The organism is Gilliamella sp. B3127, assembly GCF_026536935.1.
Lineage (GTDB): Bacteria > Pseudomonadota > Gammaproteobacteria > Enterobacterales > Orbaceae > Gilliamella > Gilliamella apicola_E.
In genome coordinates, this window is record NZ_JAFNNI010000001.1 from 230,686 (window position 1) to 288,356 (window position 57,671).

Here is a 57,671-nt window from a genome sequence, read left to right on the forward strand (position 1 = left end):
GGCGATAACTTTGTGGTGTTATCTGATATTTTAGGTGATGAAGATCATCTAGGTGATATGGACTTCAAAGTAGCTGGTACCCGTGAAGGTGTGAGTGCACTTCAAATGGATATCAAAATTGAAGGTATCACTAAAGAAATTATGCAAGTTGCATTAAATCAAGCTAAAGGTGCTCGTTTGCATATTTTAGGGGTGATGGAACAAGCAATTAATAAACCTCGTCAGGAAATTTCTGAATTTGCTCCCCGTATCTATACGATGAATGTTAATCCAGATAAAATACGCGATATTATCGGTAAAGGTGGTGCTACAATTCGTGCACTAACTGAAGAGACTGGTACTACCATTGAAATTACTGATGATGGTACTGTTAAAATTGCGGCAACTGATGGCAATAAGGCTAAAGATGCAATCGAACGTATTAATAATTTAGTTGCTGATGTTGAAATTGGTAAAATCTATACTGGTAAGGTAACCCGTATTGTTGATTTCGGTGCTTTTGTATCAATTATTGGTGGTAAAGAGGGACTTGTTCATGTTTCTCAAATTGCTGATCACCGTGTTGAGAAAGTTTCAGACTACTTGAAAGTAGGTCAAGAAGTGAATGTTAAAGTACTTGAAATTGATCGCCAAGGTCGAATTCGTTTAAGTATGAAAGATGCTGTTGAGCCGAATTCTGATGTCGAGCCAGCAGCTGAATAAGATATTATTCACCAGGAGTTAAAAAATGAGATTATTCAACCTGAGGATGTTGTGCTGTATTCTTGCAGTCATTATTTTGTCAGGTTGTTCAAATTCTCAGCCGTTACTTGTTGCTCCTGAGCAAGTTACCTATGACGATGAATTGAAAATAGCGCAAATTAGTCAGCAGTTATCAAGTCGCGATCTTGATACCTCATCTAGGATGCAGCTTATTTTTGAACGAGGAATTATTTACGATTCATTAGGTTTTAAAGCATTTGCACAAAGTGATTTTAACCATCTTTTAAGCTTTAACCCAGAAATTCCAGATGTATATAATTTTCTGGGTACTTATGCGTTGAGAGACGGTGATTTCGATAATGCGATGATGGCGTTCAATACAACATTAGAGCTGGATTCTTCTTATGCTTATGCCTATTTTAATCGTGCAGTAACTCTGTATCGTACAGGGCATTATCAAGCTGCAAAGCTTGATGCAGAAAAATTTTATAAATATGATGTCAATGAGCCTATTCGAATTTTATGGCTTTATTTGATTGAAAAAGAAATAGATAAACAAGCTGCCTTAACTCAGCTACAAAAACGTTACGATCTTATTAACGATAAATCGAGTTATGGCAGTAATATCATTGCATTTTATTTAGGTAAGATAAGCGAATCTAAATTAATGCAAAACCTTCAACAAGGTGTTGAAAATGATCGGCAATTAGCCGAGCGCCTTTGTGAAGCTTACTTTTATTTAGGTAAATATTACCAAAGTAAAGGTAACAATGAGCGTGCCAAAATGTTATTTAAATATGCTTTAGCAAATAATATTTATAACTTTGTTGAACATCAACAGGCGCTCTATGAAATTAAGTTACTTGACGAAAAGTAACAAGGGTCATGCCAGTTTAAAAGTGAAAATATTGTTATAGCGTAGTTCTGATTTGCCCAAAATATATTCTCGATTCTTTACATGTTTCTTATCAATTGTATTTTTTCAAATATCAATTGCATTAGAATAAATGGCTATTTGATTGAGTAAGTATTGGTTATTAGTTATTGGGGTGAGTTGTAAATTTTCAATTTAGTGAGCTGGCATAAATTTATATAGGCTTCTTTATTTTGGTATAGTCATAATTTGTGATGTATGCAGTAATCCTCATGAATTATCTTGATTAATAACAATCAAATGTAATCCTAACCAAATATTAAGCGTATATAGGCAAATTTATAAGCGAGTTTACATGACAAAAGAAATATCTTTTATTGACCTTGGTTTATCTGAGGAAATCCTTAATGCATTAAATGATCTTGGTTTTACCAAACCATCACCAATCCAAGCTGAATGTATTCCCTTACTATTAGAGGGTAATGATGTATTAGGTATGGCTCAAACAGGTAGTGGTAAGACTGCAGCCTTTTCAATCCCTTTTTTAATGAATATTGATGCTAATTTGAAAGCGCCACAATTATTGGTTTTAGCACCAACACGTGAGCTAGCTATTCAAGTTGCTGATGCTTGTGCTGAGTATTCTAAATATGTAAAAGGGGTTAAAGTATTAGCTCTTTATGGTGGTCAACGTTATGATGTGCAATTGCGTGCATTAAAACAAGGTCCTCAAATTGTTGTGGGGACGCCTGGTCGTTTATTAGATCATTTAAACCGTAAGACTTTAGATCTTTCTAATCTTAAAGGTTTAGTATTAGATGAAGCTGATGAAATGCTAAGAATGGGCTTTATTGATGATGTTGAAAGCATTATGGCTTCAATTCCAGAAGATCATCAAACGGCGCTGTTTTCAGCAACTATGCCAGCCCCAATTCGTCGTATTACTAAACGTTTTATGCATAATCCAAAAGAAGTGCAAATCAAAGGGACTAATCAAACGGCTCCCGATATTGATCAAAGCTATTGGTTAGTACGCGGTATGCGTAAGAATGAAGCAATTGTGCGCTTCTTAGAAGCTGAAGATTTTGATGCTGCGATTGTTTTTGTGCGTACTAAAACTGCAACTTTAGAAGTAGCAGAAGTATTAGAAAAACATGGTTATAGTTGTGCAGCCTTAAATGGTGATATGACGCAACAACTACGAGAACAAACACTCGATCGTTTACGTAATGGTCGGTTAGATATTTTAATTGCAACCGATGTTGCAGCGCGAGGGTTAGATGTTGAGCGTATTAGCTTAGTAATTAACTATGATATTACACTTGATTCTGAATCGTATGTTCATCGTATCGGACGAACTGGACGCGCTGGACGAGCAGGGCGAGCGATTTTGTTTGTGGATAGTCGTGAGCGTCGTTTGCTTAAAAATATTGAGCAAACTATCAAGAAACCCATTCCGGAAGTGGCACTACCATCTAAAGAATTACTTGAAAAACGTCGTTTGGCTAAATTTACTCAGCAAGTTCAACAACAACTTGAGAGTACGGATTTAGATCAGTATCAATCGTTATTAACTCAAATCCAAGCTGATAGTGGTACAGATCTTGAAACGATTGCAACTGCACTGTTACGTTTAGCACAAAGTGATCGTCCGTTAATTCTTCCTCCTGATCCGGTCTTTAAACCAACAAGAGAATATCGTGATGGTCGAAGTGGTGAGCGTCGTTTACGAGGCGATAATCGTGAGTCTCCAAAACGTCGTGAGCGTCGAGATGTTGGTGAGATGGATATGTACCGTATTGAAATTGGTAAAGAAAACGGTGTTGAAGTGCGCCATATCGTTGGTGCAATTGCCAATGAAGCTGATATTAGTAGTCGCTATATTGGTAATATCAAACTTTACGAGACTTATTCAACAGTAGAATTACCAAAAGGTATGCCTAAAGATATCCTTAAGCACTTTGAGCGCGTTAGAGTGCTAAATCAACCGATGAAAATGAGTTTAGTTACAGGTAAACCATCTGAAGCTAAGCGTGGAAGTAGAAGTAGTAAACCTGAGTCTAAGGATAAGGGTTTTGCGAAAAAACGGGGTCGCCCATCAACACCTAAGTTTTAGGACTTTAATTCATCTTAAACCTCTGCATCTTATGGCAGAGGTTTTTTTTCATTTAAATTGTTGCCAGCATTTTTGGGTAACGTGATAAAATCAATCATCGCCAATAAAGTCATTCCTGCCACCATAAATAATGCTAACCGAAAATCTTCAATCATTATCTGATTATGTTTATTATAGCTTGACGCAATAAATAGAAATAAGGCACTTAAAACAATGCCTAGCACGTTGTTTAGTTGTTGAAAAAGGGTTGATAAAATATTAGCGCTTTGCATTTCGTTTTTTTCAATTTCTGAAAAACTTAAGGTTGTTATTGTAGTAAATTGGATCGAACGTGCACCACCAGAAAAGAATAGAACCAATATAATCCAAATGATTGGTGTTTTTGGTGTGAAGAGCGCACACAATACAAAACTAAATGACAATAATAGACCATTAACGATTAGAATTTTACGAAACCCAAACTTGTGAATTAAAGGTGTATTAATGGTTTTGAAAATGATATTTCCTGCGAATAGTGAAAGTAATAAGGAACCAGCTGTTAATGGTGACCATCCAAAACCGACTTGAAACATTAGTGGTAAAATAAATGGAGCACTGTTTAAACCCATCCGGATTAGTGATCCTCCAAAGAAGGTCATTCTAAATGTGCGTTTTGAAAATGCGTATAGGCTAATTAATGGGTATTGTGTATGCGTGAGATGATAATAGGCGAAGATTAATATTAGGCAACCTGCAAAGGAAGTGCCGAGAGCTAGCCATAAACGACTATTTGAGTGGGAAACCATTTCAAGTCCATACACAAACAATAATAAGCCTAAGCCACAAGCGATAAATCCAACAATATCAAATGAGCGTTTTTCAGGTAGTTCTTTAGGTAATAGGTGATGAGCGAAAAATAATGCAATAAAGCCTAATGGAATATTGAGGATAAATATCCAATGCCAAGTGAGATATTGGGCAAAAAATCCACCAATAATGGGTCCCATCAATGGTGCAATTAAACCTGGCCAAACGAGAATTGATATTGTGCTAACAAGATGCTGTTTTTCAGTTCGACTTAGTACTACTGTTCTACCTACTGGCACCATTAATGATCCCCCTAAACCTTGAATCAATCTTGCGATAGTAAACATGGTTAGGTTAGTCGATAAAGCACACAATATTGATGCCAACATAAATAATATAATTGAAATCGAGAAGACACGATAAGCTGTAAATCGATTTGCGATCCAGCCACTCGCGGGAAGGACAATTGTAAGTGCTAACATATAGGCGCTAATACCGATAGATAAATCTTGTGGATTAGTTAAAAATGATTTCGCCATTGCGGGAATTGCTGTGGTTATCACCGTAGCGTCTAGATTTTCCATGAAGAAGGTTGCCGCTACTAAAATAGCCATTTTACGAATGTGATTATAGTGTTCCATAATATTACAAATTAATTCAAAAATATAAAAATTAGGAACTAATATACGCTAAAAATTTTTTCCGTGGTAAAGCTTTTTTACATTTTGCCCTTGGTGTTTATTCAGAGTATACTAATACCAATTCAATCGGTGAACAGAGGTATAGGATGACAGATTCTCTAAATAAATGTAAAGCTAATGAAACACCAGCTTGTTGTTGTGTTGATGTCGGCACAATTATTGATAATGAAGATTGTAGTGCAGAATATGAAAATATTTTCACAACTGAATCAGAAGCAAAAGCAAAATTAGCCTCTTTGACACAAGCAGCTAAAGATGTTGAAACAGAACCTTGCGAAATCAATAGCAGCATCGATAAAGTAGAAAATGGCTATAAATTGACAGCTAAATTTACTTTCTGTTGTGGTGCAGAATGTATGATCTTCCAATTAAAATTACGTTAATTCCTGTTTTATGAAGATTTGTATTATGAGGCATGGTGAAGCAGGTTTTTCTGCTTCATCTGATGCAAGTCGATCATTGACTGATTTTGGTAGAAAACAAGCCAGTTTGGCTGGTATATGGCTTAATCAGCAAGATTTCAAATTTGATTTAGGGTTAGTTAGTCCTTATCTAAGAGCACAACAAACTTTCTCTGAATTGTCTTCATACTGCCACATACCTAAAGTTGAAACTGATAATTTTTTGGTGCCAGGTGGAAGTCCTTCCCATATTGCCGATTTATTAATGACACTTCCCGCTCGTGGGATCGAGAATGTAATTATTGTTTCCCATCTTCCTTTAGTTGGTTATTTGGTTAATGAATTATGTCCAGATGTTTCACCACCAATGTTTCCTACAGCTGCTATTGCTTGTGTTGAACTATCATCCAATGCGGCAGGAAAGTTAGAATGGTTTCATGTAGTGGAATAAAAAAACTTAATCTTTTTGATTTACCGTTAACAGGTCGAACGCTGATCGAAGCGTCGGCTGGGACTGGTAAAACCTATTCGCTCGCATTCATTTATCTCCGGTTATTACTTGGGATTGGTAAAAATAACTATCCTACACCGCTCGAGGTTAATCAAATTTTAGTTGTGACTTTTACAAAAGCTGCAACTCAAGAACTTAGATCGCGAATAAGACAAAATATCCAAGAACTGCGTTTAGGACTTTTACAAGGTCGTCATGAAGATCCTATCTATCAACAGTTAATTGATTTAGTTGAAGATAAATATGATGCTATCCAAAGACTAACTCAAGCTCAACAATCAATGGATGATGCAGCGATTTATACTATCCATGGTTTTTGTCAACGCATTTTAACTAGCCATGCTTTTGAATCTGGGGTACTGTTTGAGCAGACCCTAATTACTGATGAGCAAGACCTAAAGTTACAAGTTGTCCAAGATTTTTGGCGTCACTATTTTGTTCCGCTTGATAGAGCGTTAGTTTATTTAATTCTTGATTATTGGCAAGATCCAAAATCGTTATTATCAGATATTAATCCTTATTTAAATTTTGAATTTGATCAATCGAAAGAAGAGAATTTTGACATTACTAAAAAGATCGAGCAGTTTTATCGAAAACATCTTGAGCAGATCGAATTAGTTAAAAAACTGTGGTTAGATTCTGTTGCAGATCTTCCTGAAATCATTGCTCGATCAGGAGTTAATAAACAATCTTATAATAACCGCTTTTTACCGAATTGGTTTGCTAAAGTGACTGCTTGGGCTGAATTACCCACCCAATCATTCAAAATACCTAGTGAATTAACTAAATTTAGCCAATCGATTTTAATTGAAAAAACTAAGCAAGATAAAGATCCTCCTGTTCATGTTGTTTTTGAAAAGATCGATCGGTTATGCAATAGTGCTATTGATTTACGTAGCGAAATTTTAATGGATATCGTTAGCGTCATTCAAAAAGGTATTTATGCGCAAAAAGTTAAACTTGGTAAGATGAGTTTTGACGATTTATTAAGCCAGTTAAATCGCGCCTTACGAGCTAGAAATGGAAAGCGATTAGCACAAAGTATTGCGCAAAAATATTGCGTGGCTTTGATTGATGAATTTCAAGATACTGATCCTGTGCAATATAAAATCTTTGATCGTATCTATGATCGTTATCCTGAATCAACCGGTTTACTGTTTATTGGTGATCCGAAGCAAGCTATTTATAGTTTTCGTGGTGCGGATATTTTTACTTATTTAAAAGCGAAATTATCAACCGGTGAAAATAATTTTACTATGCAGGTTAATCATCGCTCCTCATCGTCTATGGTTGATGCAGTCAATGCACTATTTAGCAATCATGATAATCCTTTTATTTTTGAAAATATTTCTTTTTTTCCAATGGAAAGTGCTGAAAGAAATCAGCATAAAGGATTGATCATCAATCAACGTGAAGTTAATGCGTTAACAGCCTATTTATTACCTGATGAAGTTACCACAAAAACAGATTATCAAGAACATATTGCTAGCTGTTGCGCTAAGCAAATTGTGACTTGGTTGACAGATCCAACAATTTTGATAAAGGATAAAGATGAGCATCGTTCAATCACCACTGCTGATATTGCGATTTTAGTCCGAACTGGGCGCGAAGCCGAAATCATCCAACAAAAATTGGCTGCTTTTGGGGTTAAAAGCGTTTATTTATCCAATCGCAATAGCGTATTCCTATCTAAAGAAGCACAAGAGATTCTTTATCTATTACAAGCTGTTTTAATGCCCGAAAATGAAGCGGCTTTGCGTTTAGCTTTAATGACGACACTATTAGGGCAAACAATGGCCGAGCTGGAGCAAATTATCGATGATCAAGATAAATGGGAAGGGTTGATAGAGGAGTTCAAACAGTACCAGATTATTTGGCAATATTATGGTGTATTAGTAATGTTGCGGAGGATGATGAAAAAGCGTAAGTTAGCTGAAAATATCCTAGCTAGCCCAAATGGTGAACGTACATTAACTAACTTTATGCATTTAGGCGAATTGCTGCAAGAAGCCGCTGATGAACTAGATAGCCCACATGCTTTGGTTCGTTGGTTATCTAGGCAAATTGTCAGCCCTGACTCTAATATAGAAAATCATGAACAACGCTTAGAAAGCGATGAAAATTTAGTAAAAATTATTACGATCCATAAATCAAAAGGTTTAGAGTTTCCTATTGTATGGTTACCATTTGCTGCCCAATTTCGTAATTCAGATAGTCAGTTTTATCATGATAAAAATAATGATTATCAACCCACTTATGCTTGGTTATTAACCGATGATGTCAAACAACAAATTGAAGATGAACGTTTAGCTGAAGATCTACGATTACTTTATGTGGCGATGACGCGCTCAATCTATCATTGTAGTGTTGGCTTAGCATCATTGAAAAAGAGTCAATCAGCAATTGATTATTTATTAAAAGGCCAATTACGCTCGATTGGTAAATTTGCTGATTTGGTTGAACTACAATTACCTATATTGGGGGAGCAGTATACTGCCACAGAAGCTCCTAATATGTTACTGGCTGCTAATGAATTTAAACGTAAATTATCTAATAGTTGGCGAGTGACAAGCTATACCGAGTTACAAAAACATAACAATGGTTTTAATTTAGCTAGTGATTGGAGTGAGAGTCGTGTGCCGCCAGATGCTTCTTTATTATCTGAGGTGCAATATGACATTCATCATTTCCCAAAAGGTGCTTATGTTGGTACATTGTTACATTCCATTATGGAAAATTTAACGCCAAGTAATGCCGATGAGTTATGTACAACTACGATTAAAAAATTGGGTTTGGATGAACCTTGGTTAAGGGTACTAAATGATTGGCTTCAACAAGTATTAACAACTAAGCTACATCAAGATTGTTCGACATTAGCCAGTATTTTAAATAGCAAATGCATTAATGAACTACAATTCTATTTTCCTATTCGCCATGCCGTGACTAGCTCGCAACTAGATAGTTTATGCAAACAATACGATGATTTATCTAAACAGTGTCCACCTTTAGATTTTGAAACGGTACAAGGCATGTTAAAGGGATTTATCGATTTAGTGTTTGAGTATCAAGGTAAATATTATATTGTTGACTATAAATCAAATTGGTTAGGTGATGGTATAGAGGCCTATACTGAGCAAGCATTAAATCAAGTAATGTGTGAGCATCGTTATGAATTGCAATATCAACTTTATTGTTTGGCGTTGCATCGATTTTTGCGAAGTCGTTTACCCGACTATCGATATGAAACTTATTTTGGCGGAGTTTACTATCTATTCTTACGTGGGCTTCCTGATAAAGGTATTTTTTACCATCTACCAAAACAAGAGTTTATTGAGAAACTTGATAAATTGTTTGATGGTGAGAATTTAACTTAAATAAAAAGGCACAAATAGTTGTGCCTTTAATTTTTTGAAGAAATTATGTAAATCAACATGTAAATTTTAGTTGATATCGATAATGTTTATCGGTTAGTAAATATTCACTGTGAACATTTGGTGTCCAAGAATCATCACCGCCTATTCCCATATGATAAGCATCAATACTAACATAGGCGTCTTGTTGTGGTTCTAATAAGTGTCTATGACTTTTTTCCATCAACTGTTTAGTTCCATATTGATTGATGTTAAATTTAAATTGATGACCAGTAATCGTCATCTCATTAAGTGTTAATTGTTTTACATCACAGCGTAGGCCGTTTTCACATGGATAAATGTAAGGTGTGTAAAGTTCAGAAAATGGTAATGACCAATCACCAAAAATCGCTGAAGTTTTTCGATCTGGATAATTTTCATGTGGTCCTAAGCCAAGCCATTTCACCTGTTTTGGTATCCCTTTTAATTGATACGTCAAACCTATACGAGCTGGTGCTGGCATGTCATTGGCAATGTCCACTTCAACTGAGATAGTTAAGATACCATCTTGATCAAACTGATGTACCCACTTACTTTGAATAACTTTGCGTTTTTTCACCGAGTAGCTGTGCAAAACTTCAATGATCACATAATTCTCAGTTTGTGATGCTCTTATTGCTAAACATTTGTGGCTTAAATCAAAGTAACCCGCCGCCTTCCACTGTTCGACCCATGCATATGGATTGTTATTACTGTCAAAGTCACCACTAATTCCAATATCATTATCGATTGGTGCTCGTATAAACTGATCTGCAATAGCGCTGGCTAATAGTGGTTTTTTGTTTTTGCTCCATTGACTAAGTTGGCCAGTTTTTTTGTTGATTTGCCAACTTTGGTTCTTCCAATTAACAACAAATTCGGTTTTATTTTCAGTTAATTTTAGTGATGTTTTGTTGTTACTAAATGCTAATTGTGGAATAAACCTATTGGTTAATTTAAATTGTTCCCAAGCCACAACGTGTTTTGCTGGAGACCAAGTAGTAGCTCTATTTTGGATGACTCTGAGTGATAAGTGTAAGTCTTCACCATCAAAGTTATTATCAATGTCATCTATAAGTTTGAGTTCAATAGAGTTATTAGGTGAAATAGTCAGTTTAACTTTACCACTTTGTTGGATTTTACCATCAACCAACAATTCCCATTCTAATGTTTCATTGTTAGTAGTATAGAATAAATACTCACTCTTTACTTCAATAACTAATGGTTTTTGGTTTATAAGTTTAAATTGGAAAGGTTGTTGTACTTTTTTAGCTTCAATTAAACTTGGGTGTGCTTGGCGATCAGGAAACACTAAACCGTCTAAACAAAATTGTCTGTCATGATACGCTTCACCAAAATCACCACCGTAAGCCCAATAACTTTCGCCAGATTTGGTATGGCAACGAATACCATGATCAGCCCATTCCCAAATAAATCCTCCTTGTAATCGAGGATATTGTCTAAAGGCTTGCCAATATTTATAGAATGCACCTAGACTGTTTCCCATTGCATGAGCATATTCACATAAAATGAGTGGTCGCTCTTCATCTGGCATGGATATCCATTTTTTTATCGCCCATTTAGGCACATTAGGATGAGGTTGATCTTGTTCAACTCGGGCATACATAGGGCAAATAATGTCAGTAGCTTTAGTATTGGCACCTCCACCTTCATATTGCACTGGACGAGTTGGGTCATTGCTTTTTATCCATGAGTATAGTGCATCATGATTTGCCCCGTGCCCTGATTCATTTCCTAATGACCAAATAATTATGGCAGGATGATTTCGGTCACGTTGAACCATGCGAGTTACTCGTTCACTATAAGCTGCTAACCAACGAGGATCGTCAGATAATCGAGACATTGGGAACATGCCGTGCGATTCAATATTGGCTTCATCAACTACGTATAGTCCAAATTCATCACAAAGTTCATACCAACGAGGATCGTTAGGGTAATGGCTGCAACGTACAGCGTTGAAGTTGTGCTGTTTAATTAACTTGATATCGTGCAACATGGCTTGTACGGTAACAGCATAGCCCATATCAGGATAAAATTCGTGACGGTTAGTTCCTTTAATAAGAAGTGGTTTACCGTTTAAACAGAGTTGCCCATGTTTGATTTCAACAGTTCGGAAACCAATATTATAAGCCTCTGATTCAATCAAGCCGGTTTTCTTATGATTTAAGCTAACAACTAGTCGGTAAAGATTTGGGGTTTCGGCACTCCACAATTGTGGTTTATTGACGGGAATATGGCATGTCATTCGGTCATTATATCCACCTTTTTCATCAACAAAAGATATTCCGATTGGTTGCGTTTGTTCAAGAATGAGTTTGTCTTTTTGCCATAACTCAATACCGACATTTAGCATGTCTATCTCACTGTCATGCTTTACGTTAACTTGCAATGTTAATATTGCATTTTGATAGCAAGCGTCAAGCTCCGTTTTAACATGAATATCACTCAAATGTGATTTTGGTTTGTTAAGTAGTGAAACTCCACGGAAAATACCACTTAATCGCCACATATCTTGATCTTCTAAATAACTACCATCACACCATTTCAATACTAATACAGCAATTCGATTTTCACCTTCTTTTAAAAAAGGCGTTAAATCAAATTCAGCAGCGATTCGACTGTCTTGTGAATAGCCAACCCAATTGCCGTTACACCAAAGATGAAATGCTGAGCTGACACCATCAAATATAATTCTTGTGTCCCCTTTATTTAACCATTTTTTATCAATTTTAAAATAGCGAGAATAGCAACCAGTTGGGTTATCTTCAGGAACAAATGGGGGATTATAAGGAAATGGATATCGGATATTAGTATAAACAGGCGCATCATAGCCATGTAATTGCCAATTTGATGGAACTGGAATAGTATTTTTATCTATTTCTTTTTTTAACCATGATACAGGTACTTGTTTTGGATTTTGGTAATAACTAAAAAACCAGTCACCATTAAGTGAAATAATGGCACTTGAATCAGCATTATTTTTAGCACTTTGCTTGTTTCGCCAACTATGAAATTTTGGATGGGTATCAAGTTTGTTCATGCTTAATACAGATAGATTATTCCAATCTTGTCTGTTGATAATATCATCTAGGGACGGATTCATAAGCCTCTCCATTTGTTCAAGTATATCTGATAATGTCTAAAATCTTTTTTGACTTTTTAATTATAATGATTCAATTATTGAAAACAGTGATCAAGTTAACATTTGTGTAATCGAATACATTTTTATTTAATTGACTTTATTTTTATAATTTTAATTTTTTATGTATGCGATTACATTGGTGGGTATACTTTGATTAATTTATATTTTGTATCAATTATTCAATTGGATAGACAGAATACCGTTTAGAGAGGGTGGGCGTATATATATTAATTAAATTTGCTGAAGGTGCTTCGCCTTTTGCCAAGCATAATGCCAGTTCCGCAGCTTGTTCAGCCATTGTATGAAGTGGGTAACGGATGGTGGTTAATTTTGGATGTAAATAGCGCGCAAGTAGCAAATCATCAAATCCAATAATGGAAATTTCTGCTGGAATTTTTATGTCGTTATCATATAACACTGACATTGCACCAGCGGCCATTGAGTCGTTATAACAGGCAATTGCGGTAATTTCTCGATTACGTTCCAATAGTGACATCATTGCTTGTTCTCCTCCTTCTTCATTAGGTGAGGAGAAGGCAATAAAGTTTTCATTAACATCAATATTGTGTTCAATTAATGCATCTTTATAGCCTTGTAACCGATCGGACGAGTCAGAAATTTCATGGTTAGAGCATAAATATCCAATTTTAGTATGTCCATGCTGGATTAAATGTTTTACGGCTAGATATGAACCATAACGGTCATCTAGAGCAATACAACGCTTTTCAAAACCTTTCAATAGCCGATTGATTAATACCATCCCTGGCACTTGCTCCATTAATTTTATCAATCTGCTATCGGGTAACATTTTTGCATGAACAACTAGTGATGAGCAGCGATGCTCTATTAAGTGAGTTATTGCATTATATTCTTGTTGTTCATTATGGTAACCATTACCAATTAGCAAAAAATGTCCTGTTTTGGATGCAACTCTTTCTACCGTGCTAACCATAGCACCAAAAAATGGATCGGATACGTCAGCCACAACAATTCCAATAGTATTAGAGTTTTGTTGTGATAATGCACGAGCATTAGCATCAGGATAATAACTTAATTTTTCCATGGCTTTTTTTACGGTTTCGCGTGTGGTATCACTAACGTTTTCGGCGTTGTTAATCACTCGCGAGACTGTCGCAACAGAAACTTTAGCTAAATGTGCAACATCTTTTATTGTCGCCATAAAAAAAACCTTTTAAATTATTACCGTAACTTTTTTAAAGTTTATTATTAGTTTTGTGTTGGTATCAAGTTAAGTAGAGCTGTTAATAACTAAGCCAAAAATGATTCATAATGAAGTTATGAAATATTACAGAATACGTTCTTACTTATCTTAAATAGCTGATACAGATATCTGCTCACTTTTATGACTTAATGTATGATAATAAAGCAAAATTTTGGCTTTGCCAACAAAGCATTGACGCCTGAATCGTTTCAGTTGTAATTTATTAATAAGGGGAATGATTAATTGACTAAATTCCCCTCAAATTAGTTAAATTTTAACCAGTTCGTGCTATTTTGCCGTAACTTTTATTAACATTGCGGTAGCAGGATCGAGTACAGGTAATGGTAAGCCGATATTCATTAACCAATCTCCTGACAGTGTGGTATCTGTTGTCATCCATTTTGGAAATGATTTCATGGCGTGGCCATTTACTTTCGGATCAATGTGATCAGGTAGATCTAGAATTTCGATTTTGTATTGCTTATCAGCTAATAATCCAACTAAGCGTAAGTTACCACTTAATGCATAAGTCGGTAATGCCAATTGCGCTATAATAAATGCTGCTTCTTTTTTATCCTGACTGACCACACCATAGCTTTGCATAGCTGCGCTATCATCAACATCTAAACGAACACTATTACCACTATGCAATAATGGGCGTAGCTGTTTATGTAAACGGATATAATGAGTAAAACCTTTTTGTTCTTCTGCCGATTCTTTCACGGGATCGAGTTCAACACCCATATGTCCAAATAATGCTGTTAATCCTCTTAAATTCATATCTAATTCACGATAGGTGGTGTGACAAGTTTTGCCGCCGATATGAGCACCCATTACCTCAGGTGGGAAGAAGTAGCTCATACCTCGTTGTATGATTTGTCTATCTAATGCATCATTCGAATCTGAGGCCCAAAAACGTTGAGTACGTTTTAACACTTCAAAATCTATACGACCACCACCAGAAGAACATGATTCAATTTCAACATTAGGATATTTTTCTTGCAGAATATCCATTAAACGATAAACCGCATTAGTTTGTCCAACTACAGCTGGGTGACCTTCGTGGCCTGCCTGAACAATTTCTCTATTCATATCCCATTTAATATAGTCAATATCATAACTACCGAGTAGCCAATTTAATCTTTCGAGTAGATAATCAAATACCGCTGGATTTTGTAAATCAAGTAAGTATTGATGACGGCCTTCAGGTTGATTGTAGCCAGGTAATTCAAGTAACCAATCAGGATGTGCTCGATAAAGATCAGAGTTTTTACTGATCATTTCTGGCTCAACCCAGATACCAAATTCCATTCCTTGTTTTTTTACATGTTTGATAACTGGTTCAAGTCCTTTTGGATATTTGCGTTTATCTAAATACCAATCGCCTAATGCTTGATAATCATCATCACGTTTGCCAAACCAACCATCATCAATGATAAAACGTTCAACACCCAGTTGTGCTGCTTTTGTCGCCATTTTCATGATGTAATCTGGGTTGTGATCGAAGAAGATTCCTTCCCAAGTATTAAGATGGACAGGACGAGGTTTATCGTTTGCGAAATGAATAATATTTTGGCGTAAAAATTGATGGAAATGCTGGCTCATCTTATTTAAGCCTTCATTACTATAGGTTGCATAAAGCCAAGGAGTACTTAAAGTTTCACCTTTAGCTAATGATATTTCTCCAGCAAGATAAAGCGCTTCGGCTTGGATGAAGCGCTTACCATTACTTTTCACTGCAACTTGGATACGATGATTACCACTCCAACCTAAATGGATACCCCAAACTTCACCAGTTTGTTCTTTAAATCCATCGGTACCAACTACCATACCCGGAAAGTATTCGTGTGAAGTACGACCACGGCGGTTTTCTTGCAGGTATCCACAATGTTCGATTTTTGTTCTGTGAGGGAAGAACTCCTTAATCCAACGACCACTAAATGCCATTAATTCTTGTGCACGTTCAGGAATTGGTAATGTTACAGATAAACGGTTGACTTGATATGGTTCTTTACCTAGATTAGTCAGACTATTTTGACATTGTAATACACCGGTTTCATCTAAAATCAGCTTACTAGTCAAACGAAGTTTTGCAATACTATCTTCACTAATTATAGTTATATCATTTTTTTTCTTGGTTACTTTTTTGGTAACAAAAACTGGTGACCAATCTTTACCATTTCGATGACCTTCTAGTCCTGGAGTGCTAAAGTTTCCTACTCCTTCCTCAGGACAAAGGGTGAACGGGACATCGATATCAATACGTGAATTGGGTACAGCAGGTATAAGCATATCGATATCATCAAGATTTACGTTTTGTAATCGTTTACCAAAATAGCATAGTTCAGCATAAGGTTGGGTGCGTAAGATAATATCTATATCGCGGGTTCTAAGATGGCAATTCATATTCTCTCCAAAGGTTAATCACTTTTCCGATATAGAATAATAATAATTTTCATTAATTAATATGATTAATTTTTAATTTTGTGATTAAGATCTCAATTAATGTAATCGTTTCCATTTTGTTTTTCTAAAATGGTTAATTAAGCAATTTTTATTGCAAATGGTTGTGCGAAAAGGCAGTATTTTGTGTTATTATGATTTTTAATCATGGGTGAAATTTTAAAATATTATGAAAAATATTATTACTTTATTTTCTTTAATTACGCTGGTTTTTAGTGTTGAAGCAGCAGATAAATATGTGACTGAAAATGTTGATATTTATCTTCGCCGCGGTCCAGGTTCTCAATATGCCTATACGAATGCAGTTAAAGCAGGGGAAAAAGTTGCAGAACTAGAGAAAAGCGCTGACGGTAAATACACCCGGATACAACTTCCTAACGGTAGCTCGGCTTGGATTGAATCAAATAAACTAAAAGATCAACCTAGCCTTAAAGTACTTGTCCCAACGTTAGAGTCAAAACTTGCGGAATATAAAGATAAGGTTGATAACGCAGAGCAGTATAGACAAAATGCTATCAATGATTATTCCGAAAAATTAAAACAAGCCGAACAAACAATTGAAAGCCTACAAGCTAGAAATAAAGAATTAGAACAAATCAATAAATCACAAGACACTAAACTTGAATCAATGCTAAATCAAGTTGATGACAAGCGACGAGACCTTATTGTTACTTGGTTTACTTATGGTGGCTTAGTAGCTGGTGGTGGATTCCTATTAGGTTTAATTTTGCCAGCTATTATGCCGGGGCGCCGCAAAAAAGATCGCTGGATGCGCTAAATGAGCAAATTCTATCTTGTTGGCGGTTCTGTTCGAGATAGATTATTACATCTTCCTCTTGTTGATCGAGATTGGGTTGTAGTTGGTTCTACACCCGATGAGCTTTTAGCTCTAGGTTATCAACAAGTTGGTAAAGACTTCCCTGTCTTTTTACATCCCATAACTAAAGAAGAATATGCCTTAGCTCGAACCGAGCGAAAATCGGGTAAAGGCTATACTGGATTTATTTGTGACTTTAGTAAGGATATTACCTTAGAGCAAGATCTTATCCGCCGAGACCTGACTATTAATGCTATTGCCATGGATGAAGATGGTAATCTTGTCGATCCTTATCATGGTATTGATGATATCAAACTTAAATTATTGCGTCATGTTTCCCCTGCGTTTAGAGAAGATCCTTTACGAGTGTTACGAGTTGCTCGATTTGCTGCTCGTTATTATCATTTAGGTTTTAGAATCGCATCTGAAACTCAAAAGTTAATGGAAGAGATGGTTTTAGCTGGTGAAATAAATACTCTAACTCCAGAGCGTGTTAGGAAAGAGACCGAGAAGGCATTAGCAAGTGCCGATCCACAAGTTTATTTTCAAGTGTTAAAACAATGTGGTGCTTTGGCGATATTATTTCCATCATTAACTCTTTCTTATACTGTTGCAGATGCATTAAAGAAATCAACTTTATTAACCGATGATTTAACGGTTCGTTTTGCAGTATTATTTGGTGAATTAACAACTGAAGCAGAAAAACTTTGTTCACAAATTAAAGCACCAAATCAATATACAAAATTAGCGATAATGGTGCAGCAATACCGTCTTAAAGTTGAAAACGTGACACAATTAACAGCTGAACAAATTATTGATTTATTCAATCGAATAGATGTTTGGCGTAATCCTCATCATCTTAATCAATTAATTATTGCTAGCCAATCTTATGCTAAAACAGAATCATTTCCACAAGCAAAGTACCTAGAAAGGGCATATAAATTAGCTCATGGCGTCAATGTTCAAAATATTATTGCTGAAGGTTATAAAGGAAAGTTGATTCAAGATGAGTTACAAAAAAGGCGAATTGAAGCGTTATTAAACGGTATTTGATTGCATCTTAATCAATTGTCACTTTTTTTCAAAATATCTAAAAAAAAGGGTTGACGATTTGCCGTAACACAAGCATAATGCGCCTCGCAGTGTTGGTTATGACGTTGCGAATGAAATGGCTACGTAGCTCAGTTGGTTAGAGCACATCACTCATAATGATGGGGTCACAGGTTCGAATCCCGTCGTAGCCACCATTAAGATTAAGTTATACTTTAACCGAAAGTATATTATGCGGGTGTGGCGAAATTGGTAGACGCACCAGATTTAGGTTCTGGCGCCGCGAGGCGTGGGGGTTCAAGTCCCTTCACCCGCACCATTTAATCTTAATATCTATCCTTTATTGGGGTATAGCCAAGCGGTAAGGCAGCGGGTTTTGATCCCGCCACGCCCAGGTTCGAATCCTGGTACCCCAGCCATTCCAATCTGCAAATTTTGATATCTATTAGCTAATCTGTTTTGCTTTTTACATTCTTAGTTATTCCTTTTCACGGGTATGGCGGAATTGGTAGACGCGCTAGATTCAGATTCTAGTTCCGAAAGGTGTGCGAGTTCAAATCTCACTACCCGTACCAGATATCTTTTCTCCTTTATAATTGGGGTATAGCCAAGCGGTAAGGCAGCGGGTTTTGATCCCGCCATGCCCAGGTTCGAATCCTGGTACCCCAGCCATTAAGACCTAACTTAATACTTTAGTTTGCTGTCGAGAAATGAATTAATGTGCAGTCAAACTTAAAAGTAATAATCATCGCACTTTAATCTACAAGCGCAATGATTAGAACAATTATTATTTAAGTACACAGACGAAATTTAATTCATTATTTTTGGGTTGCCACTCAATCGCTCCTATAGTTGTACCAACAGTATATTGGTTGGTAGCATCTCGTTCATCAGATGTCCAATATAGATGACCTTTAGGAAAATGGTTACCTGGGTAGGTGTGGTGATAAAGTTTTCCTTCGTTTGTTACATTACCCCATTCTCCTAGAAGGCTATTACCAATCCTACGATAATAGTGATTAGTTGTAATAGCCAAACAGTTATCAGAATTATTATCTGACTTACATGGACCATTGGTTATAAGGTTTTGGTCGCTATTGGTCAAATCCTCAATAGTAGGAACAACATATTTACCATTGCAAACACTTGCGCTTTGGTTGTAATGGTAAACATCTTGGCTTGGCGATGTGAACCATTTCTTAATCGTAAACGTGTATATATCTTCGCCATCAGATTTTATGGTAAAGGTAGGATTTACATCCGTTGCTTCACCTGTCAATTTTACTTGAAGCCCTGTATTAATTAGATGACTATCTATATCGCCAACAGTAATTTGGTTTATTTCTATATTCACGCCTTTTGAACTATTTGATGATGTTATCGTCGATAAATCAAATGGTGCTCCAGCTATAAACATAAGGAATCGGGCTTGATCAAATCCCGTTGTTGGAAACCCACCAGAACTTACTTTATTGACGAAACCAGAATCAATAACGTGTTGATTAGCATCCCCCCAAGTTAAATAGACCCAATCACCAGTATAATCCCGATTTTCGAAGAGGAATGAATGCACAATTGATGGACGATTGGCACAAACAGTTGGTTTGATTGCATTGTAAATCAAAAAATCTTTTTTAGCTCCTGGATAAACTTTATAATTTGGAACACCATATTGCGTTACTAAAGCAATAGAGCCTGAAATTCTAATATAAGGACTCCAACCTAATCTTGCCAACTCACAAAAAGTTCTGTTTCTATCTGATTCAAGTAATAAATAGGATTTATTATCATAGCGATAGAACCAATCTATTTTAAATCCCCCATCGGGTGGGGTTATTTGAGTTATACTATCTCCATCATCATCAGCAACTAATTGACTGTCAACTGGATTAGACATGGAAAAAGGTATCATTGTACCGTCAAGACCATAATTAGATTTTAACGATGTCATTAATTGATTAGGTGTGGTGGCATTGGGATCAACTTGAGGGAAATTGATATTTTTTAGTTGACGATTTAGGTCATTGATTCCCGTAAAAACCTGAGATTGGAATTTTATCCCAAAATATTGGAAGTTTTGTTGATCATACTCTCGGGAACCATTAACACCAACCGCATCAGGATCGATAAAATATGGGCGATTGCCATTAATAGATTGTGCTGTGACTGCTACCAGTGCAAAAGCTAAATTACTCATTAAAAATATCGAACTTGTTAATAAAACAATAAACCTTATTGAAAATTGAGAAAACTTTTTAAATTTAAATCCTTTCAATAACATCATGTTACCTTACCTTTTAATTCTTAAATTTAATAGAAAGATACAATCATTACGTTTCAATTAAGTTGATACTTATTTCAATGTTAAAAATGTGGGAAAATTAATTTATTGATAAAGATATTTTTTATTACTGACATGCAAAAATTGAATAAAAACTATCCATGCGGAAAAAAGAGTTTTTACGCATGGACAGCCTTGAAAAAATGATTATCTATATAAATTTACATAAACAGTTTGCGCTGTTTCAGCGCGGTTATTAGATATTTCTTTTACATAGTAGAAGTGTGCATCGTTAGCGATAGCATATTTTTGTGCTGCTGCGCTAACTTCGCTGGTATTATTAAATGTTCCATGGAAAACAATTGTTTTATATGGCTTCATGATTTTGAAGGCTTCGCTCGTAATTTCATAGGCATCTTGGCCTGCGATTGCTTTCGAAATGATAAAGTCACGAACTGGCGCCTCTTTTTTGTATAATGCAACATCAACATCTTGTTCACGATTTTTTACATCATCAGCAATAATTGAGTAAACATAAAACGCATAGGCATCTTTTTCAGAAGCGATTTTACTCGCTGCATCTAAAATTTCAGAAGTGTTATTATAATCGCCTTTAAATTTTACGACTGCAAATGGTAAATAATAAAGGGCTTTTGAACGAGGATAAAGCACAACACCGTTGTGAGTAACTTCTTCTTTGCTTACCGCTATAGGTGCATTTGATTTATAAACATCGGCATAAACAATTGCACGATCAGTTGATGTGCCTGTAGAAGGTTGTTCAATACCAGTTATATGATAATATTTAGCACCAACTTCGTCCGCAGCTTTTGATATATCATCTGCTGCATTTTGTGCTTGTAAGTAGCTACCGGTTACAGAGACTTCTTTGAAGGGTATTAAATTATTACTTTCTTCTGCTGTTAATGGTAAAGCCGCATAAATATTGGCAATAGGTAGAGATAATAGTAAAGCTAATGCAATAGATGATTTATTATAACGTTTCATAATAATGTCCTTTGTATTTATGTTATAAAAATAAAAAAACAATCTGTAACGCTTATTCTATGAGGGTATTGCATGAGAGTATGAAAACGAAAAACGCTCTCGGGATCTATCTTTTACTAATTCTTTCAAACAGCTAGATAAAACAATGTGGAAATTGTGGAAAAGAAAAATAACCGTTAAATAGTATATATCAATTAGAATATTTGTGTAGCTATCACTTTAAATTTTTGTAAAGAATATATTTTTAAGCATTTTATGCTAAAGAAATATTACGATATTAAAAATAGTATTTTTTTAATAAATCATCATATTACAGCTAAGCATTTATATTTATGGTGCTAATAAAACAATTAATTATCTGTGCAGTTAATCCCCAAATGACATAATCACCATACTGATAAAAGTGTACATCATGTTGCGATTTCTTTTGCCAATTTGCTGTGCGATTTGGAACTAATTCAAAAGGGAAATTATCATCAGGTTTAAAGCCAACAAACATAGTTGCTTTTTTGGGAGAATGCTCAATAAACCATTCTAATGGAACCGTAAAAACCGACTCAACTTCATCATGATTAATTTGTAAATTATCCAATTTATCTACATGCTCAATTTTTGCAACAAAAGGATAAATTATCATGCCTAATGATGCATAAAATTTAGGTAATTGTCCTAATAGGGTAATTTGATCTAGCGTAATACCCAACTCCTCGAAAGTTTCACGTTTGGCGGTATATTCAGGGCTGATATCCGATAACTCAACTCGTCCTCCAGGAAAACAAATATCGCCTGGTTGCCATTTAAGTTTTTTTGAACGTACCTGAAAAAGCAGGTGCAATTGGTTTTCAATAGTGATAATAGGGATTAACACGGCAGCTTTATTCATGAATTGAAATTGGTTTTTGGTATTTTTCAAAGATTGTGATATTTTTTCTAGGGTGATCATAATATTTATTTCATTTATTTGTAAATTTACATTCTTTTTACGCTATAATAGAAAATTATTGGAGAAATTGTTAGTCAATAGTACATCTGTTTCACCTGAATAATGCTATGCAATACGATATAAATAATATAAAAAAAGAACTTGATGATCTTGCAATACTAAAACACGAACGTGCTCAAAGTGGTATGTCTCTGGAATTTCAGCGTGTCTTTTCATTATTGCCAGTTCTTTTTCATTTTAACCATCCCAATCTGCCAGGTTATGCGGGCGAAGAGACTCCATTAGGTATTGCGTATTATCAACCATCCAATGAAATTGTTGAACAGTTAAAAAATGAGTTCAATTTCAGTGAGGTAAATAAAAAAAATCACGCCAATATTTCAGCATTATATTCAATGGGTAGCACATGTTCCATCGGGCAATCTACCTCATCAGATCTTGATATATGGATCTGTATCGAAAATAGTTTATCTGATGTTAAAAAGCAAGCATTAATACTGAAGTGCAGATTAATAGAAAATTGGGCTGAAGATCTCGGCATTAAACTTACTTTATTTGTTGTTGACGTCGATCGGTTTATTAACCAACATCATGAATGTCTAATGGGTGAAAACTGTGGATCTGCACAGCACATATTACTACTCGAAGAATTTTACCGTTCAGCCAACCTTTTAGCAGGTAAACGACTGTTATGGTTTGCGATTCCTTCTGATTTTACAGTCAATGACGTCACTTATCCAACCTATGAAAAATGTGTCCAGGCATTAGTTGTATCGAATATCATCAAACGCGAAGAATGGATTGATTTTGGACCTTTGACGGGTTTATCTGCTGAAGAGTACTTTGGTGCAAGTTTATGGCAACTGTATAAAAGTATCGATTCACCATTCAAAGCAGTATTAAAAACATTATTACTTGAAGCTTATTCTTCGATCTATCCAAAAAATAGGCCTATCGCGTTTGATATGCGGGAATTAATTCAAAAAGGAGAAATCCATTTCCATCACTATCTTGATTCATACTCGATGTTATTGGATAGGATCTCAAACTATTTAACAAAGATTAGAGATTTTCAACGACTGGAGTTAGTTAGACATTGCTTTTATTTAAAAGTGAATGAAAAATTGTCACAAAAAGCAAATTCATCGTCATGGCGACGTGACATATTAAATGAATTTGTACAAAATTGGGGGTGGCAACAATCATTATTGGAAAAATTAGATGCGAGTAAAACTTGGAAAATAGAACAAGTTCGTGAAATACACGAAATATTACTACATACTATGATGACGGGTTATCGAAATTTGCTCAATTTTGGTCGTCGTAACAATTTAGATTCATTGATTAGCCCACAAGATCTTGCAATATTGACTCGCAAATTATATGCCTCTTTTGAAGTTCTTCCTGGTAAAATCTCTACATTGAAATTGAATATTTCTGATAATTTACAGGAAGATGTTTTAACTTTTATCCATGTTAAAGAAGACCGGATTAATCGAGCTGGTTGGTATGTTTATAACCAAAAACCTAAACTCAATTCGATTGTTGGACATCAATATCTAGAATATAGTAAATACTTAGTCAAATTAGTTGGTTGGTGTTACTTTAATGGTTTGATTTCAGATTCAACTCAGTTTTACTATTATGATGGTGATGACCGTGATAACAAAAAAATCACCAAACTGATTAAAGATCTGAAAAATTACTTTCCAATTGATGTTCCAACAGCAACAGAAGAACAATTATATGGTCCGTGTGAAATACGCCATTTAGCAATCATATTGAATTTAGAAAACGATCCAACGGTTAATTTAAAGTTAGAAGATGAAATCAGCACTAATGTTTTAAACTATGGTAAGCAAGAATTAAGTTTGGTTAGCTCAATTGATTTGCTTTATCGTAACTCATGGAATGAAATTCGGGTCTTGCATTTTAGTGGTACTTTGTGCGTGCTAGAAGCTATAAAAGCTTTACTCAATCGTATGCACAAAGATGCTGATTTACCCAATTCGGTCGAAATCTTTTGTTATAGTAACCAGCTAAGTAATGAAATTAAAAATCAAATGAAAAGGCTGATGTACAATTGTGTTGATTTGAGATTATCGACAACTAAAAATAATTCAACACAAGTTAAGCCATTGAGAATTGATGGGGCGTCTTGGTATCTATTCTTCGAACGGTTTGGCGTTTCATTCCATCAATTTGAAAGTGCTATTGATTTTTATGGTGCAGTATCAAACAACAAAGTACAAGGTAGACCGCTAAATATTTTAGATGAAAGTAATGAATTACCTAAAGAAATAGATAGCGTCGCTTATGAAGGTATTATTCAATTCTTTTTTGAAGATACAGCAAATGGATTTGATTTATACATTTTAAACGAGCATAATCAGATCGAAATTTACCGTAATTGTAACGGTACCAAAGAGAACATGGTCAAGGATATTAATGATTTTTATGTATTATCTGATGACCGCTTTACGTTTACCACCAGTAGCTCTGTAAATTTTAATTTACCGCAATTTTACCAAATTACATACAATGATGCTGGTGAACGCGAAATCTTCTTACTTAATTAGTTTTGTTCAAAAAGTATATTAAAAAAAGTTGAGGAACGTACTTTTTTAGTATGCAACATGATAAAAAATAAAAGAATTAGCAATGAAAATGAAATTTCTATTAAAATAATGGGAACTTTTTTTAAATTTATGAATCTAACTGTTAGAGTGCACAATTTTGGGCCACACTAATAGTGATAATATAATGAGGGATGGCCTTTAATGGGGGAGCAAATAACAGACCAAGTTTTAGTAGATCGCGTTTTAAACGGAGATAAAAATGCGTTTAATTTACTTGTGGTACGTTATCAAAATAAGCTAGCTCATTTGGTATCACGTTATGTTTTACCTTCTGAAATACCTGATGTTGTGCAAGAAACTTTTATTAAAGCTTATCGTTCATTAAGCTCTTTTAAAGGTGAAAGTATTTTTTATACTTGGTTGTATCGAATCGCGGTTAATACTGCAAAGAATTACTTAACTTCACAAGGCAGACGACCACCATCTTCGGATATTGATGCAAGTGAAGCGGAAAGTTACGAAGGTGCAGACTCATTAAGAGATGTCGATAATCCTGAAAATTTAGTTCTTTCTAAAGAAGTTGAAAGAGTAGTATTTGAAGCAATTGAAGCATTACCTGATGATTTAAGAACCGCCATCACACTACGTGAAATTGATGGATTAAGTTATGAGGAAATAGCTGAAATTATGGGTACACCAGTCGGAACTGTGAGATCACGTATTTTTAGAGCACGTGATGCTATTGATGAAAAAATAAAACCATTAATTAGTTAGTGGTTTGAACAAATTAAAATAGGTAGCAAGAAATTAAGGTATCTACTATGCAAATAGAACAGAAGCAGCAACTTTCATTATTGATGGATGGTGAGTTTACAGACGATAACTTTGTTGATGTCGTTAGCCATGATGAAAGTTTGCAATCCTGCTGGCATCGCTATCATATCGCAAGAGAAGCAATGCGAGGAGAATTGCACGGTAGTTCATTAACATTAGATATTAGCAATCAAGTTGCTATGGCGATTGCGGATGATGATTTATACCCACAATTAACAGAGCAACCTTCTCAAGATGAGATTTCAATTCCTAAAGCTGAAAATCTATTTTGGGTGCGAATTAAAGATGTTGTGGCTAAAGTTAGCCAAGTTGGACTTGCTGCTTGTGTTACATTAGCAATTATTGCTGGTGTTCAATATCATCAAGGTCAATCGGACGATGCCAGTGGTGCTCCAACGCTTAATACTGTTCCTATGGGTGTTAATGTAGCTCCTGTTGGTGGAATACAACATAATGACAAGCAATTACTTGAAAAAAGACAATACGATAAAATTAGATTGCTCGTTCAAGATTATGAATTACAAAAAAGGTTAAATGCCCGTTAAACAAAAATGAATTTTCTATTTTCTTTAATAAAGATAAAGCTAAAACAGAGTAACAATTTTATTATTACTCTGTTTTTTATATTGTTTTCTACCTCAACCATGGCAACAGAAACAAATGAAGCGTTAAATTTATTAAATAAAATGAGTAAAGCGGTGCAACTCAATGATTATCAAATTCATTTTATATCGCAAGACAGAGAGCAATTTGGCTCAACTTTTGAATATAATCACTTAGGCTCAGCTAAAAAAGAAGATATTCATGCCCAATTGCTTTATCTTGAAGGTCCAGCAAAAGAGATTATCTTGCATAACAACACCACCAGTTATTTTCAACCTGATAGCCCTTCATTTTCGATTGCTAGTTCTCGCATAACAGAGGCATTTCCTGATGTAATTTATAATGACTTTAATTCATTAGCGAATATTTATGATTTTATTTTATTAGGTAAAACTAGAACGGCAAATCGTGGTGCTCAATTAGTTAAAATAATTGCAAAAGACAAAGATCGCTATAGCTATATTATATGGATCGATGATGAGACTTTCTTACCATTACGAATAGACTTAATTGATGATGATAATGACATTGTTAATCAATTAAAAGTTGTTGATATCGATGTTGATTTCGATGTTAAAAAATTCAAAAATTATATTGATAATCGAACTTACCCAATTTTATTATCAATTGAAAAACAGAATAATTTACTTGATGCTTGGCGCTTAGCATGGTTGCCAAAAGGATTTAAAGAAATAGCTGCGTATAATGTCAATTTTTATAGTTCTGATATTGCAACTAAATTGTTTTCTGATGGCGTATTTTCTTTTACAGTAAATGTCTCTTTAGAGCAAGCAAGTCAACCTAATCAACTTATTCAGCAGGGCGGAAGAACAATATTCTCAACCAATCTGGGTAACAAAAATATTATTATTATTGGTAATTTACCTGAAGGGACAATTGAAAGAATTGCCCAAAATATTGTTGAGAAATCGCCGTAAACCTCTCGATAACACTATGCTTACTGACCATTAATGTGTAGAATGTTTGCTTCTATTTTCGTGATTATTTGACTTGTTATTTATAGCCAATAACACTAACGATAATTAACAGTACATAACTAAAATATAACTTATTGATATGAATAAAAATATCCGCAATTTTTCAATTATTGCTCATATTGACCATGGTAAATCAACGCTTTCTGATCGTATTATCCAAATCTGTGGAGGACTTTCTGATCGTGAAATGGAAGCTCAAGTTTTAGATTCAATGGATCTGGAACGTGAACGTGGTATTACAATTAAAGCACAAAGTGTTACTTTAGATTATCATGCTAAAGATGGCCAAACATATCAGCTAAACTTCATCGATACACCAGGACATGTGGATTTTTCATATGAAGTTTCTCGTTCACTTGCTGCATGTGAAGGTGCATTACTTGTTGTTGATGCAGGGCAAGGTGTTGAAGCGCAAACTCTTGCAAACTGTTATACAGCACTTGATATGGACCTTGAGGTTGTACCAGTACTTAATAAAATCGACTTACCGGCAGCCGAACCTGAAAGAGTGGCAGAAGAGATTGAAGACATTGTTGGTATTGATGCTAGCAATGCAGTAAGATGCTCGGCTAAAACCGGAGTAGGTGTGGTTGATGTGCTTGAACAACTCGTTCATGATATCCCTGCGCCAGAAGGTGATTCGAATGCACCACTACAAGCACTAATTATTGATTCATGGTTTGATAACTATTTAGGTGTTGTATCACTAATTCGTATCAAGAATGGTGAGTTAAATAAAGGTGATAAAATCAAAGTTATGAGTACAGGAATGACTTATAATGTTGATCGCCTAGGGATCTTTACTCCAAAACAAATAGATAAAGACTGCTTGCATTGTGGTGAAGTAGGTTGGGTTGTTTGTGCGATCAAAGATATATTAGGAGCACCTGTAGGGGACACGTTAACTTTAGCAAAATCTCCAGCAGACAAGCCACTACCAGGATTTAAAAAAGTTAAACCTCAAGTATATGCAGGATTATTTCCAACCAGTTCTGATGATTACGAAGCATTTCGTGATGCATTAGGAAAACTAAGCCTTAACGATGCCTCGCTTTTTTATGAACCTGAAAATTCTGGTGCGTTAGGATTTGGTTTCCGTTGTGGTTTCCTTGGCTTATTGCATATGGAAATCATTCAAGAACGATTAGAAAGAGAGTATAATCTTGATTTAATTACTACTGCACCAACAGTAGTTTATGAGGTTTTGACTACTCAAAATGAAATTATCTATGTCGATAGCCCTGCAAAATTACCTGCAGTGAATAACATTCAAGAACTTCGTGAACCTATAGCTGAATGTAACATATTAGTTCCACAAACGTATTTAGGTAATGTAATTACTCTATGTGTTGAAAAGCGCGGTGTACAAACCAATATGGTTTATCATGGTAATCAAGTTGCATTAACTTACGAAATTCCAATGACTGAAGTTGTTTTAGATTTCTTCGACAAACTGAAATCAACTTCACGTGGTTATGCCTCTTTAGATTACAGCTTCAAACGTTTCCAAGTCGCTGACATGGTTAGGCTTGATGTATTAATTAATGGTGAACGTGTTGATGCATTAGCACTCATTACCCATAAAGACAATGCACCATACCGTGGGCGTGAACTAGTCGAAAAGATGAAAGATCTTATTCCGCGTCAGCAATTTGATATCGCGATTCAAGCTGCAATTGGCAACCACGTCATAGCTCGTTCAACAGTTAAACAACTTCGTAAAAATGTTTTAGCTAAATGCTATGGTGGTGATGTAAGTCGTAAGAAAAAACTTTTACAAAAACAAAAAGAAGGTAAAAAGCGCATGAAACAAGTAGGTAATGTAGAATTACCGCAAGAAGCGTTTTTAGCTATTCTACATGTTGGTAAAGATTAATCAGTTAAAGAGGATAAAAAATGGCTAACTTATTCGCCATCATATTAACAATAGCAACATTCATTACTGCGATCTTTTGGTTTTTAGAGAAGTACCGATGGAAACCTGCTAGACAACGTAAAGTTGAAGAGATTCGTAAGCAAGCTAATGGTGAAATTGATGGTAAAATTTTGGCAGAAGTTGGAAAACCTAAAGGCTGGATTGAAAATTTAGCATCGTTTTTCCCTGTTCTTTTTGTGGTTTTTGTTATTCGATCATTTATATATGAACCATTTCAAATTCCTTCAGGGTCAATGATGCAAACACTATTAGTTGGTGATTTTATTGCTGTTCAAAAGTTTTCATATGGATTACGTGATCCGATCACCAATACTGTCTTAATTTCAACTGGCCACCCAAAACGCGGTGAAATTGCGGTTTTCAAACACCCCGATGGATCAAATAGAGATATTATTAAACGCGTTGTAGGTTTACCTGGCGATAAAATTGTCTATTTGTCTAATGAAAAGAAAATTCTCATTTATCCAGCTTGTCAATCAACCGATAATAATTGTGTTGGTCAGCGTTCTGAACCATTAGATTTACATTATACTCAACCCCAAGCAAGTAATTGGAAAGAAGTGAAGGAAATGGGGAAAAACCCAGACTTCTATACAATAGAACAATATAAAGATAAGGGTATTGTTGATTCTAACTCTAGAATTACATTAGATATGAAAATTCAACAAGAAACCTTAGGTGAAATTACTCACGATGTTCTAACAACGCCTGGAAAAATGGATGATACAAGTTATTTTTATCATCAAAATGGTCAACCGATCGGAACATGGGTTGTTCCACAAGATAACTATTTTATGATGGGTGATAACCGTGATAACAGCGGTGACAGTCGATATTTTGGCTTTGTTCCGGAAAAAAACTTTGTTGGTCGAGCTACAACTATTTGGATCAGTTTTGAAAAACAACCTGATCAATGGCCAACAGGAATTCGTTTTAGCCGTATAGGTGGAATCCACTAACTGTGATGAAAAATTTGAATCAACTACAACAAGCTATTGGATATCAGTTTAAAAACACATCTTTACTTCAGTTAGCACTAACTCATCGTAGTGCTAATAAAATGCATAATGAACGCCTTGAATTTTTAGGTGATTCGATATTAAGTTTTGTCATTGCTGATGAACTTTATCATCGATTTCTCAAGCAAGATGAGGGTGATCTTAGTCAAATGCGAGCAAGTTTAGTATGTGGACAGACACTTGCTGAAATGGGAAAAGAATTCAAATTAGGTGATTACCTAATTTTAGGTCAAGGTGAATTAAAAAGTGGTGGTTTTCGCCGGGAATCCATTATCTCTGATGCAGTAGAAGCTATCATTGGCGCTATTTATCTAGATAGTGAAATTGAAAACATTCGCCGCATAATTTTATCTTGGTATCAAAAACGCTTAGATGAAATTCAACCTGGTATTAAGCAAAAAGATGCTAAGACACGTTTACAAGAATATTTGCAAGGTATACGACATGAAAGACCATGTTATTTAATTCTTGAAGTTACTGGCGACAATCATGAGCAAGAGTTCTTAATTCAATGTAAAATTGAAAACGATGATCACCAATACTTAGGGCGAGGTTTAAGCCGTCGCAAGGCTGAACAAGCCGCAGCTCAAGAAGCATTAAACCAATTAGGAATAAAATGACAGAATCAAAACAACATTGTGGATTTGTTGCCATAGTCGGAAGACCAAATGTCGGCAAATCAACACTATTAAACCAACTACTTGGTCAAAAAGTATCAATCACCTCACGTAAAGCGCAAACAACGCGTCACCGTATTGTCGGAATTGATACCCAAGGCGATGATCAAATTATCTATATTGATACACCCGGTTTACATATTGAAGAAAAAAGAGCGATTAATCGCTTAATGAATCGTGCCGCTAGCAGTTCAATTGGTGATGTTGAATTAGTTATTTTTGTCGTGGAAGGAACCCACTGGACTGAAGATGACGAAATGGTTGCAGGCAAACTCAAAGATTGCAAGGCACCTATACTGTTAGTTATCAACAAAATTGATAATGTAGCAGATAAAACCCAACTGTTACCGCATATCCAAGAAATTAGTCAAAAAATTAACTTTTTAGATGTTGTGCCAATTAGTGCAGAAAAAGGTGAAGGGATTGACATCATCAAAGATATTGTCAAAAAACATTTACCCGTTGGTGAACACCACTTTCCTGAAGATTATATCACTGACCGATCACAACGATTTATGGCTTCAGAAATCATCCGAGAAAAACTAATGCGTTTTTTAGGTGATGAATTACCTTACTCGGTTACGGTTGAAATTGAACAATTTAAAGTTGATGAACGTACTGGCATGTACCGCATTAATGGCTTAATCCTAGTTGAACGCGATGGACAAAAGAAAATGGTCATTGGCAACAAAGGTGAAAAAATCAAAAAAATCGGTATCGAAGCCCGTAAAGATATGCAACTTTTCTTTGATAACAAGGTGCATTTAGAATTATGGGTTAAAGTCAAAGCTGGTTGGGCTGATGATGAGCGAGCATTACGTAGTTTAGGTTATAGTGACGATTAATCTAACTCTCTAAAAAATCAGGCAAAAGTTTGCCTGATTTTTTATATCTACTCGCAGTAGATTGATATTACCCAAAAATATCTAACCCTGCCCGTAATAAGCATTTTGTCCATGCTTACGGAAATAGTGTTTATCCAATAATTCTTGTTGGATTTTTATGCCGACATTTAGATTGCGTGTAGCTAATGCCATAGCAGCGACTTCTTCTAAGACAACTGCATTATGAACAGCATCATCTGCATTTTTTCCCCAACTAAAAGGACCATGTCCGGATACCAATACACTAGGTATTGCCAATACATCAATGGATCGTTTAGTAAACTCTTCAATAATCACTTTACCTGTATTGAGTTCATAATTGTTAATTATTTCAGTTGGTGTTAACTGGCGAGTGCAAGGAATATCTCCATAAAAATAATCTGCATGAGTTGTACCTAAAGCTGGAATATCTAACCCTGCTTGAGACCAAATTGTTGCGTTTCTTGAATGAGTATGAATAACTCCACCAATTTGTTCAAAAGCCTTATAAAGCTCAATATGCGTTTGTGTGTCGCTTGAAGGATTAAGTTTACCTTCGACTTTTTTACCATCAAGATCGACAATAACAATATCATTCACTTGCAACTTATCATAAGCGACTCCTGACGGTTTGATAGCAATAACACCGTTACTTCTGTCAATTGCAGATACATTCCCCCAAGTAAATGTCACAAGCTGATAATAAGGTAATAATAAATTTGCTGCTAAAACATGTTCTTTTAATTCAGTAAACATATTAACATCCTGTTTGATAATAAATAAAACATCAGGAATAAACATAAAACAATATCAATTGTTCTAATATAAACCTCAATGATCATCTCCAATATGACGAAGTTTTTTACCTAACATCAGATTTTTTTCGATACGTTCCAATGAAATATTTTTGGTTTCAGGTACAAAGAAAATTACAATGAAGATAAATAAAACATTCATGCCGGTATATAACCAAAATGTTTGAGCAACACCTATATGATTTAATAATGTAAGGAATGTTGCACCAATTATCATATTTGAAATCCAATTGGTCGCAGTTGAACAAGTCACACCAAAATCACGGCTTTTTAAAGGTTGAATTTCAGAACATAAGATCCACACCACTGGTGCTGCACTCATTGCATAACCACCAATACACATAATTGCCATTCCAACTGCTGCATAGGATGTAAATGATGATGGATTACCATTTTCGATAAGTTGCAAACAAATACCTAGTACTAATGTACCTAAAGCCATAATACCAAAACCAACTTTTAGAATTGGTTTTCGTCCTAACTTATCAACAGTAAAAATTGCAATAAATGTAGCTAACACAAAAGTAAGACCAACAATAATTGTAGCAATCATTTGTTGCTGGGTACTTTCAAATCCTGCAAGGCTAAAGATTTTTGGTGCATAGTACATAATAATATTCATACCGGTAAATTGTTGCATCGCTTGTAATGCCATACCAAGATAAACTGTTCTTCGTACATTTTTGTTTGCTTTAAACAGTGTCCAGCCTTCCTGTTTTTCCTGTAAACTATCCTTGATATCATTAAATTCTTGTTGAATTTTTACAGGATCGCTACGAATTGATTTTAAAACTTTCTCAGTTTCATTTAATCGTCCTTTTGATGCCAACCACCTAGGACTATTAGGCAGGAAAATCACTACTATAAACAATATGATTGCAGGTATAGAAATGATACCAAGCATCATTCGCCAATCACCTGTATAGCTAAAATAAGTATCTGATAAAAATGCAACTAAAATACCAATTGTGACTAAAAGTTGGTAAGCAGCAATCATCTTACCGCGAATGTTTTCTGGCGCCATTTCAGAAAGATAAAGTGGCGCCGTATAGGATGCAATACCAACAGCAAACCCCAAAATAACTCGCCAGACTAAAAGAACTTCTACATTAGGTGCTAAAGCTGATCCAAAGCAACTTATAATAAAAAATAAGGCGCCCGCTAATAAGCTATATTTTCTACCTAAATAAAAAGATAACCAACCATTGGATAGAGCCCCCAAAGCAGCTCCTAACATCATTGAACTCACTACCCATTCTTGTAGCTGAGTAGTTAGTTCAAACTGAATAGTAATAAACGGTAAAGCTCCCGCAATTACACCTATATCTAGACCGAATAGTAGACCGGCCATTGCAGCTGAAAAGCCGATTAGAAAGGTCATTTTTTTTGCAGAATTTATTTCCATTTTATTCGTTGTTAAAGACGTATTCATATCCACCTCTTTATTCCCTTTATTCTGTAATTTTGATAATAATTGGAAATAATATTTCCAATTATTGAACTAAAATAAATTTATCAAGCATAAGGATTACAATACGCAATCTCATTCCAACGCAATTCATTCCTGAAATCATTAATTTGGGTACTTTCATCAATAACTAACAACTCAATGTTATGCAGTTGTGCATAAAGTCTGAAATAATCCATAGAAAGTGCTTGGGTATAAACAGAATGATGTGCAGCACCAGCAAGAATCCAGGCTTCAGCTGATACTTTTAACGATGGTTTTGGTTTCCAAACTGCACATGCTACAGGTAGTTTTGGTAGTGCATAAGGCTGTTTGATTGTCTCGAGTTCATTCGCAACTAGTCTAAAGCGGTTACCAATATCAATTAAACTGGCATTGATTGCTAAACCAGGTTTTGCAGGGAAAATAAGTCGAGCAGGATCGGCTTTACCACCAATGCCCAAATGTTGAATATCAAGTAAAGGTTTGATGTCATCGTCTATAATAGATGGGCAAACTTCTAACATATGTGAGCCGACAACTAATTCATTACCTTCAGTAAAATCATAGGTATAATCTTCCATGAAAGCGGTACCACCTGAAAGCCCTTTGGCCATTAATTTCATGGTGCTTAGTAATGCTGCGGTTTTCCAATCACCTTCACCAGCAAAGCCATAACCTTTAGCCATTAATCGTTGGACAGCAAGTCCTGGTAATTGTGCCATACCGTATAGATCTTCAAATGTTGTGGTAAATCCGCCATAATTACCTTGTTTAAGGAATTGCTCAATACCTAATTCGATTCTCGCTGCGTCAATTAAGTTTTGTCTTTTCTCTCCACCAATTTGGGCGACGGGAGCAAGTTTATAAAGTGTTTCATATTCATCAATTAGCTGATTGACATCACCTTCAGCAATTGAGTTAATGACTGAAACCAAATCACCACCTGCATGAGTGTTGACTGAATAACCAAATTTAATTTGTGCAGAAACTTTATTCCCTTCTGTTACAGCAACTTCGCGCATGTTGTCGCCAAATCTAACGATTTTCATGGTTTTTTCTGCATTAATTGCCACACAAACTCGCATCCATTTCCCAATTTGCTCATGAACATCTTTATCTTTCCAGTAACCAGTTACCAGAGAATGAGGTTGGCGCATACGAGAACCGATAAAACCAAATTCACGTCCTCCATGTGCAGTTTGGTTAAGATTCATAAAATCCATATCCATTGAATCCCACGGAACGACTTTATTAAATTGAGTATGAAGTTGTAGAAGAGGTTTTTGTAGATGAGTTAATCCATTAATCCACATCTTAGCTGGTGAAAATGTATGTAACCATGTAATTAATCCAACACATTTTGAAGAATAATTTACTTCCTGACAAAGGTCATATATATCTTCAGGTTTTGTTGCGAGTGGTTTAAGAACCATTTTAACGGGTAGATTTGCTTCATGATTAAAATAATCTGTTATCTCTTGAATATTTCTTTTAATTTGTTCAAGTGCTTCTGGCCCATAAAGGTGTTGACTACCTGCAACAAACCAAATTTCAGCTTCTGAATAAACAAACATAATGGACTCCTTTATAATTTATTCATATTTTGTAAATTAAATTAAGCGTTATAGTTGGGTTCACTAGAGGCTGACCAAACTAAATACTTTTTATATAATTCTTCATATATAGGGACCTTGTTATCATCAGGGATAAAGGTGGTTTCAAGCTTACTAGACATACTACTTTGAGCGGTGGAAATATCGGCATAAACATCTGCTGCAACAGCTGCAAAGATTGCTGCACCTAATGCACAACATTGTTCTGAACTCACAACGGTCAGCGGTTTATTCATTACATCTGCACAAGCTTGCATAATAACCGGGGATTTTTTAGCTATTCCTCCTAAAGCGACAATTTCATTAACGGGCACATCTTGATTAATAAAGCATTCCATAATTGCTCTAGCACCAAAGGCCGTTGATAAAACCAAGCTTCCAAATAATGTTGCAGCATCCGTTGAAATCGTTAAATTGGTTATAACACCTTTGATTCGTTGATTGGCATAAGGGGTTCGTCTACCATTAAACCAATCAAGCGTTATAGGGATTGTGTCTAGATTTGGATTTTCTGCCCAAGCTTGAGCAATATCATTTAATAATTTATGTTTTAACTCCTTCACTATTGGTTGAGATTCTGGTGAGATTGAAACTAACTTTTCAAGAGGCCAACACAAGAGTTTTTTATACCATGCATAGATGTCTCCAAAAGCTGATTGCCCGGCTTCAAGGCCTATAAAGTTTGGTATTACACTACCATCTACTTGACCACAAATGCCTTTAATTGAACGATTATTTATAACGTTTTGTTCTGCCAATAAAATATCGCAGGTAGAGGTGCCAATTACTTTAACTAATGTATAAGGTTTTGCGCCTGCACAAACCGCACCCATGTGACAATCAAATGCACCACCAGAAATTACGGTCGATGTTGGTAATCCTAATTTTTCTGCCCACTCTTGGGTAATAGTGCCCACTTTATGATTTGCGGTATAAGTCTTTTCAAATAAAGGATAAGGTAAGTTATTAACTAAACTTGGGTCGAGTTTTTCAAAAAACTCATAAGGGGGTAAACCATTCCATTCTTCGCTCCAAAAACATTTGTGACCGGCAGCGCATCGACCACGCTTTATTGCATTTGGCGCTGTCGTTCCTGAAAGTAAAGCGGGTACCCAATCACAGAGTTCAATCCAAGAAGCCGAAGCATTTTTTACAGCACTGTCTTGACGAAAAATATGCATAATCTTCGCCCAAAACCATTCTGAAGAATAAACTCCACCACAATATTCCAAATATTTAGAGTATGGTTCAGTTTTGCACACTCTATTAATTTCTTCAGCTTCGTGTACCGAGGTATGATCTTTCCATAAAATAAACATTGCATTAGGATTGTTCATAAATTCTGGTTTTAAAGCTAACACATCGCCATTTTCATCAATAGGTGCTGGGGTAGAACCTGTTGAGTCCACACCAATAGCAACTATATTTTGTGCATCAGATCTAAGTTGATTGACAACAGATTGTATTGATTGAGTCATTGACTCAATGTAATCAAGGGGATGATGCCTGAACTGATTTTTTTGCGGATCACAAAACTGGCCCTTAGACCAGCGTGGGTAATAAACTACTGCTGTAGCTAACTCTTTCCCATTTTGACAGTCGACCGCTAAAGCTCTGACAGAATCACTACCAAAATCCAATCCAATGGTTATTTTTTTATTCATCCGCTAACACCTCAAAGACTAATTAAATGGAGTTTTTGGGAAGAATAAATAATTATCGATAAAACAAGTAGGTATGTTGTTGCTATAAATATAGACGATTCTGCACACCTAATTTGTTTTGTGATGTAGATCTCACAATTATCACTATTCAAAAAATATTTTTATGTAAAAATAAAATAGTTTCAAAAAATTGGTGATGACAAATGAGCAATAAACAACAAAATAACCCTTTGTTACCTGGTTATTCATTTAATGTCCATCTTGTATCTGGTTTAACACCGATCGAAAAAGAAGGAAAATTTGATTTTTTCATTGATCGTCCTAATGGATTAAATGGTTACATTATTAACCTCACTTATGCAGGCCAAGGTACTATTTATCGTGATGATGAATCATTTAATTGTTATCCCGGTGACTTTGTTCTTTTTCCTCCCAAAGAACCCCATTTATACGGACGTAAAGAAGATGAGAATAATTGGTTTCATTTTTGGGTATATTTCAGACCAAAATCAACATGGAAATATTTATTAAGTTGGGAAAACCGATTAAAAGAAACGGGATTTTATCGCCCTAATACCCAAGTAAAAGATGAACTAGAACAGCTATTTATAAAAATTGTCGAGGTAGGGCAATCAAATACGATATATTCTGAAAATTTAGCTATGAGCATGTTAGAGCAATTCTTGATACGTTGCGCACAAGAGACTTCTTGCACTAATCCTCCTAAAATAGATACCCGAGTACTACAAGTTTGCAACTATTTAATTGATACTCTGGATGAAAATAATTTTACGCTTGATATCGTATCGCAGAAAGTGTGTTTGTCGACATCACGAATTGCTCATATATTTAAAGACCAGATTGGTATGTCTATTGGAGAATGGCGACAAGAGCAACGGGTAAATCGTGCAAAACTGTTATTGCAAACCACTAATATGAGTATCGCAGAAATTAGCCGTTCAATCGGATTTGATGATCAACTTTATTTTTCGCGAATCTTCAAAAAAAGAATTGGTCTATGTCCTCAAAAATATCGCAATAGCACTCGAGAACAAAATGAAAGAAAAATCCAAAGTGTCAACTCGCTTTACTTTTATGATAAGCAAAATGACCATATCATTGAATAAATACAAATTATTAGGTAATTTTTTTTTCAGAAAGTTAATACTAAACATCGCTCCTCGTTTTATATATAATAGCCGCTCACAGACTTGGATTTAGAATATCAATTTCGGAGCTTTTTCATGCAGCAGTTTCGTCCTATCCGTCGTGCTTTACTCAGTGTTTCTGATAAAACAGGAATCATTGAATTTGCTAAAGCTTTATCTGAACGTAATATTGAACTCCTTTCTACTGGTGGCACCGCCAAACTTTTAATCGACAACCACATTCCTGTTACCGAAGTATCGAATTATACGGGATTCCCTGAAATGATGGATGGTCGAGTCAAAACGTTACATCCTAAAATACACGGTGGTATTTTAGGGCGTCGAGGGATTGATGACGAAGTGATGCAACAACATCAGATCGCACCGATTGATATGGTGGTTGTCAACTTATATCCTTTCGCGAAAACGGTAGCTGACCCAAATTGTAGTTTAGAAGATGCGATAGAAAACATTGATATTGGCGGACCAACTATGGTGCGATCTGCAGCTAAAAATAATAAAGATGTCGCCATTGTTGTTGATTGTCAGGACTATAGCACAATCATTGATATGTTAGATAAACAGCAAAATTGCCTCTCTTTCAAGTATCGATTTAGCTTAGCAATAAAAGCATTTGAACATACTGCTCAATATGACGGTATGATCGCTAACTATTTTGGTAAACTTGTACCTCCATATTATGGCGATACTGAAAAGCCTGCTGGTGAATTCCCTCGCACTTTAAATCTACAATTTGTTAAAAAACAAGATATGCGATATGGCGAAAACTCACATCAACATGCAGCTTTTTATGTGGAAGAACATCTTGAGCAAGGTTCTATTGCTACTGCCAAACAAATACAAGGTAAAGAGCTATCTTATAACAATATTGCCGATACCGATGCTGCATTAGAATGTGTAAAATCATTTGATGAACCAGCTTGTGTAATAGTTAAACACGCTAACCCATGTGGTGTTGCGGTGAGTGATAACATCTTAAATGCCTATCTTAATGCTTTTAAAACCGACCCAACTTCTGCCTTTGGGGGCATTATTGCTTTTAATCGCCCATTAGATGCTAAAACAGCCCAAACTATTGTTGATAAACAATTTGTTGAAGTAATTATTGCACCATCGGTTGATCAAAACGCTTTGGCCATTACACAAACGAAAAAAAATGTTCGAGTATTAGAATGTGGCGAATGGTCAGCGAGCACAAAAGCCAGTTTAGATTTAAAACGCGTTAATGGCGGATTGCTTGTACAAGATCGTGATTTAGGTATGGTAACCAAAGACCAATTAACGGTAGTTACCAAACGACAACCGACTGAAAAAGAGTTATCTGATGCACTATTTTGTTGGAAAGTGGCAAAATTTGTGAAATCTAATGCTATTGTTTACGCTAAAGATAAGATGACTATTGGCATTGGTGCAGGGCAAATGAGTCGTGTTTATTCGGCCAAAATTGCTGGAATAAAAGCACAAGATGAGAATCTAGAAGTTGCTGGTTCAGTGGTGGCTTCTGATGCATTCTTCCCGTTTAGAGATGGTGTTGATGCCGCGGCTGCGGTTGGTGTCACTTGTGTTATTCAGCCGGGTGGTTCAATCCGTGATGACGAAGTAATTCAAGCCGCTAATGAGCATAATATTGCCATGATCTTCACCAATATGCGTCATTTTAGGCATTAATTATAAAAGTATTGAAAGGACCTTGTATGAAAGTATTAGTAATTGGTAATGGTGGGCGCGAACATGCTTTAGCTTGGAAAGCAGCACAATCGCCATTAGTTTCTAAAGTGTTTGTTGCACCAGGTAATGCAGGTACCGCACTTGAGCCAAATTTAGAAAATATCAACATCAAAGCAACAGATATTGCTGGTCTACTCAACTTTGCTCAAGAGCAACAAATAGACTTAACTATTGTTGGACCAGAAGCGCCATTAGTGATTGGTATTGTCGATAGTTTTCAAAAAGCTGGATTAACTATCTTTGGTCCTTCAAAAGCGGCTGCTCAGCTAGAAGGATCAAAAGCTTTCACTAAAGATTTTTTAGCTCGACATAACATCCCAACTGCTGAATACCAAAACTTCACAGAAATTGAGCCAGCCATTGCTTATATTCGTCAAAAAGGTGCACCAATTGTGATAAAAGCTGATGGTTTAGCGGCAGGAAAGGGCGTGATTGTTGCCATGACACAAAAGGAAGCCGAAGAGGCAGTACACGATATGTTAGCGGGAAATGCCTTTGGTGATGCCGGTCATCGAGTCGTAATTGAAGAGTTCCTTGATGGCGAAGAAGCCAGTTTTATCGTAATGGTCGATGGTAAACATGTCGAACCAATGGCAACCAGCCAAGATCATAAACGTGTTGGTGATGGTGATACTGGTTTGAATACTGGTGGAATGGGCGCTTACTCTCCAGCGCCAGTAGTAACCGATGACGTCTTCAATAAAGTTATGGAAGAAATCATTTACCCAACCGTCAATGGCATGGCAAAAGAAGGCAATGTATATGTTGGTTTTCTTTATGCCGGATTAATGATTGATAAACAAGGAAATCCTAAAGTAATCGAATTCAATTGTCGATTTGGCGATCCTGAAACTCAACCAATCATGATGCGAATGCAATCTGATCTAATTGAGCTCTGCTTGGCTGCCACAAAGGGCGAACTAAATACTGTAAAATCAAAATGGGATATAAGGCCTGCTTTAGGTGTAGTTCTTGCTGCTGGCGGATATCCAGGCGATTACAACACCAAAGATGTTATATTAGGTCTACCTACTGAAACAGATACTAATTGCAAAATCTTCCATGCCGGCACCTGTTTAGAAAACGGTCAAGTCTATACCAATGGCGGAAGAGTTCTATGTGTTACAGCTTTAGGCGATAGTGTTTCAGACGCTCAAAAACGTGCGTATGAACAAATTAAAAGTATCTATTGGCATGGTTGTTACTATCGTCATGATATTGGCTATCGAGCTATTGAACGCGAAAAAAATAAATAAATTTCAAAAAAATAGCGCTATTTTTTTATCTACCATTAAGCCAAAAAAGTTGAGGAACGGGGTTTTTAAACCCTAAAAGTTTTTTGTGGTTTGAAAATAACCTCAAAAACCCCTCTCCTCAACTTTTTTGGACTTGTTTTAATGACAAGAAATTTCAAATTATATTCTTTTAATCACAATTGAGGTGTTAATTCCGCCAAAAGCAAAGTTATTAGTTTGAAAATATTCAATATCTAAATTTCGTCCTGAACCAACGATATAATCCAAATCACCACATTGAGGATCGACATTATTTAAGTTGATAGTTGGATTAAACCAGCCAGTATGCATCATTTCTAATGTTAACCATGCCTCTATCGCGCTACATGCACCAAGAGTATGACCAAAATAGCTTTTTAAAGATGATATAACCATAGATATTGGCTTTAGTAATATTTCAATGTAAGACAGCAATGTTGTGAGTATTAATGTAGCAGTAAAAATCTTAAAATTCTTAAAAAATTGTTATCTCCTAACAATGGTATTAATCGTTAAAATTAACTATCTATTCTTTGCATTGAAGTTTAATATATAACTGTATTCATAAAATGTGATGAATATTAAAGTTCAAGTTCCAATCTTTTCTTTTCTATCTTTTTCTATTTCATAAATTTTAGCACTTGAGGACAATTATTATGTTTCAATGGCTTTCAAATTGGATTTTAGATGGACTTAAACATTCACCAGAAATACTTTTATTTCTCTCACTGAGCTTAGGGTATTTGATTGGTGGTATTCGAATTGGTAAATTTCAATTAGGTGGAGTGGCTGGTTCCCTACTAGTTGCTGTAGCATTAAGCGTGTTTGGTGTTACGGTTGATGCTGGTGTCAAAGCTGTACTTTTTGCTTTATTTATTTATGCAGTAGGGTTTGAAAGCGGACCACAATTCTTTCGTTCATTGGGGGTTAAAACCCTTCGTGAAATCTTTTTAGCACTATTTATTGCCGTTGCTGGCTTTGTTACGGTGCTCGTTTTAGCCAAATTATTCCATTTAGATAAAGGTCTTGCTGCCGGTTTAGCTGCAGGAGGATTAACCCAATCAGCAATAATGGGGACGGCATCAGATGCTCTTACTCAGCTAGGTTTAAGCCCTGAAGAGTTAAGCCGATTACAAGGTAATGTGACTATTGGATATGCTGTAACTTATATCTTTGGTTCACTCGGAGCCATAATTGTCTGTGTTAATATTTTACCTAAAATTATGGGTCGTGAAATTAACGATGATGCAATTCAGGCAGAAGCAGAACAATTACATGGTTCACTTTTATTAGGTAGTGGTCAGAACTTTGCCTTATCAGATGTAACTGGTCGTTTATATCGTATTACCAATAAAGTTAATCAGACCGTTGAAAGTTTAGAAAAGGTGATTAACGGTATAAGCATTGAACGAATCAAACGTGGTAATCGTATTATTGAAGCTGGACCAGAAACTTTATTAAAGGCCAAAGATATTATTTTAGTTGTCGGCCATCGTGATGCCATGATTAAAGCCACTGATTTATTAGGTGAAGAGGTGAATTCGGCACAGGGTATGGATGTGGTTATGAATACTCAAGATGTCGAAATGCGCAATACACGTTATGTTGGTCAAAACTTAACGCAAGTGCTTTCATCTGATGAAGTAATGAAACTAAAACATGGTATTTATTTAATTGCTGTCCATCGCGATGGGCAACCATTGCCATTAAATAATGATATGGTGTTCAAATTAGGTGACATTATTACGGTTTATGGTACTGATGGTGACTTAAGGCGAGTAGTTGATAAAATTGGTGCGCCGATAACAAAGAGCGAAAAAACTGACTGGATATTTCATGGTTTAGGTCTTGTCGTTGGCCTTATTATTGGTCTTATTGTAATTCGTGTTAGTGGTATTCCAATTACCTTAGGTGCTGGTGGTGGTGCTTTGTTATCAGGCTTATTATTTGGATGGTATCGATCTTTGCATCAAACTGTTGGAAACATCCCAACGGGTGCGGTGCAATTACTTAAAGATTTTGGTCTAGCTGGCTTCGTAGCAGTAGTTGGTTTAAGCTCTGGATTGCAAGCTATTGATACCATTAAAGATCAAGGTATTTCTTTATTTCTAATTGGCGTTGTAGTTACTTTATTGCCTATGTTGCTTGGTATTTACTTTGGTAAGTATGTGCTGGGTTATAAAAATTCTGCAGTATTCGCTGGTGCTTTGGCGGGTTCTCGTAGTGCAAATCCAGCTTTTGGTGAAGTACTAAATAAAGCGGGTAACTCAACACCTACTAACTCTTTTGCTATTACCTATGCTTTAGCTAATGTTTTCCTAACTTTATTAGGGCCATTAGTTGTTGCTTTTGTTTAATTGACATCTCAAATTAAGGATACATGGTTATGAAAAGTAATAATGAATATGCAAAATATGCGAATTTAAGTCCTTTTGAATTGAAAGATAATTTAATTAAACTAGCACAAAGCCATACTGACCGTGTAATGTTAAATGCGGGGCGTGGTAATCCTAATTTCTTGGCAACATGGCCACGACAAGCTTTTTTCCAACTTGGTGTTTTTGCTTTGCAAGAGTCTGAAATGTCTTTTTCATATATGAATGAAGGTATAGGAGGAATGCCAATTAAGGCTGGTTTAACAGGTCGTTTTGAACATTTTGTCCGTCAAAATTATCAAACTCCTGGCGTGTCATTTTTAGGTAAAGCGTTTTCATATATTCGCGATCAACTTGGTCTAGATGAAAATGCCTTCTTACAAGAGATGGTGGAAGGTATTTTGGGCTGTAACTATCCAGTACCTGATAGAATGCTGCATTTTAGTGAAGAGGTGGTTAAAGCCTATGTTCTTTCTCAAATGGGTGCGCAATATTTAAGACGAGATGATCTTGATCTATTTGCTGTTGAAGGTGGTACTGCTGCAATGGCTTATATTTTCAATTCAATGAAAGAAAATAACTTAATCCAAAAAGGTGATAAAATTGCAATTGGTGCACCTATTTTTACGCCGTATTTGGAAATTCCAGAGCTTAATGATTATCAATTGGTTGAAGTGTTAGTTAATTCTGATCCTGATAAAAATTGGCAATATCCAGAAGCCGAATTGCGCAAATTAGAAGATCCTTCCATCAAAGCATTTTATTTAGTTAACCCATCTAATCCACCATCAGTAAAAATTGATGATAAAAGTTTGAAAATTATTGCTGATATTGTGAAAAAACGTCCAGATTTAATTATTTTAACTGATGATGTTTACGGTACATTTGCTGATGATTTCCAATCCTTATTTGCTATTTGCCCTAAAAATACGATTTTAGTTTATTCATTCTCTAAGTATTTTGGTGCAACAGGTTGGCGTTTAGGTGTGATTGCAATAGCACACGATAATATTTTAGATAACAAAATTAAAGCATTACCAAGCAAGGCTAGACAGATTTTAGATAAACGTTACAGCTCAATTGTGACCGATCCTGAAAATCTTAAATTTATCGATCGTTTAGTAGCAGATAGCCGTGCGGTTGCGTTAAATCACACTGCTGGTCTATCTACGCCACAACAGGTTCAAATGGTGTTATTTGCATTGTGTGAAATGATGGATACTGATCAAAGTTATAAAGCCGCATTAAAATCATTAATTCGTCGTCGAGCAGCATCATTGTATCAACATTTAGGACTTGAACATCATACTGATGAAAATAGTGTCGATTATTATACCTTAATTGATCTAGAACATATTTGTCGTGAACTTTATGATGATAAGTTTGCTAAATGGATCTTAAAAAATAAAAATCCATCTGAAATGTTATTTAGAATTGCTGATGAAGCTGGTGTAGTTTTATTACCAGGTAAAGGGTTTGCAGTGCAACATCCATCTGCTCGGGCTTCATTAGCTAACTTAAATGAATATCAATATGCAGCAATTGGTTTATCTATGCGTAAACTTGCACAAGAGTATTATGCAGAGTACCAAGGTAAAGCTAATAAAAAATAGATAATCATATTGCTAGCAACACATATTATGTTGTCATTCCGCGCACGCAACATTTAGTGTTAGTATGCACGAAAGCGATAAACATCATAAAACGGGTATTCCCGACATCATTACGCTTATGACATTAAAAAAATAAAAAAACCGCTTTAGTAGCGGTTTTTTATTATCTGGAGAAATTAAAATTATGGCAAAAATTTCGGGAGTTTTAACCGACGGTGCAGGTCAAGTTATTAATTAAACTTATTTAATTTTTTATAATAACCACATGCAATTACAAATTTTTGGTCACAAGATTTTTTAAACCATTCTTTTGCAATAGATAAATTTTTAGGTACTCCTTGGCCAAAATAATACATTACGCCTAAGTTGTGTTGAGCATATAAATTACCTTGCTCTGCGGATAATTTATAATAATTTATAGCCTTCTCATAATCTGTAATTGTACTGTTGCCATCAGAATATATCTTACCTAACTTATTTTGAGCTTCTGCGTCTCCGTTGTTTGCTTTCTTAATTAACTCATCAATATCATAAGAATAAACACTAAACGAAAATAAGATAAAAAATATCGCTATTATTTTTTCATGGTTGATCTCAATAATTAATAAGATGATTATTAAATCATATCCAGTTAAAAGATTCATCTTCAATCTTCAACTTAACATACTCTACCTCATCTTGATACGATTCAAAAATTCCGGTTTTGTTTAATCCGTTATTCCGATAAAAGCACTACCAGTCATTGTGTATATCGAGAGAGAGAGGAAAAATCAAATACGAATCATTTTCGCAATCGTAAATTGAATCGGTGTCTGGGTTGGTTAGTATGTAAATTGTTTTGTGTAGTTTATTGTGATCATGTTATGAAAGATTAGTTAGTTTTATTCATCATAACTAATATTTTTCTGGAGTGTGAATTGAAGTGAAAAGTTGGAAAGCGGATCGCAGAAATTTGCTAAAAATGGTATGAGTTTTACCCCAGCAAAAAAATTGATGATGATTTTCACTGTACGTAAAACAGGTATTTTAGGGAAAATAGATATGTGAAAAATATATTATAACTGTATATTCTAAGTTAATTCTAAGTGATATATTTTGGAAGAGACTTATTTATTGAGTTTTGAATTGTAACTATTTGATTAATCTCTAGGAAAGATGGCGGAAGCGCAGAGATTCGAACTCTGGGAGGGTCGCCCCTCGCCGGTTTTCAAGACCGGTGCTTTCAACCGCTCAGCCACACTTCCGCAATGGCTGTGAATATTAAAGGAGACGGACTTATTTGTAAATAGCTAATTTAATATTTTTCATCAACTGCTCTAATTTTCGCCAAATTCGGGTCAATTTAAGTAAATTGATATGGTTTACTTACCAAAATTAGTGTTGGAATCTTATTATTTGAGTATAATACACCGCAAATATCAAACCATGTTTTGAAATATGTTAAATCAAATAGAAACCGATGAAAAAGGCTATTTAAAGAATTGGCAGGATTGGTCTGTTGATTTGGTGCCTGAATTAGCTATTAAAGAGTCTATTGAATTAACTGATGCTCACTGGGAAGTCATTTTATTCGTTCGTGATTTTTATTTAGAATATAAAACATCACCAGCAATCCGTGCGTTAGTTAAAGCAATGGAGAAAAAATTTGGTCCAGAAAAAGGTAATAGTCGCTATTTATATAAATTATTTCCTGACGGACCAGCTAAACAAGCAACTAAACTTGCAGGCTTACCTAAACCTGTGAAATGTATTTAAGTTAAGAGAACAATTATACTCATGATTAGATGGAAACTCCCATTTATATTACTTCTTGTATTAGGGTATTTGCAGTACTCATTATGGTATGGTAAAAATAATTTTTATGATTACCAAGAAAATGTGCAAATGCTTGAAAACCTACATCAAGAGAATGATAAGTTAAAAGCTCGCAACGAACAGATGTTTGCTGAAGTTGAAGATTTACAAAAAGGTTATGAAGCAATAGAAGAACGAGCTCGAAGTCATTTGGGTATGGTTAAACCTAATGAGTATTTTTATCGAATAATTATTGATTCCAACTCACAACAATAAGGTATTACGTGGCAAATAATAGTGATATTATCGCAATCGTTCCTGCCGCAGGAATTGGTTGTCGCATGGATAGTCAATTACCTAAACAATATTTAAAAATTGGTCAAATGACCATTTTAGAACACACCCTACAAAAATTATTAACCCACCCTAAAATCAGTCAAGTAGTAGTGGTGATAAACCAAGAAGATAAGCTTTTTAAAACACTTGATGTCGCATCAAAAGTTAAAGTGACTTATGGTGGTGAAACTCGTGCTGACTCTGTTTTAGCAGGCTTAAACTTAGTTGCTGAAAATCAATGGGCATTAGTTCATGATGCCGCAAGGCCTTGTGTTACTCATGAAGATATCACTAAATTAATAAATCGAGTTTTACATGAAAACAAAGGTGGAATATTGGCAACCCCACTCAGTGATACGATCAAGCAAGCTTATACTGATGATCCAAATATCATTAGCCACTCTGTGGATCGTACATATTTATGGGGAGCTGCTACACCTCAGTTGTTTAATGCAGGTGAACTTAAAGCATGTTTGAGTAAGGCTTTAAATAATCATGTCGCCATCACTGATGAAGCATCAGCGATAGAGTATTGTGGTGGTCATCCATTATTAATTGAGTGTCGTCGAGATAATATAAAAATTACTCGCCCAGAAGATTTAAGCTTGGCTACGTTTTATTTAACTAATCAAATTTAATATAGGTAGATTATGCGAATAGGTCATGGATTTGATGTACACAAGTTTGGTGGGGAAGGACCAATTATCCTAGGTGGAGTAACAATTCCTTATCAATATGGACTTATTGCTCATTCTGATGGCGATGTCGTTTTACATGCTATCACTGACGCTTTAATTGGCGCATTAGCTTTGGGCGATATTGGTAAACTATTTCCTGATAATGATCCCAAATACAAAAATATAAACAGCCGATTGTTATTACAAGAAGTTTACCAAATTATTCAATCTAAAGGTTATGAATTAGTTAATTTAGATACAACTATTATTGCCCAAGAACCTAAAATGAGACCTCATGTAGATCAAATGCGCGTTAATATTGCTGAAGATTTGAATGTACATTTTGATCAAATTAGTGTTAAAGCAACCACCACCGAGCAACTAGGTTTTACAGGTCGTAAAGAAGGGATAGCTTGTGAGGCAGTAGTACTATTAGCAAAAAAAACAAATACAAAATAAACGATAGGCAAAATAAGTGTTAGCAGAACTTAATTATTTTTATGGTAAACCGACAACTCATGGTTTATATAAACAGCAATTTGAAGATTTCATCGTTATTGAAGAGCTTGGTTTTGAGCTTACTGGTGAAGGTGAACATGTTTTAGTTTATCTTGAAAAGAAAGATTGCAATACGGTCTTTGTCGCCGAACAATTAGCTAAATATGTCGGTATTTCAGCTAAAAATGTCAGTTATGCTGGTCTTAAAGATCGTCAAGCAGTTACCCAGCAATGGTTTAGCTTACATATGCCAGGTAAAGAAACACCTGATTTTTCAAAATTTGACTTAGCAGGCTGTCGAATATTGCAAATTACTCGCCATAATAAAAAATTGAAAATAGGTGCTTTAAAAGGTAACCGTTTTAAAATTATTTTAAGAAACTTAACTGATAATATTGAGCCTAAATTAAACACAATTAAACAATATGGTGTCCCTAATTATTTTGGTGAGCAAAGATTTGGACGAGATCAAAATAACATAACCCAAGCAATAAAATGGGCAACTGGCGAAATTTCAGTTAAAGATCGTAAAAAAAGAGGTTTTTATCTTTCTGCTGCTCGTAGTGCTATTTTCAATGATATTGTCAGTCAAAGAATTAAACAAAATATTCAGCAAACGGTGCTCGATGGTGATATATTACAACTATCTAAAAGTAATAGTTGGTTTTTGTCTAAAACTGATGAATTATCACTTTTACAACAACGTTTGCAAAATGGCGAAATTAATATTACTGCACCAATGGTTGGTGATTCGCCATTGGGCACAACATCAGTTGCATTAGAATTTGAAACAAATTGTTTAAAACATTGGTCTTGCTTTGAGGAATTATTCAAGAAAGAACGAATGGAAACAATCAGGCGCTCAATATTATTGCGCCCCGAGCAACTAGAATGGCAATGGATAGGCGAAAATGATATTGAAATCAATTTCTACTTACCTTCTGGTTGCTATGCTACAAGTGTTTTACGCGAATTGATAATTGGAAATGAGTAATGCAAAATTCAAAAATGCAGGCTATGATTAATTTATTGCGCCAGCAGGGAATAAAAGATGATCGTGTTTTAGATGCTATAGCTTCAATACCGCGTGAAAATTTTGTTGATGAAGCGCTTTCTCATCAAGCTTATGATGACCGATCATTACCAATAGGTAGCGGTCAAACCATTTCTCAGCCATATATCGTTGCCAAAATGACTGAATTACTAAGGTTAACGCCGACAGCCAAAGTGCTTGAAATTGGTACAGGTTCAGGATATCAAACCGCAGTACTAGCCAAGCTGGTTGATCATGTCTGCTCAGTAGAAAGAATAAAAAGTTTACAATGGAATACAAAACGGCGATTAAAGCAACTTGATATTCATAACATCTCAACTCGTCATGGTAATGGTTGGCAAGGTTGGCCTGAACGAGGTCCATTTGACGGCATAATCGTTACTGCCGCAGCATCAGAAGTTCCTCAAAGCCTTCTAGAACAGCTTGCTGACAAAGGGCGCTTAGTTTTACCTGTTGGTAAAAACAAACAAACGTTACAATTAATTGAGCGTGATGGAGACAATTTTATAACTACAAATATTGGGGAAGTAAAATTTGTACCGCTTGTTGATGGGGATGTTGAATAAAACGCAAAAAATAGAAAATAATCAATTATTTTCTATTTTTTGATTGAATGTTCTCTATAATTTATTTTCTTTTGCTTTTTCTTCTGAAAGCTTCCATTCACTAATACCGTATAATGCATTAAATAGGTAAATTAAATATTGAGTTGCAATAACAATATTGTCAGTATAAATATTCAAACCGATCACTAATACATTTAACAATACCCACAAATACCAATTGAAGGCGTACCTCATCATTAATAATAGTTGCGCAACTACACCTAAGCCGAATATAAAGCAATTTGTAATGAGTTGATATGAAGTATTGCTCGCACCGATTTCGTTAGTTAAATAGATATTAAAAAATGCTGCAACAATTAAAAATATCAACGCATATAAAAATGCACTTTCATTTAAGGAACGAACTTTAACATTTTTATTCTGATCGAGATTTTTTTGCCAAGTAAATAATCCATAAATATGTGAACCAAAATAGTAAAAAGTAGGTAAGCCTGCCCCAATATTGCCACCAAGAAAATTGGCACAACACTCAGCTACTACAGCAAGCATTCCCAGCACATTTCCTAAGTTTTTTCGTTTAGCTAATAAAATTACACACAATAATCCCAAAAATGCACCAGCGTACGATACTGCATAGCGTAGATTGAAATTATTAAATGGATCAGTATACAAAAATGCAAGGGTGACACAGATAATACAAAATAGTGGATAAAACTTGTTTCGTCCAATAGCGATGATAACATCTCTTAAATTATTCATAATTAATACTCTTATCATTAATAAGTTGATTGACTAATTCAATACAGCGTAAATAACGTTCATCATAGTCAGATGAGTCGATTTGAACATAGCTGATATGGTTCTTTTTCAATAATGAGATTAGTAGTTGCTGAAAATCTTTCCGTTGTTTTGGACTTCCTAAACTACGTAAGCCATCAGCAACCCAAGGCGTGTTATTACCTAATAAAATAACCAAATCAAAGCGATAGTTGTTGATCATGGCTTGTAAAAAAGGATGCTCTTTGCCTTCGTACTTTTTGCAAAATGCTTGCGTGGTAATAAAATCAGTATCAATGAACGACACTTTATTCGCATGTTTGATAGCAAAATCGATATATTGTGCATGTCCTAATGCAATTTTATCGTAATCAGCATATTGCAATGCTCGTTCATCGCCACCAAGTTGAGAAAACACATAATCACGACCATATTCCCAAGCGCTAGTGGTATTAAACATATTGGCTAACTTATTAACTAATGTTGATTTACCACTCGATTCACCACCAAGAATAGCAACAGTTCGTACAAAAAACGGTCTAACTTCAGTTGGAATATATTGCCAATTTTTTAAAGGCGCTTGACGAATTTGTGTACCACTTACTTGCATAAATCGGCGGGTAGGATCAATAAGCACAGTATCTAAATCGAATAAATCTTTATACATCGCTACATCTTGTGGTTCACTCGAATAAACGCAACTAGGATTGATGCCTTTTTCCTTGAATAACTTTTTAACGCGATCGCTCCACTCATTCCAACCATTTGGGTATGAAGGAATACCGTCTTCTTCTAAAAGTTCAATATGGATATTTTTTTGATATTTAAACGTTTGTAATAACCAACGAATCCTATCGTTAATTGTTGGTTGGCGTGACATTGCGCTTTCTTTAAATAGTGCCATATCTCGCATCGTATCGGAACAAAGAATCACATAAAGTTCGTCAACTTGGCTAATCGCTCTTTGAATAAGATAAATATGTCCGGTATGTAATGGATAAAACTTACCAAAAATGACACCTACCTTTTTATGTTTACTGTTGGGATCAATTTGCAAATAACGGTGTAGTGATTGTAATTTTTGAGCACTAGGATTTTTGATTTTATCATTAATTAATTGGCTCAAATAACCTTTGGTCATTTGGCAGGCATCAGCAACTGTCTGTAACGATAAATTTTTGCGTTTTATGGCAGTTTTTAAATAACTAAAACCATTCATATCGCCTCCTTACCTTTTGTTTTTTATCTGGAACTAAATTTACATCATTTTTAATAAATGTTCAATATATTAAACAAGGAAAATAATTTTGCCTAATCAATTTAAATCTAATAGTAATTAAATATAAAATAGGAGATACTTTTATAATCTTAAAAATAGGCAATCTTCATTTTAAGTAACATCTATAATTTAATAATTAAAATCAGAATGATATAAGGAAATAATTCAATGAAAAAAATTGCATTAGCAATTGCATTAATTTCAGGTAGTGCTTTGGCAGATAATAACGTTAAATTAAATAAAGTGACATTATTTATTCAGGGAGCAGAATTACAAGGTCAGTCAACTGTTTCAATAACTAAAGGTGAAAGTGAAATAGTATTAACTGGTATTGCTAATGATGTTAAACCAAATACAATCAATGTAGGTTTTGGTAATAATAGTGACGTCCGAGTATTATCTACATCATTTAGTGATAACTATCTGGCTAATATTCGTAACGGTGAAGATACTCTATTAACTGTTAAAAAAATGAATAAGTTACAAGAAGATCGCGATACATTAGAAATCGAACTCAAAGCTGTTAATGAACAAATTATGCTTTTACAAGGTAACCGTTTAGATACTTTAGCTAAAAAAGGACCTGATGACTTAACAGCAATGAAAAATGTATTAGATTTTGTGAAAACCAATTTGACCACTGCGTTAAATGAACAAAATCGATTACAAAAAGAAATCGATGAGTTAGACAGGCAGATAAGCGAATATGAGAAAAAACTAGATGAAAATCAGAATAACAATGGAAAATTACACAATGCCGTTATAGTCAAAGTTGCTTCTGACAAAGATATAACGCTACCTATCACGCTTTCATATATCACAACTAAAGCAGGTTGGGAACCTGCTTATGATGTGCGAGTAGCGGATATCAATTCGCCACTCCAATTAACATATAAAGCAGAAATCCACCAAAACACTGGTTTAGATTGGCAAAATGTTGATTTTAGTTTATCGACATCTAATCCGAGCATAGATATTACTCCACCAGATTTTAATCCCTGGTATATTGACGTTTATAATGAAAAAAGCGGTTTATTTTTTTCCAAATCTGATAAAGAAGATTATTATGAACGCGATGCCAAATCGCAATTGGTTAATCCTAGTCAAATTGGCAATGTTAATACATTAGGTATCAATACCCATTTTGATATCAAGTTACCTTATACAATCAAAAACGATAGTAAAAATAATATAATCACATTACAAACCAAAGATGTTAAAGCAAACTACCAATATGTTTCAATGCCTAAATTTGATAGTAGCGTATACTTACTAGCGCAAATAAATGATTGGGATAAGTTGAATTTATTATCAGGAAAAGCCAATATCTTTTTCAGTGGTGATTTTATGGGGGAAACTATCATTTCAACCAAAAATACTAAAGGCTCATTGGATTTTTCATTAGGGCGTGATAAAAATATCTTAGTTTCTCGAAATCGTAATATAAAAGAGACCTCGACTCCTACACTATTTGGTAATGATGTTTCAGAAAAATATGCTTATACTATTGATGTCAAAAATACCAAAGCGTTGCCAATAAATATTGTTGTGAAGGATCAACTACCTGTTATCTTAAATAAAGCGGTAACACTTGATGATGCCAAATATGATGGCGCAGTATATGACAAACAAACCGGATTATTAACGTGGCAATTCAACTTAAACCCAAGTGAAACTAAAAACCTTAATCTAAGTTTTAAAATCACTTATCCAGATGGTAAAGAACGAGATATATATGGTTTATAAACCCAATAAAACAAAGAATAAAGTATGTTAATTACGTGGTTAGAACAATTTAAGCAAAATAGTCAGATCAGTTTATTAGATCTTCATTTGGCTCAATTTTTGGTTAATAAAATTGATTGTGAAGATGAAGTCATTGCTAAACGTTTTGCTTTTTTAGTTTTATCCTTAAGTATGGAAGTAAGAGCAGGGCACGTGTGCCTTGATCTTATTCGATTAGAAAATATTGAGCCACAAATCTGGTCAGAACTTAATTCACCGACGAATGACGATTGGGTTAATGTACTTAAGTTAGCATCTAATAAACATGTTGTCAGTTTTGGTGAACAACTCGCACCTTTAGTTTTTATTGAAAACAAACTCTATTTTCAACGCATGTGGTTAGATGAACGTTTTGTTGCGCAATATTTCAATCAAACTCAATTGGATATTACGTCGAGTATCGACTTAAAAAAAATACTCGACCAACTCTTTACTCACAACAGCGCAAGTATTGACTGGCAAAAAATTGCTGTTGCTGTTGCATTAACACGAAAAGTTGCCATCATCTCTGGTGGACCGGGAACAGGTAAAACAACTACCGTAGCTAAAATTCTAGCTGGAATCGTATTAAACAACCCAGCAACACGAATCGTAGCAGCTGCGCCAACCGGCAAAGCTGCATCACGATTAACTGAATCATTAGGGCGAGCAATTGAACAGCTATCTTTTGAATCATTAAATATTAAAACCGAAGCGGTAACACTTCATCGACTATTGGGCGCAAAGACTGATAATCGCTCTTTTAGTTATAACAAGAACAACCAATTACATATCGATGTTCTTGTAATTGATGAAGCCTCAATGGTTGATCTCAATATGATGGCGAGAATTATTGAAGCCTTACCGACTTCTGCCCGATTAATTTTATTAGGTGACAAAGACCAACTTTCATCGGTTGAGGCCGGAGCGGTCTTTGGAGACTTATGTCACTTTATTTCAAATGGGTATAGCCAATCAAGAGCCGATGAGCTAAGTAAGTTAACCGGCTATACCATCCCAATCACGGATCAACCTGTAACAACAATCACTGATAGCATCTGTTTACTGAAAAAAAGTTATCGATTTAACGAATCGTCCGGTATTGGATTGTTAGCAAATGCAGTAAAAGAAGGGCAGTATCATAATGTTAAAAAGCTACTTGCTGATAATACATTACAAGATGTCAGTTATTATGAACTTTCATCAAATCAAACCTCTCTTCTGGAAGACTGTGTTGAACACTATAAAGATTACTTAAATGCCATTAGACATCACGCCAATAATGATATCGCTACAGTTTTAGCTAAATTCGCTCAATGCCGTTTATTATGTGCTGTGCGTGAAGGAAAATTTGGCGTAGAAGGATTAAATAAACAAATTGAGCTGCTACTAGCCAAACATAAATTGATCAAATTAAATCAACGTGAACAATGGTATATCGGTCGACCAGTTATGATTTTACGTAACAGCACATCGTTAGGTTTATACAATGGTGATATAGGAATTACACTAACAGCTGAACATGATAGTTCAAAACTGCGAGTCTATTTTCCATTTTCGGATGGAGTCATTAAAGGTTTTTCACCTTATCGACTACCTGAACATGAAACTGCCTATGCAATGACAATACACAAATCACAAGGTTCTGAATTTGATCATGTAAATATAATACTACCCACTGAATTCTCACCGTTACTTAATCGCTCTCTACTCTATACGGCAATCACTAGGGCGAAAAAGTCCGTATCCATTTATGCTGATGCCAAAATATTAGAGCGCGTGGTTAAAAGTCAAATACATCGGGAAAGTGGATTAGTTGAGCAAATAGCAAATTATTCGCAAAAGAATTAAAGAAAAGATAAGCAAGCACCAACTAATAATAGCTGGTGCTTTTTATATATTAATGGATGATCTTCGCTAAAAAGTCTTTAGCACGATCAGATTGTGGATTAGTAAAGAACTGTTCTTTAGATGTATCTTCAATGATCTCACCGGCATCCATAAAAATAACGCGATGCGCAACTTTACGAGCAAAGCCCATTTCATGGGTCACAACCATCATTGTCATCCCTTCATAGGCTAATTCAACCATAACGTCTAACACTTCGTTAACCATTTCAGGATCAAGTGCTGAAGTTGGTTCATCAAATAACATAACAATTGGATCCATACAAAGTGCACGAGCAATCGCAACACGTTGTTGTTGCCCACCAGAAAGTTGAGCAGGGAATTTATCGGCATGTGCTAACAAACCCACACGATCTAAAAGAGAAAGGGCTTTTTCACGTGCTTCTTCATTTGATCGGCCAAGCACTTTAACTTGAGCTAGTGTCAGATTCTTCAAAATTGTCAGATGTGGGAAAAGCTCAAAATGCTGAAACACCATACCCACTTTAGAACGTAGTTTTGCTAAATTAGTCGATGGATCAGTAATCTCAGTACCATCAATCGTAATTTTACCTTTCTGAATAGGCTCTAAACCATTAACGGTTTTAATTAATGTTGATTTACCAGAACCTGATGGTCCACAGACAACAACAACTTCGCCTTTACCTACTTTAGTAGTACAGTTTTTTAATACTTGAAATTTTCCGTACCATTTTGATACATTTTTTAAGGAGATCATCTACTTATCCCTTTCTTGAAATAATTAACTAAACGAGAAGCAGTATAACAAATTATAAAGTAACTTATTGCTGCAAAAATAATCATTGAATACTTAACTGTGCCACCTTGAACGACACCAATTTGTGTCACACTTGCACCAAATAAATCAATCAAACTCATCACATAAACTAAAGATGTATCTTGGAACAAGATAATACCTTGGGTTAATAACAATGGTACCATTGATCTAAATGCTTGCGGTAATATTACCAAACGCATTGCCTGGCCTTTAGTCATACCCAACGCATAAGCGGCATGATACTGACCTTTAGCAACGGCATTAATACCAGCACGAATGATTTCTGAATAATAGGCTGCTTCAAATAAAGCAAACGCAATCATTGCTGAAACAACCCTAACATCAGCATATGGTGGCAAATTAAATACATGCTTAATAACTTGTGGTAATGCTAAATAGAACCATAACAACACTAATAGTAATGGAATGGAACGGAATAAATTGACATAACATTTAGCAAAAATATTTAAAATTTTATTATTTGATAAACGCATTAAAGCTAGCACAGTTCCCCAAATAATACCGAATACAACAGCGGTAAAGGTGATCTTAGTTGTTAGCCATAATCCAGATAACAATAAATGATAATTGTTTAAAACCAAT

The 57,671-nt window shown here is 35.2% G+C and carries 44 protein-coding genes, 6 tRNA genes and 2 pseudogenes (2 of these 52 only partly in view); 34 read left to right on the forward strand and 18 right to left on the reverse strand.

Annotated features, from left to right (window positions below):
- The 3 genes from pnp to J3U00_RS01030 form a co-directional block, all read left to right on the forward strand.
- Positions 1 to 702: the final stretch of a polyribonucleotide nucleotidyltransferase gene (pnp, locus tag J3U00_RS01020; protein ID WP_267331239.1), read on the forward strand. Its footprint begins 1,413 nt before the window's first position; 702 of the gene's 2,115 nt are visible here — the last part of the coding sequence; the start codon falls outside the window, past its left edge; the stop codon is at positions 700 to 702.
- A gap of 25 nt (positions 703 to 727) precedes the next feature.
- Positions 728 to 1,579, forward strand: a complete 852-nt coding sequence (nlpI, locus tag J3U00_RS01025) for a lipoprotein NlpI (RefSeq protein ID WP_267331240.1) — start codon at positions 728 to 730, stop codon at positions 1,577 to 1,579.
- A gap of 352 nt (positions 1,580 to 1,931) precedes the next feature.
- On the forward strand, positions 1,932 to 3,692 hold the full coding sequence (locus J3U00_RS01030) for a DEAD/DEAH family ATP-dependent RNA helicase (RefSeq protein ID WP_267331241.1): 1,761 nt from the start codon (positions 1,932 to 1,934) through the stop codon (positions 3,690 to 3,692).
- 29 nt (positions 3,693 to 3,721) lie between these two features.
- Here the strand turns inward: J3U00_RS01030 and J3U00_RS01035 are convergent, their stop codons facing one another.
- On the reverse strand, positions 3,722 to 5,119 hold the full coding sequence (locus J3U00_RS01035; protein WP_267331242.1) for an MFS transporter: 1,398 nt from the start codon (positions 5,117 to 5,119) through the stop codon (positions 3,722 to 3,724).
- Positions 5,120 to 5,265: 146 nt separating this feature from the next.
- On the opposite strand from J3U00_RS01035, the gene J3U00_RS01040 reads away from it, so the two are divergent.
- The 3 genes from J3U00_RS01040 to recB are packed head-to-tail and all read left to right on the forward strand — an operon-like array spanning position 5,266 to position 9,465.
- The gene (locus tag J3U00_RS01040; protein ID WP_065562196.1) at positions 5,266 to 5,562 is read left to right on the forward strand and encodes a YfcZ/YiiS family protein; all 297 of its coding nucleotides are present in this window, start codon (positions 5,266 to 5,268) and stop codon (positions 5,560 to 5,562) included.
- Between the two features lie 25 nt (positions 5,563 to 5,587).
- Positions 5,588 to 6,031: a phosphohistidine phosphatase SixA gene (gene sixA, locus J3U00_RS01045; RefSeq protein ID WP_218058379.1), complete on the forward strand. Its 444-nt coding sequence runs from the start codon at positions 5,588 to 5,590 to the stop codon at positions 6,029 to 6,031.
- Positions 6,010 to 9,465 carry an exodeoxyribonuclease V subunit beta gene (gene recB / locus J3U00_RS01050; protein ID WP_267331243.1) on the forward strand — a complete coding sequence of 1,152 codons (3,456 nt, stop codon included), beginning with the start codon at positions 6,010 to 6,012 and terminating at the stop codon, positions 9,463 to 9,465. The genes sixA and recB overlap by 22 nt, the downstream gene beginning before the upstream one ends.
- 52 nt (positions 9,466 to 9,517) lie before the next feature.
- Here the strand turns inward: recB and J3U00_RS01055 are convergent, their stop codons facing one another.
- From J3U00_RS01055 to J3U00_RS01065, 3 genes are all read right to left on the reverse strand, one after another.
- Complete coding sequence (locus tag J3U00_RS01055; RefSeq protein ID WP_416379863.1) at positions 9,518 to 12,616, reverse strand: beta-galactosidase; 3,099 nt, start codon at positions 12,614 to 12,616, stop codon at positions 9,518 to 9,520.
- Positions 12,617 to 12,818: 202 nt separating this feature from the next.
- Positions 12,819 to 13,823, reverse strand: coding sequence for a substrate-binding domain-containing protein (locus J3U00_RS01060; RefSeq protein WP_065562192.1), 1,005 nt, complete (start codon positions 13,821 to 13,823; stop codon positions 12,819 to 12,821).
- Between the two features lie 330 nt (positions 13,824 to 14,153).
- Complete coding sequence (locus J3U00_RS01065; protein ID WP_267331245.1) at positions 14,154 to 16,271, reverse strand: alpha-galactosidase; 2,118 nt, start codon at positions 16,269 to 16,271, stop codon at positions 14,154 to 14,156.
- A gap of 226 nt (positions 16,272 to 16,497) precedes the next feature.
- Here J3U00_RS01065 and J3U00_RS01070 point away from each other — a divergent pair, with 226 nt between their 5' ends.
- The 7 genes from J3U00_RS01070 (at position 16,498) to J3U00_RS01100 (ending at position 18,867) form a co-directional block, all read left to right on the forward strand.
- On the forward strand, positions 16,498 to 17,106 hold the full coding sequence (locus tag J3U00_RS01070) for a TIGR04211 family SH3 domain-containing protein (RefSeq protein ID WP_065562190.1): 609 nt from the start codon (positions 16,498 to 16,500) through the stop codon (positions 17,104 to 17,106).
- Positions 17,107 to 18,198: a multifunctional CCA tRNA nucleotidyl transferase/2'3'-cyclic phosphodiesterase/2'nucleotidase/phosphatase gene (locus J3U00_RS01075; protein WP_324169885.1), complete on the forward strand. Its 1,092-nt coding sequence runs from the start codon at positions 17,107 to 17,109 to the stop codon at positions 18,196 to 18,198. It abuts the gene before it with no gap.
- A gap of 117 nt (positions 18,199 to 18,315) precedes the next feature.
- Positions 18,316 to 18,392 (forward strand) — tRNA-Met (locus J3U00_RS01080).
- A gap of 37 nt (positions 18,393 to 18,429) precedes the next feature.
- A tRNA-Leu gene (locus J3U00_RS01085) sits at positions 18,430 to 18,514 on the forward strand.
- 25 nt (positions 18,515 to 18,539) lie between these two features.
- Positions 18,540 to 18,614: transfer RNA gene (locus J3U00_RS01090), tRNA-Gln, on the forward strand.
- A gap of 71 nt (positions 18,615 to 18,685) precedes the next feature.
- Positions 18,686 to 18,770, forward strand: a tRNA-Leu gene (locus tag J3U00_RS01095).
- Positions 18,771 to 18,792: 22 nt separating this feature from the next.
- A tRNA-Gln gene (locus tag J3U00_RS01100) sits at positions 18,793 to 18,867 on the forward strand.
- Between the two features lie 115 nt (positions 18,868 to 18,982).
- Here J3U00_RS01100 and J3U00_RS01105 read toward each other — a convergent pair.
- The 3 genes from J3U00_RS01105 to J3U00_RS01115 all read right to left on the reverse strand — a co-directional run bounded on the left by J3U00_RS01105 (position 18,983) and on the right by J3U00_RS01115 (position 22,427).
- A complete protein-coding gene (locus J3U00_RS01105) occupies positions 18,983 to 20,392 on the reverse strand; it encodes a hypothetical protein (protein ID WP_220225039.1) in 1,410 nt (469 codons plus the stop codon).
- 291 nt (positions 20,393 to 20,683) lie between these two features.
- The gene (locus J3U00_RS01110; RefSeq protein ID WP_065562187.1) at positions 20,684 to 21,484 is read right to left on the reverse strand and encodes a YdgH/BhsA/McbA-like domain containing protein; all 801 of its coding nucleotides are present in this window, start codon (positions 21,482 to 21,484) and stop codon (positions 20,684 to 20,686) included.
- A 316-nt stretch (positions 21,485 to 21,800) separates the two neighbouring features.
- A complete protein-coding gene (locus tag J3U00_RS01115) occupies positions 21,801 to 22,427 on the reverse strand; it encodes an NUDIX hydrolase (protein ID WP_065562186.1) in 627 nt (208 codons plus the stop codon).
- Positions 22,428 to 22,534: 107 nt separating this feature from the next.
- On the opposite strand from J3U00_RS01115, the gene J3U00_RS01120 reads away from it, so the two are divergent.
- The 8 genes from J3U00_RS01120 (at position 22,535) to era (ending at position 31,918) form a co-directional block, all read left to right on the forward strand.
- The gene (locus tag J3U00_RS01120) at positions 22,535 to 25,006 is read left to right on the forward strand and encodes a class I adenylate cyclase (RefSeq protein WP_267331246.1); all 2,472 of its coding nucleotides are present in this window, start codon (positions 22,535 to 22,537) and stop codon (positions 25,004 to 25,006) included.
- Between the two features lie 201 nt (positions 25,007 to 25,207).
- Complete coding sequence (gene rpoE, locus J3U00_RS01125) at positions 25,208 to 25,780, forward strand: RNA polymerase sigma factor RpoE (protein ID WP_267331247.1); 573 nt, start codon at positions 25,208 to 25,210, stop codon at positions 25,778 to 25,780.
- Positions 25,781 to 25,827: 47 nt separating this feature from the next.
- Positions 25,828 to 26,385, forward strand: coding sequence for an RseA family anti-sigma factor (locus J3U00_RS01130; protein WP_065562183.1), 558 nt, complete (start codon positions 25,828 to 25,830; stop codon positions 26,383 to 26,385).
- Between the two features lie 99 nt (positions 26,386 to 26,484).
- Positions 26,485 to 27,381 carry a MucB/RseB C-terminal domain-containing protein gene (locus J3U00_RS01135; RefSeq protein WP_267331248.1) on the forward strand — a complete coding sequence of 299 codons (897 nt, stop codon included), beginning with the start codon at positions 26,485 to 26,487 and terminating at the stop codon, positions 27,379 to 27,381.
- A gap of 139 nt (positions 27,382 to 27,520) precedes the next feature.
- A complete protein-coding gene (lepA, locus tag J3U00_RS01140) occupies positions 27,521 to 29,317 on the forward strand; it encodes a translation elongation factor 4 (RefSeq protein ID WP_065562181.1) in 1,797 nt (598 codons plus the stop codon).
- A gap of 20 nt (positions 29,318 to 29,337) precedes the next feature.
- Complete coding sequence (gene lepB / locus J3U00_RS01145) at positions 29,338 to 30,336, forward strand: signal peptidase I (protein ID WP_267331249.1); 999 nt, start codon at positions 29,338 to 29,340, stop codon at positions 30,334 to 30,336.
- A 2-nt stretch (positions 30,337 to 30,338) separates the two neighbouring features.
- The gene (gene rnc, locus J3U00_RS01150) at positions 30,339 to 31,016 is read left to right on the forward strand and encodes a ribonuclease III (protein WP_370632544.1); all 678 of its coding nucleotides are present in this window, start codon (positions 30,339 to 30,341) and stop codon (positions 31,014 to 31,016) included.
- Positions 31,013 to 31,918 (forward strand): GTPase Era, encoded by a 906-nt coding sequence (gene era, locus J3U00_RS01155; RefSeq protein ID WP_324169834.1) that lies wholly within the window; start codon positions 31,013 to 31,015, stop codon positions 31,916 to 31,918. The genes rnc and era overlap by 4 nt, the downstream gene beginning before the upstream one ends.
- Before the next feature lie 81 nt (positions 31,919 to 31,999).
- On the opposite strand, the gene J3U00_RS01160 is transcribed toward era, so the two are convergent.
- From J3U00_RS01160 to J3U00_RS01175, 4 genes are all read right to left on the reverse strand, one after another.
- Positions 32,000 to 32,692: an L-ribulose-5-phosphate 4-epimerase gene (locus J3U00_RS01160; protein ID WP_065562459.1), complete on the reverse strand. Its 693-nt coding sequence runs from the start codon at positions 32,690 to 32,692 to the stop codon at positions 32,000 to 32,002.
- Positions 32,693 to 32,767: 75 nt separating this feature from the next.
- On the reverse strand, positions 32,768 to 34,183 hold the full coding sequence (locus J3U00_RS01165; RefSeq protein ID WP_065734316.1) for a sugar porter family MFS transporter: 1,416 nt from the start codon (positions 34,181 to 34,183) through the stop codon (positions 32,768 to 32,770).
- Between the two features lie 83 nt (positions 34,184 to 34,266).
- On the reverse strand, positions 34,267 to 35,775 hold the full coding sequence (araA, locus tag J3U00_RS01170) for an L-arabinose isomerase (RefSeq protein ID WP_267331250.1): 1,509 nt from the start codon (positions 35,773 to 35,775) through the stop codon (positions 34,267 to 34,269).
- 41 nt (positions 35,776 to 35,816) lie between these two features.
- On the reverse strand, positions 35,817 to 37,478 hold the full coding sequence (locus J3U00_RS01175) for a ribulokinase (RefSeq protein ID WP_267331251.1): 1,662 nt from the start codon (positions 37,476 to 37,478) through the stop codon (positions 35,817 to 35,819).
- Positions 37,479 to 37,681: 203 nt separating this feature from the next.
- Between J3U00_RS01175 and araC the strand changes: the two are divergent.
- From araC to purD, 3 genes and pseudogenes are all read left to right on the forward strand, one after another.
- Positions 37,682 to 38,527 (forward strand): annotated as a pseudogene (araC, locus tag J3U00_RS01180) (arabinose operon transcriptional regulator AraC); the annotation flags it as partial.
- A 195-nt stretch (positions 38,528 to 38,722) separates the two neighbouring features.
- Positions 38,723 to 40,315, forward strand: coding sequence for a bifunctional phosphoribosylaminoimidazolecarboxamide formyltransferase/IMP cyclohydrolase (purH, locus tag J3U00_RS01185; protein ID WP_267331252.1), 1,593 nt, complete (start codon positions 38,723 to 38,725; stop codon positions 40,313 to 40,315).
- 26 nt (positions 40,316 to 40,341) lie between these two features.
- Positions 40,342 to 41,631 carry a phosphoribosylamine--glycine ligase gene (gene purD / locus J3U00_RS01190; protein ID WP_267331253.1) on the forward strand — a complete coding sequence of 430 codons (1,290 nt, stop codon included), beginning with the start codon at positions 40,342 to 40,344 and terminating at the stop codon, positions 41,629 to 41,631.
- Between the two features lie 159 nt (positions 41,632 to 41,790).
- Here purD and J3U00_RS01195 read toward each other — a convergent pair.
- Positions 41,791 to 42,039: pseudogene (locus tag J3U00_RS01195) on the reverse strand (beta-ketoacyl-ACP synthase); the annotation flags it as partial.
- A 266-nt stretch (positions 42,040 to 42,305) separates the two neighbouring features.
- On the opposite strand from J3U00_RS01195, the gene aspT reads away from it, so the two are divergent.
- Both aspT and J3U00_RS01205 read left to right on the forward strand, forming a co-directional pair.
- A complete protein-coding gene (gene aspT / locus J3U00_RS01200; RefSeq protein WP_065562155.1) occupies positions 42,306 to 44,006 on the forward strand; it encodes an aspartate-alanine antiporter in 1,701 nt (566 codons plus the stop codon).
- A gap of 29 nt (positions 44,007 to 44,035) precedes the next feature.
- On the forward strand, positions 44,036 to 45,637 hold the full coding sequence (locus tag J3U00_RS01205) for a bifunctional aspartate transaminase/aspartate 4-decarboxylase (RefSeq protein WP_065562154.1): 1,602 nt from the start codon (positions 44,036 to 44,038) through the stop codon (positions 45,635 to 45,637).
- Positions 45,638 to 45,867: 230 nt separating this feature from the next.
- Here the strand turns inward: J3U00_RS01205 and J3U00_RS01210 are convergent, their stop codons facing one another.
- Positions 45,868 to 46,281, reverse strand: a complete 414-nt coding sequence (locus tag J3U00_RS01210) for a tetratricopeptide repeat protein (RefSeq protein WP_267331255.1) — start codon at positions 46,279 to 46,281, stop codon at positions 45,868 to 45,870.
- Between the two features lie 512 nt (positions 46,282 to 46,793).
- Positions 46,794 to 46,881: transfer RNA gene (locus J3U00_RS01215), tRNA-Ser, on the reverse strand.
- 193 nt (positions 46,882 to 47,074) lie between these two features.
- Between J3U00_RS01215 and J3U00_RS01220 the strand changes: the two genes are divergently transcribed.
- The 6 genes from J3U00_RS01220 to J3U00_RS01245 are packed head-to-tail and all read left to right on the forward strand — an operon-like array spanning position 47,075 to position 50,562.
- Positions 47,075 to 47,392 carry a TusE/DsrC/DsvC family sulfur relay protein gene (locus J3U00_RS01220; RefSeq protein ID WP_065562146.1) on the forward strand — a complete coding sequence of 106 codons (318 nt, stop codon included), beginning with the start codon at positions 47,075 to 47,077 and terminating at the stop codon, positions 47,390 to 47,392.
- Between the two features lie 21 nt (positions 47,393 to 47,413).
- Entirely contained in the window at positions 47,414 to 47,707 is a 294-nt protein-coding gene (gene ftsB / locus J3U00_RS01225; RefSeq protein WP_065562145.1) for a cell division protein FtsB, read from the forward strand.
- Complete coding sequence (gene ispD, locus J3U00_RS01230; RefSeq protein ID WP_416379871.1) at positions 47,704 to 48,405, forward strand: 2-C-methyl-D-erythritol 4-phosphate cytidylyltransferase; 702 nt, start codon at positions 47,704 to 47,706, stop codon at positions 48,403 to 48,405. Before ftsB ends, ispD begins: the two co-directional genes overlap by 4 nt.
- Before the next feature lie 12 nt (positions 48,406 to 48,417).
- Entirely contained in the window at positions 48,418 to 48,903 is a 486-nt protein-coding gene (gene ispF, locus J3U00_RS01235; RefSeq protein WP_065734336.1) for a 2-C-methyl-D-erythritol 2,4-cyclodiphosphate synthase, read from the forward strand.
- A gap of 16 nt (positions 48,904 to 48,919) precedes the next feature.
- A complete protein-coding gene (gene truD / locus J3U00_RS01240) occupies positions 48,920 to 49,936 on the forward strand; it encodes a tRNA pseudouridine(13) synthase TruD (protein ID WP_220225004.1) in 1,017 nt (338 codons plus the stop codon).
- Complete coding sequence (locus J3U00_RS01245) at positions 49,936 to 50,562, forward strand: protein-L-isoaspartate(D-aspartate) O-methyltransferase (protein ID WP_065562142.1); 627 nt, start codon at positions 49,936 to 49,938, stop codon at positions 50,560 to 50,562. Before truD ends, J3U00_RS01245 begins: the two co-directional genes overlap by 1 nt.
- Before the next feature lie 54 nt (positions 50,563 to 50,616).
- Here J3U00_RS01245 and pnuC read toward each other — a convergent pair whose 3' ends face one another.
- Together pnuC and nadR are read right to left on the reverse strand one after the other, a co-directional pair.
- Positions 50,617 to 51,321, reverse strand: coding sequence for a nicotinamide riboside transporter PnuC (gene pnuC / locus J3U00_RS01250; RefSeq protein ID WP_065562141.1), 705 nt, complete (start codon positions 51,319 to 51,321; stop codon positions 50,617 to 50,619).
- Positions 51,314 to 52,558: a multifunctional transcriptional regulator/nicotinamide-nucleotide adenylyltransferase/ribosylnicotinamide kinase NadR gene (nadR, locus tag J3U00_RS01255; RefSeq protein WP_065562140.1), complete on the reverse strand. Its 1,245-nt coding sequence runs from the start codon at positions 52,556 to 52,558 to the stop codon at positions 51,314 to 51,316. The genes pnuC and nadR overlap by 8 nt, the downstream gene beginning before the upstream one ends.
- 228 nt (positions 52,559 to 52,786) lie before the next feature.
- Here nadR and J3U00_RS01260 point away from each other — a divergent pair, with 228 nt between their 5' ends.
- Positions 52,787 to 54,364 (forward strand): mucoidy inhibitor MuiA family protein, encoded by a 1,578-nt coding sequence (locus J3U00_RS01260; RefSeq protein ID WP_267331257.1) that lies wholly within the window; start codon positions 52,787 to 52,789, stop codon positions 54,362 to 54,364.
- A gap of 24 nt (positions 54,365 to 54,388) precedes the next feature.
- Entirely contained in the window at positions 54,389 to 56,233 is a 1,845-nt protein-coding gene (recD, locus tag J3U00_RS01265) for an exodeoxyribonuclease V subunit alpha (protein WP_267331258.1), read from the forward strand.
- Positions 56,234 to 56,282: 49 nt separating this feature from the next.
- On the opposite strand, the gene J3U00_RS01270 is transcribed toward recD, so the two are convergent.
- Positions 56,283 to 57,008 carry an amino acid ABC transporter ATP-binding protein gene (locus J3U00_RS01270; protein WP_267331259.1) on the reverse strand — a complete coding sequence of 242 codons (726 nt, stop codon included), beginning with the start codon at positions 57,006 to 57,008 and terminating at the stop codon, positions 56,283 to 56,285.
- Positions 57,005 to 57,671: the 3' portion of an ABC transporter permease subunit gene (locus tag J3U00_RS01275; protein ID WP_267331260.1), read on the reverse strand. The gene runs 35 nt beyond the window's last position; only the last 667 of its 702 coding nucleotides appear in the window; its start codon lies beyond the right edge, outside the window; the stop codon is at positions 57,005 to 57,007. The genes J3U00_RS01270 and J3U00_RS01275 overlap by 4 nt, the downstream gene beginning before the upstream one ends.

Coding starts and splice junctions, on each gene's coding strand:
- nlpI (WP_267331240.1), top strand. CDS start 728: ATGAGATTATTCAACCTGAGGATGTTGTGCTGTATTCTTGCAGTCATT.
- J3U00_RS01030 (WP_267331241.1), top strand. CDS start 1,932: ATGACAAAAGAAATATCTTTTATTGACCTTGGTTTATCTGAGGAAATC.
- J3U00_RS01035 (WP_267331242.1), bottom strand. CDS start 5,119: ATGGAACACTATAATCACATTCGTAAAATGGCTATTTTAGTAGCGGCA.
- J3U00_RS01040 (WP_065562196.1), top strand. CDS start 5,266: ATGACAGATTCTCTAAATAAATGTAAAGCTAATGAAACACCAGCTTGT.
- sixA (WP_218058379.1), top strand. CDS start 5,588: ATGAGGCATGGTGAAGCAGGTTTTTCTGCTTCATCTGATGCAAGTCGA.
- recB (WP_267331243.1), top strand. CDS start 6,010: ATGGTTTCATGTAGTGGAATAAAAAAACTTAATCTTTTTGATTTACCG.
- J3U00_RS01055 (WP_416379863.1), bottom strand. CDS start 12,616: ATGGAGAGGCTTATGAATCCGTCCCTAGATGATATTATCAACAGACAA.
- J3U00_RS01060 (WP_065562192.1), bottom strand. CDS start 13,823: ATGGCGACAATAAAAGATGTTGCACATTTAGCTAAAGTTTCTGTTGCG.
- J3U00_RS01065 (WP_267331245.1), bottom strand. CDS start 16,271: ATGAATTGCCATCTTAGAACCCGCGATATAGATATTATCTTACGCACC.
- J3U00_RS01070 (WP_065562190.1), top strand. CDS start 16,498: ATGAAAAATATTATTACTTTATTTTCTTTAATTACGCTGGTTTTTAGT.
- J3U00_RS01075 (WP_324169885.1), top strand. CDS start 17,107: ATGAGCAAATTCTATCTTGTTGGCGGTTCTGTTCGAGATAGATTATTA.
- J3U00_RS01105 (WP_220225039.1), bottom strand. CDS start 20,392: ATGAGTAATTTAGCTTTTGCACTGGTAGCAGTCACAGCACAATCTATT.
- J3U00_RS01110 (WP_065562187.1), bottom strand. CDS start 21,484: ATGAAACGTTATAATAAATCATCTATTGCATTAGCTTTACTATTATCT.
- J3U00_RS01115 (WP_065562186.1), bottom strand. CDS start 22,427: ATGATCACCCTAGAAAAAATATCACAATCTTTGAAAAATACCAAAAAC.
- J3U00_RS01120 (WP_267331246.1), top strand. CDS start 22,535: ATGCAATACGATATAAATAATATAAAAAAAGAACTTGATGATCTTGCA.
- rpoE (WP_267331247.1), top strand. CDS start 25,208: ATGGGGGAGCAAATAACAGACCAAGTTTTAGTAGATCGCGTTTTAAAC.
- J3U00_RS01130 (WP_065562183.1), top strand. CDS start 25,828: ATGCAAATAGAACAGAAGCAGCAACTTTCATTATTGATGGATGGTGAG.
- J3U00_RS01135 (WP_267331248.1), top strand. CDS start 26,485: ATGGCAACAGAAACAAATGAAGCGTTAAATTTATTAAATAAAATGAGT.
- lepA (WP_065562181.1), top strand. CDS start 27,521: ATGAATAAAAATATCCGCAATTTTTCAATTATTGCTCATATTGACCAT.
- lepB (WP_267331249.1), top strand. CDS start 29,338: ATGGCTAACTTATTCGCCATCATATTAACAATAGCAACATTCATTACT.
- era (WP_324169834.1), top strand. CDS start 31,013: ATGACAGAATCAAAACAACATTGTGGATTTGTTGCCATAGTCGGAAGA.
- J3U00_RS01160 (WP_065562459.1), bottom strand. CDS start 32,692: ATGTTTACTGAATTAAAAGAACATGTTTTAGCAGCAAATTTATTATTA.
- J3U00_RS01165 (WP_065734316.1), bottom strand. CDS start 34,183: ATGAATACGTCTTTAACAACGAATAAAATGGAAATAAATTCTGCAAAA.
- araA (WP_267331250.1), bottom strand. CDS start 35,775: ATGTTTGTTTATTCAGAAGCTGAAATTTGGTTTGTTGCAGGTAGTCAA.
- J3U00_RS01175 (WP_267331251.1), bottom strand. CDS start 37,478: ATGAATAAAAAAATAACCATTGGATTGGATTTTGGTAGTGATTCTGTC.
- purH (WP_267331252.1), top strand. CDS start 38,723: ATGCAGCAGTTTCGTCCTATCCGTCGTGCTTTACTCAGTGTTTCTGAT.
- purD (WP_267331253.1), top strand. CDS start 40,342: ATGAAAGTATTAGTAATTGGTAATGGTGGGCGCGAACATGCTTTAGCT.
- aspT (WP_065562155.1), top strand. CDS start 42,306: ATGTTTCAATGGCTTTCAAATTGGATTTTAGATGGACTTAAACATTCA.
- J3U00_RS01205 (WP_065562154.1), top strand. CDS start 44,036: ATGAAAAGTAATAATGAATATGCAAAATATGCGAATTTAAGTCCTTTT.
- J3U00_RS01210 (WP_267331255.1), bottom strand. CDS start 46,281: ATGAATCTTTTAACTGGATATGATTTAATAATCATCTTATTAATTATT.
- J3U00_RS01220 (WP_065562146.1), top strand. CDS start 47,075: ATGTTAAATCAAATAGAAACCGATGAAAAAGGCTATTTAAAGAATTGG.
- ftsB (WP_065562145.1), top strand. CDS start 47,414: ATGATTAGATGGAAACTCCCATTTATATTACTTCTTGTATTAGGGTAT.
- ispF (WP_065734336.1), top strand. CDS start 48,418: ATGCGAATAGGTCATGGATTTGATGTACACAAGTTTGGTGGGGAAGGA.
- J3U00_RS01245 (WP_065562142.1), top strand. CDS start 49,936: ATGCAAAATTCAAAAATGCAGGCTATGATTAATTTATTGCGCCAGCAG.
- pnuC (WP_065562141.1), bottom strand. CDS start 51,321: ATGAATAATTTAAGAGATGTTATCATCGCTATTGGACGAAACAAGTTT.
- nadR (WP_065562140.1), bottom strand. CDS start 52,558: ATGAATGGTTTTAGTTATTTAAAAACTGCCATAAAACGCAAAAATTTA.
- J3U00_RS01260 (WP_267331257.1), top strand. CDS start 52,787: ATGAAAAAAATTGCATTAGCAATTGCATTAATTTCAGGTAGTGCTTTG.
- recD (WP_267331258.1), top strand. CDS start 54,389: ATGTTAATTACGTGGTTAGAACAATTTAAGCAAAATAGTCAGATCAGT.
- J3U00_RS01270 (WP_267331259.1), bottom strand. CDS start 57,008: ATGATCTCCTTAAAAAATGTATCAAAATGGTACGGAAAATTTCAAGTA.